Raw genomic sequence first — 55,158 nt, 5'->3', positions numbered from 1 at the left:
TCCGCTTGACCGCCAGTTCCTTGAACTCGGCCGTGTATGCCTGCTTCGGTATCTTCATTTCTTGCCTTCCAAAAGTGACGTCGATTTTATGTCACCCTTGGCAGACGAAATTTCGGGGGAAGCTCACTACCAGTCTGGTAGGGTAGCCAGTCGTCAGCACACATACCCTAAGATCGCTCTTAGTCTGCCCCCTCGTTCGGAGGTTCAATGCATCCTGACCATTCCAGATACGCAAACTTTACGTCTCGAGCACGTCTTGAGAAGTCTGTTAACTCACTCCTCGGGTTGGTCGAAGGCATCACCATTGACTGTGCTATCAACCAATCAGAGATTGCGTTTTTGAATCTCTGGCTATCGGAACATGCGGATGTAAGCGATAGGCATCCCTACAACGAACTGGTCCCCGTAGTTCAGGCCGCGGTAGCTGACGGCGTACTCACGCGAGAAGAGCATGACGACATAGTCTGGTTATGCGAACGCCTTCGCTCAACTGAATATTTCGACGAAACAACGGCCGACCTCCAACGGCTACACGCCATACTCGGCGGGATCGTCTCAGATGGCCAAATTACCGAGGCAGAGTTAGAAGGCCTTTCGGGTTGGCTAACGGATCACGAGCATCTGAGAACTTGTTGGCCGTATGACGAAATCGACAGCTTGATCGTCGGCGTCATGAATGACAGAAAGATCGACGACCATGAACATGCGTTGCTCAAGAGCTTCTTCTCCGAGTTCGTTGCAATCATGGACGACAGAACCATAAATAGGCCCATCGTCTCTGACGGCACGAACATCATCGGCCTTTGTGCTGTGTGCCCGGAGATCGAGTTCACATCCTCGACGTTCTGCTTTACCGGAGCCTCCTCAAGGTACACGCGGAGCGAATTAGCAGCCACTGTTGAGCGCCTTGGCGGCACATTTGCACCCAACGTAACCAAGGGCATTAAGTATCTAGTCATCGGCGCTGATGGCAACCCTTGCTGGGCTTACGCATGCTATGGCCGCAAGGTTGAGAAGGCGGTCCAGCTCAGAAAATCTGGAGTTCGCGTACTAATCATTCACGAGAACGACTTTCATGACGCGGTGGCCGATGCCGGCCAACGACTTGCGTAAGGCTTGACTCGAACAACAGCATCAACGAAACGTGTCCGGTGTTGCCTGAGCGGGCGACGGCGAAGCCGAGCCCGCGCGCCCTTTCCCCTTCTGTACCGCCGAACGGAGCCCGTGACCGGCGGGAATTGTCGTGTCGCTGTTTGAGCCCGCAGGGCGAGTTTGCGACACGACCCGCCGGGCGCGGGCGGAGAGAGGGGACCGGCGCAGCCGGCGGTACAGTGGGGCGCGTTTTCTTGCTTACTTCTTTGTCGCGTGACAAAGAAGTAAGTCGCCCGCCGGGGCGAGACCCGGCCAACGACAGGTCACCGAAGGCAACAAACCCGAAACTCCACGCGGCGCGCCGAGAAGTTTCGTAGGGCGGGTTTCAACCCGCCATTGGCGTTGGAGGCACCGATGGCCGGTTGAAACCGGCCCTACGATTCGGCCGCCGCCGGCCCGGCCGCCCCGGCCGCCGTCCGAATCCGCGGCGCGATCAGCGTATACACGACCGGCACCACGAACAGCGTCAGCAGCGTGCCGAACGCGAGCCCCCCGACAATCACCCACCCAATCTGCTGCCGACTCTCGGCCCCCGCGCCGGTCGCCAGCGCCAGCGGAATGGCGCCCAGAATCGTTGCGCCGGTGGTCATGAGGATCGGCCGCAGGCGCAGGACGGTGGCGTCGGTGATGGCGGCGATCAGCGATTCGCCGCGTTCGCGTAGCTGGTTGGCGAATTCGACGATGAGGATGCCGTGGCGGGTGATGAGGCCGATCAGCGTGACCAGGCCGATCTGGCTGTAGACGTTGAGCGTGCCGCCGGTCATCCACAGCGCGGCGAGCGCGCCGGTCATGGACAGCGGGACGGTGAGCATGATGGTGAAGGGGTCGCGGAAGCTTTCGAACTGCGCGGCGAGCACCAGGTAGATGAACACCACGGCGAGGATGAAGGTGAGCAGCAGGCCGCCGGAGCTGATCTTGAATTCGCGGCTCTGGCCGTTGTAGTCGATGGCGTAGTCGGCCGGCAGTACGCGGCCGGCGATGGCTTCGAGCTCGGTGAGCGCTTCGCCGAGGGCGAAGTCGTCGGCAAGGTTGGCGGTGATGGTGACGGCGCGGCGCTGGGCGAAGTGGTTGAGTTCGCGCGGGGCGACCGATTCGTCGATGCTGACCAGGCTGGCCAGCGGGATCATCTCGCCGGAGGTGCTGCGCACATAGAGGTCGCGGATGTCGTTGGGGATGCTGCGCTCGGCCGCGGCGAGCTGGACGATCACGTCGTATTGCTCGGCGTCGCGCTTGAAGCGGGTGATCTGGCGGCCGCCGAGCAGCGTCTCGAGGGTGCGGCCGATCTGCTCGACCGATACGCCCAGGTCGGCCGCCTTGTCACGGTCGACCTTGACCGCCACCTCGGGCTTGGTGAGTTTGAGGTCGATGTCGGCGGCGATGAAGCGTGGGTCCTTGGCCATTTCCTGCAGCATCTGGTCGGCGACATCGGCCAGCTCGGTGTAGCTGGCGGAGGTGACGATGACCAGGTTGACCGGCTGCGAGCGGGCGCTCTGGCCGAGCGAGGGCGGTGTGACGGGGAAGGCGCGGATGCCGGGCACGGCCTGGAAGCCGGGCAGCAGGTTGCGGGCGATCTGCGGCGAGCGGGTGTCGCGTTCGTCCCAGTCTTTCAGCCCTCCGAAGGAGATGCCTTGCGAGACGGTGGGGCTGCCGGAGACGACGAAGTAGCGCGAGATGTCGGGCGTGTCGGCGTACAGGGCTTCGAGCTGGCGGGTGTAGCGGTCCATGTAGTCGATGGTGGCGCCTTCGGGGCCGCTGAACACGCCGATGACGAAGCCGCGGTCTTCGACCGGAGACAGTTCGGACTTGAGGGTGTCGAGCAGCCAGGCCGAGGCGCCGACCACCAGCGCGAAGACGAGCAGCACCAGCCAGCGCGCCTTGAGGGCGAGCCCGAGCACCCGTCGGTAGCCGTCGGTCACGCCTTGCAGCATGGCTTCGATGGCGTTGTAGACGCGGCCATGGCGGGTTTCGTGCTTGAGCAGCTTGGAGCACATCATCGGCGACAGGGTCAGCGCGACGAAGCCGGAGACGATCACCGCACCGGCCAGGGTCAGGGCGAACTCGATGAACAGCTTGCCGGTGCGCCCGGTCATGAAGGCCACGGGGGCGTACACGGCGGCCAGGGTGAGCGTCATGGCGACGATGGCGAAGCCGATCTCCTTGGCGCCGTCGAGCGCGGCCTGGAAGCGGCTCTTGCCCATTTCGAGGTGGCGGTGGATGTTCTCCAGCACCACGATGGCGTCGTCCACCACCAGGCCGACGGCCAGCACCAGGGCCAGCAGGGTGAGCGTGTTGATCGAGAAATCGAAGGCCAGCATCAGCGAGAACGCGCCGACCAGCGAGACAGGGATCGTCACCAGCGGCACCAGGGTGGCGCGCCAGTTACGCAGGAAGAAGAAGATGATGGCCACCACCAGCAGCACCGCTTCGCCGATGGTCTTGAACACGGCCTTGATGGAGCGGTCGATGAACACCGTGTAGTCGTTGGCGATGGTCACCGTCATGCCATCGGGCAGGCCTTCGGAGATGCGCGGCAGCTCGTCGTGCAGCGCCTTGGACAGATCGAGCGGGTTGGCGGTGGCCTGTTTGACGAGGCCCAGCGCCACCGCCGGCTTGCCGTTGAAGCGCGCCGAGGTGCGCTCGGAGGCGGCCGCCACCTCGACACGGCCCACGTCGCGCAGGCGCACCGGGTAGCCGTCGGCACCGATCGGCGCGCGCACCACCACCTGTTCGAACTGGCTCACGTTGCTCAGGTCGGTGCGTGCCACCACCGCGAACTCGCGCGACTGGCTTTCGATGAGGCCAGCCGGCACCTCGACGTTCTGCGCCCGCAGGGCGGATTCGACATCCTGCACGGTCAGCCCGTAGGCGGCCAAGCGGTCGCGGTCGAGCCAGATGCGCATGGCGTACTCGCGGTCGCCAAAGATGCGCACGTCGGCCGCGCCGGGCAGCGTCTGCAGGCGCGGCTTGACGATGCGGGCGGCCACGTCGGTCACATCCAGCGCCGAGTGGCGGTCGGATGAAAAGGCCAGGTAGATGATCGGGCTGGCATCGGCCTCGACCTTGGAGATGACTGGGTCGTCCACATCGTCCGGCAGGCGCCGGCGCACTCGCGAGACGCGGTCGCGCACGTCGGCGGCGGCGCTGTCGGGATCGCGCTCGAGGCGGAAGCGCACCGAGATCTGGCTCGACTCCTGGCGGCTGATCGAGGTCAGCACGTCGACGCCTTCGATGCCGGCCAGCGAATCTTCCAGCGGCTTGGTGACCTGGGATTCCATGATCGCCGGGCTGGCGCCGGTGTAACGGGTGCTGACCGTCACCACCGGCTCGTCGATCTTCGGGTACTCACGCACCGTCAGGCGGGTGAAGGACACCACGCCGACCAGGATCAGCACCAGCGACAACACGCTGGCAAACACCGGCCGGCGTACGCAGATGTCGGAGAGGATCATCGGGCGCCCGCCTCAGCGCGCGGCGGCGGGCGCGACCGGCGCCACCACCTTGACCGGCGCCCCATCGCGCAGCTTGATCTGGCCGGCGGTGACCACTTCGGCGCCTTCGCTCAGCCCCTCGGTGATCTCCACCGAGGTGCCCTGCCGCTGCCCCACCTTGACCGGCGTCTGCACCGCCTTGCCCTCGACCACGCGGTACACGAACTGCCCGGCCGCGGTCGGCACCAGCGCCTGCTCGGGCACCACCAGCGCCTCGCGCACCTCGCCCAGGCTCAGCCGCACGCGGGCGAACATGCCCGGCCGCAGCCGGCCGGCGCGGTTGTCGAGCGTGGCGCGCAGGCGCACCGCCCGCCCTTCGGCATCGACCAGCGGGTCGATCGCCGCCACGGTGGCGGTGAATTGCGCATCGGCCAGCGCATCGGCCCACAGCGTCACCTTCTGACCAACGCGCAGACTGGCGATGAGGCGCTCGGGCAGGCGGAAATCCACCTTGAGCGTATCGATGGCCTCGATGTTGACCAGGTCGGCGCCTTCCTTGACATAGTCGCCGATGCTCACCTGGCGGATGCCGACGATGCCGTCGAAAGGCGCACGCACCGTCATGCGCGCCAGGCGCGCGGCGGCCACCTGGTCGGCAGCTTCGGCCACGCGCAGCCCGGCACGGGCTTCATCCAGGGCGCGCTGGCTGACGAAGCGTTTGTTGAAGAGATCTTCGGTGCGCTGGAAGTTGGCCCGGGCCAGCGCCAGCGAGGCGCGTGCCTGTTGCTGCTCGGCCGACTGCACCGCGGCATCCAGGCTGATCAGCGCCTCGCCACGCTTGACCGGCCGGCCTTCGACGAACCCGATCTTGGCGATGCGCCCGGGTGTTTCCGGACGCAGGATCACCGACTCGGCCGAACGCAGGGTACCCACCGCGCTGACCTCGTCGCCCAGGCTCAGGCGGGTCACGGTATGGGCCTCGACCGCCGTCGGCTGTGCGCCGCCGTTTTGCGCCACCAACGGTCCGGCAGCACACACGGCCAGCAGGCCGACCAGCATCACTTTGTTCATCCAGCGCATGTTTCGCTCACCGATTCCGTCTCCAGCCGCCGAGGACAACCCTCCCCTCCGACCACGGCACCCGCCCCAAGTTGCCGGCCGCGCCGAAGGACATCTGCGTGCAAAGAAAACCCCGGGCCAGCCGGGGTTTCTCGACAAACGGAGAGGGCGATCAACACACCACCGTCGGCGCTTCGTCCGCCGCGCTGGCGCGGATGCGGCCGAGCTCGAACACCGTTTCGCCCGCGGCGCGCAGCTGCTCGGCCGCGGTGGCGGCATGCTCGCGCGCGACGATCACCACCATGCCGATGCCGCAGTTGAAGGTGCGGTACATTTCGTTGGCCTCGATGTTGCCCGCGCCCTGCAGCCACTGGAACAGCGGCGGCAGCTGCCAGGCATCGGCGCGCAGCTCGGCGGTGAGCCCTTCGGGCAGCACGCGCGGCACGTTCTCGAGCAGACCGCCACCGGTGATGTGGGCCATGCCCTTGACCATGCCGGGGTTGGCCTGCATCAGCGCCAACAGGGGTTTGACATAGATGCGGGTCGGCTCCATCACCACCTCGCGCAGCGCCCGGCCGTGGAAGTCGGCGTCCATGTTCGGTTTGGTCAGTTCGATGATCTTGCGGATCAGCGAGTAGCCGTTGGAGTGCGCGCCGCTGGAGGCCAGACCCAGCACCGTGTCGCCATCGACGATGCGCTCGCCGGTGATGATCTCGGCCTTCTCGACCGCGCCGACAGCGAAGCCGGCCAGATCGTATTCGCCGGCCGGGTACATGCCCGGCATCTCGGCGGTCTCGCCGCCGATCAGGGCGCAGCCGGCCAGCTCGCAGCCGTGGGCGATGCCCTTGACCACGTCGGCGGCGGTGTCGACATCGAGCTTGCCGCAGGCGAAGTAGTCGAGGAAGAACAGCGGCTCGGCGCCCTGCACCAGGATGTCGTTCACGCTCATGGCGACCAGATCCTGGCCGACGGTGTCGTGCTTGTTCAGCTCGAAGGCCAGCTTGAGCTTGGTGCCCACGCCGTCGGTGCCGGAGACCAGCACCGGCTGCTTGTACTTGCCGGAGAGCTCGAACAAGGCGCCGAAGCCGCCGATGCTGCCCAGCACCTCGGGGCGCATGGTGCGCTTGGCCATGGGTTTGATGCGGTCGACCAGCGCATCGCCGGCCACGATATCGACGCCAGCGTCGCGGTAAGTCAGGGCAGTCAAGGTCTTTCCTCTCCAGAATCGATGGCGCTGGCATGGTGGCCCGCTTGAGCCCGCCCACGCTTGCGACTACAGTACGGGGCAATTCGCCGGCCGGCCTGGCCGGCTCCCGCACCAAACCTCGCATTTTACAACGAATGACATCGCTTCGCGCCCGCCAAATGCAAACCGCCGCCTGGGTCGGCGTCGGCCTGGCCCTGCTCGTGCTGCTGTGGCTGCTGTCGCCGATCCTGGCGCCGTTCGCCATCGCCGCGGTGCTGGCCTATATCAGCGATCCGGCGGTCAACTGGCTGGTGGCACGCCGCCTGCCACGCGCCGCCGCGGTGTTGCTGGTGATCCTGCTGCAAGGCCTGCTGCTGTCGCTGCTGGTGCTGATCCTGGTGCCGATGGTGTATCGCGAGGCGGTGTCGCTGGTCACCCATCTGCCCGATCTGGTCGACATGCTCAACCAGCGCGTGCTGCCGCTCCTCAAAGAGCAGTTCGACATCACGCTGCAACTGGACGCCGCCTCGGTGCGCCAGTGGGTCGCCGAGAACTGGAGTTCGGCGCAGGATCTGCTGCCCGGCCTGCTGAAAAGGGCCACCACCGGCGGCATGGCGGTCATCGGCTTCTTCGCCACGGTGCTGCTGATCCCGATGGTGATGTTCTACCTGCTGCAGGAGTGGCCGCACATCATCAGCGGCATCCGCGCCATCATCCCGCGCCCGATGCTCGCGCGCAGCATGCGCATCCTCGGCGACATCGACGAGGTGATGTCCGAGTTCCTGCGCGGCCAGCTGTCGGTGATGCTGCTGCTGGCGGTGTTCTACAGTATCGGCCTGTGGCTGGCGGGGCTGCGCTTCGCGCTGCCGGTCGGCGTGATCACCGGACTGCTGGTGTTCGTACCCTTCGTCGGTTTCACCAGCGGGCTGATCCTGGCCCTGCTCTCGGCCCTGCTGCAAAACGCCGGCTGGCCGCCGATCATCGGCGTGGCCATCGTGTATGCCATCGGCCAGCTGGTCGAGAGCTTCATCCTCACCCCCTATCTCGTGGGCGAGCGCATCGGCCTGCATCCGCTGGCGGTGATCTTCGCCCTGATGGCCTTCGGCGAGCTGTTCGGTTTCGTCGGTGTGCTGGTGGCGCTGCCGGCCAGCGCCGCCTTGCTGGTCGGCCTGCGCGAGTTGCGCAGCGCCTACTTCGCCAGCCATGTGTATCTGGGCGACACCCCGCCGGAGGATCGCTCGGCATGAAGCAGCTGGCCCTCGACATCCGGCTCGACGCTCCGCCCACGCTCGACAACTACTTCGCCGGCGACAACGCCGCGCTGATCGCCGCCCTGCGCGCCACCGCCGAGGGCCGCGGCATGGGTCACCTGTATTTGTGGGGCGCCCCCGCCGCCGGGCGCAGCCATCTGCTGCGCGCCACCTGTGCGCAGGCCGCCGACGCCCGCTACCTGAGCGCGGCCGAGGTGGCCGAGCCGCTGCCCGACACGCCGGCGCTGCTGGCGGTGGACGATGTGCACCGGCTCGACGACACGGCCGCCGTCGCCCTGTTCAATGCCTTCAACCGCGCCCGCACCAACGGCCAGACCCTGCTGCTGGCCGGCGACGCCCCGCCGATGGGCCTCACGCTGCGCGAAGACCTGCGCACCCGCATCGGCCAGTGCCTGGGCTTCGAGATCCAGCCGCTCACCGACACCGCGCGCTCGGCCATCCTCAGCACCCTGGCCATCCAACGCGGCCTGCGTCTCGACGGCGAGGTGGTCAGCTACCTGATGCGCCACGGCCGACGCGACATGCCCAGCCTGCTGGCCACCCTCGAGGCGCTCGACCGCGCCTCCTTCGAGCGCAAGCGCGCCATCACCCTGCCCCTGCTGCGTGAAATGATGCTGGCCGGGCTGGTCATTTGATTCGACTCACGGAACCCACCATGGATCTCGTCCTGTTCGACCTCGACAACACCTTGCTGGCCGGCGATTCCGACTTCGCCTGGGCCGAATTCCTGATCGGCAAGGGCGTGCTCGACCGCGAAGTGTACGAAGCGAAAAACGTGCGCTTCTACGAGCAATACAAGGCCGGCACCCTCGATATCTTCGAGTTCCTCGATTTCCAGCTGGCCCCGCTGGCCCGCCATGACCGCGCCCAGCTCGACGCCTGGCACACCGAGTTCATGGATGTGGCGATCCGCCCGATGATCACCGCCAAGGCCCGTGCGCTGGTCGACCAGCACCGCGCCGAGGGTGCGCTGATGGCCGTGGTCACCGCCACCAACAGTTTCGTCACCGGGCCGATCGCCCACGCCTTCGACATTCCGCATCTGGTCGCCACCATCCCGGCGCAGGAGCACGGCGCCTTCACCGGCAAGCCGCGCGGCATGCCGGCCTTCAAGGGCGGCAAGATCGAGCGGGTCGAGGCCTGGCTCGAATCGCTCGGCCTGTACCTGGGCAGCTTCGACAAAACCTGGTTCTACAGCGATTCGCACAACGACCTGCCGCTGCTGGCCCGGGTGAGCGCGCCGGTGGCGGTCGATCCGGACGACACCCTGCGCGAGCATGCCCGGCTCCATGGCTGGCCGGTGATCAGCCTGCGCTGAGGGTGCGGGGCACATGCCGGCATAGGCCCGCGCTGCGCGCTGCGGTATGATCGCCGGCTCAATACAAAAACACACTGAATCCAAGATGATCCGTAAATTGCTGCGCAAGGTCTTCCGCCGCGCTGCACCGGGCCCTACCGGCGGCCCGGCCCTGATTCCCGCCACCATCCACGGCATTCCTCCCGAGCGGGTCTCGCCCGCCGCCCGCAAGGTGTGCACCGTCTTGCAAGAGGCCGGTTTCAAGGCCTTCATCGTCGGCGGTGCGGTTCGCGATCTGCTCGCCGACCTGACGCCCAAAGACTTCGACATCGCCACCAGCGCGACGCCCGAGGAGGTGCGCCGCCTGTTCCGGCGCTCGCGCATCATCGGCCGGCGTTTCAAGATCGTGCATGTGATGATCGGCGCCGAGATGATGGAAGTGTCCACCTTCCGCGCCGCGCAGGACGCTGCCAACACCTCGACCGACGAGCATGGCCGCATCCTGCACGACAACGTCTTCGGCTCGCAGGAAGAAGACGCCCTGCGCCGCGACTTCACGGTCAACGCGCTCTACTACGATCCGACCAACGAACAGATCCTCGACTACCACCACGGCGTAGCCGACCTGCAGCAGAAGACGCTGCGCATGATCGGCGACCCGAAGGTGCGCTACCGCGAAGACCCGGTGCGCATGCTGCGTGCCGTGCGCCTCGGCGCCAAGCTGGGCCTGACCATCGACCCGGCGGCCAGCCGGCCGATCCGCGAGATGGCGTCCCTGATGGACCACGTGCCGGCCGCCCGCCTGTTCGACGAGATGCTCAAGCTGCTGCTCTCGGGCCATGCCGTCAAATGCCTCAAGCAACTGCGCGAAGAAGGCCTGCACCACGGCCTGCTGCCCCTGCTCGACGTGATCCTCGAGCAGCCGATGGGCGAGCGTTTCGTCTGGGCCTCGCTGGAGAACACCGACGAACGGGTGCGCGAAGGCAAGCCGGTGTCGCCCGGCTTCCTGTTCGCCACGCTGCTGTGGCACGAAGTGCTGGCCAACTGGGAAGCGCGCAAGGCCCGCGGCGAGCACACCCACCCCGCGCTGTTCGAGGCCATGGACGAAGTGCTCAGCGTGCAGGGCGAAAAGCTCGCCATCACCCGGCGCATCGCCGGCGACATCAAGGACATCTGGGCACTGCAACCGCGCTTCGAGAAACGCGCCGGCAAGGCGCCCTTCCGCCTACTCGAGCAACCGCGCTACCGCGCCGGTTGGGACTTCCTGCGCCTGCGTGCAATCTCGGGCGAGATCGACATGGAACAGGTCGATTGGTGGCACAACTTTGCCCATGCCGGCGGCAGCGACCGCGAAAACATGCTGACCGAACCGGAACCTGGCACCACCCGGCGCCGGCGTCGGCGGCGGCGCAAGCCGGCCTCCGGCGGCGGCCAGTCGTGAGGTCGAGCGTTTTGCCGCAGATCACCGCCTTCATCGGCCTCGGCGCCAACCTGGGCGACCCGGTCAGCGCCATCGCCCACGGCTGCGAGGCGCTCGGCGCCCTGCCCGAAACCACGCTCGTCGCCCGCTCGGGCAACTACCGCAGCGCGCCGGTGGGCGTCAGCAACCAGCCCGATTACATCAACGCCGTGGCCCGCATCGAGACGCGCCTGTCGCCGATGGCGCTGCTGGTCGCCCTGCTGGACATCGAGGCCCGCCACGGCCGCACGCGCGAATTCGCCATGGCGCCGCGCACCCTCGACCTGGACCTGCTGCTCTACGGCGACCGGCAGATCGTCCTGCCCGGCCTGCAGGTGCCGCATCCGCGCATGCACCAGCGCGCCTTCGTCCTCGCGCCGCTGGCCGAACTCGATCCGGCCCGCGAGATCCCCGGCATCGGCCGGGTCGACAGCCTGCTGCCCGCGGTCGCCGATCAGGCGATTGCACCGCTGGAGCAGGCGACCTAAGATGGTCGCGCGGATGGCCCCGGCCATCCTTCCGAATTTCCCGCAGGCGCCCACAAGCATGCTCGACAAAGCCAAATTCATCGTGGTCGAAGGCCCCATCGGCGCGGGGAAGACCTCCCTCGCCCGCCGCCTCGCCCATCGTCTCGAGGCCGATCTGGTGCTGGAGCACCCCGAGCTCAACAGCTTTCTGCCGCGCTTTTACCAGGACATGACCCGTTGGGCGTTGCCCACGCAGCTGTCCTTTCTGTACCAGCGGGTCGACCAGCTCAAGCGGCTGGTGGCCGACGATGTGGCCGGCCGCCGGGTGGTCTCCGACTTCATTCTCGACAAGGACCCGCTCTTTGCCGAGCTGAACCTCGAACCCGAAGAATTCGCGCTCTACCGGCGCACCTACGACCTGGTGGTGCCGGCGCCCACGCCCAAGCCGGATCTGGTCGTCTATCTGCAAGCCAAGCCGGACACGCTGATCGAGCGCATCGGGCGCCGTGGCGTCGAGGCCGAACGGCCGATCACCTCGCACTACCTGGAACGCGTGGCCGAACGCTACGCCAAATTCTTCTACCAGTACGACGCCTCGCCGCTGTTCATCGTCGATGCCGAAGTGCTCAATCCGGTCGACCATGCCGACGATTTCGAACTGCTGATCGAGCGCCTGCGCGCCATGCGCAGCTACCGGGAGTTCTTCGGCTACGCCGCCTGACCCCTGCCCTGAACCGGTTACATTTGTGCAATACCGCTTGTGCAATGCAGCAGCTTGCGGTTTACTGCGCGCCGAGACAGAGAGAAGCGCCATGAGCTATCTACAGGACCAGAAACCCGTCACGCTGACCACCCTCGGCAAGATGCGCGCCGACGGCGAGAAGATCGTGATGCTAACCGGCTACGACGCGAGCTTTGCCGCGCTGCTGGAGCGTTGCGGCGTTGACGTCATCCTTGTCGGCGATTCGCTCGGCAATGTGTTGCAGGGCCAGAAAACCACCCTGCCGGTGACCATGGAGCACATGGTCTATCACACCGAATGCGTCGCACGCGGCTGTCACCGCCCCTTCATCGTCGCCGACATGCCCTTCGGCAGCTATCACGAAACGCCTGAACAGGCGATGCACAACGCGGCACGGCTGATGGCTGCCGGCGCGCAGATGGTCAAGCTCGAAGGCGGCGCCTTCATGGCCGACACCATCCGCTTCCTGGTCGAGCGCGGCGTGCCCGTCTGTGCGCACATCGGGCTGACCCCGCAGTCGGTCAACCAGCTCGGCGGCTATCGCGTCCAGGGCCGTACCGACGCCGGCGCGGCCCGCCTCAAGGCCGACGCCATCGCGCTCGAACAGGCCGGCGCGGCCCTGATGGTGATGGAGATGGTGCCCGCCGCCGTCGCCGGCGAGGTGACCCGCAGCCTGCAGTCGATGGCCACCATCGGCATCGGCGCCGGGGCCGATTGCGATGGCCAGGTGCTGGTGCTGCACGATCTGATCGGCGTCTTCCCCGGCCGCAAGGCACGCTTCGCCAAGAATTTCATGGAAGGTGCGCACAGCATCGACGAGGCGGTCACCCGCTATGTCGAGGATGTGCGCGCCGGCGTCTTCCCGGCGCCCGAACACTGCTACTGACCGGCTCTCAGGACTTCGCATGCAGATTCACACCACCATCGACAGCCTGCGCGCGGCCCGCCGTGCCGCCGGCCGGGTTGCCCTCGTGCCGACCATGGGCAATCTTCATGAAGGCCACATCACCCTCATGCGCCAGGCCGGCGAACGCGCCGACGCGGTGATCGCCAGCATTTTCGTCAACCGCCTGCAGTTCGGCCCGAACGAAGACTTCGAGAAGTATCCGCGCACCCTCGAGGCCGATTGCGAAAAGCTCGAGGCGGCCGGCGTGGCCCACCTGTTCACGCCCACCGAAAGCGCCATGTATCCGGTGCGCCAGACCTACCATGTGGACCCCGACCCGATCCAGGTCGCCACGCTCGAAGGCGCCTTCCGCCCCGGCCACTTCCGCGGTGTCGCCACCGTGGTGCTCAAGCTGCTCAACATCGTCCAGCCCGATGTGGCCCTCTTCGGCAAGAAGGACTACCAGCAATTGATGGTGCTGCGGAACATGGTCGCCCAACTGGCGATTCCGGTCGAGGTGCTGCCCGGCGAGACCGTGCGCGCCGACGATGGCTTGGCACTGTCCTCCCGCAACCGCTATCTGTCGACCAGCGAGCGCGAAGAGGCCGCCCGCCTGTACCGCTGCCTGTGCCGTATCCGCGATGCGATCCGCGCCGGCGAACGCAACTTCGATGCGCTCGAACGGGCGGCGATGGGCGAGCTGGCCACGCATCGCTGGCAGCCGGACTATGTCGCCGTGCGTCGCCAGAGCGATCTGCAGTCGCCGCAAACGCCGTCCGATGCCCTGGTGGTGCTGGCCGCCGCGCGCCTCGGCAGCACGCGCCTGATCGACAACCTGGAAATCTGATCGCCCACGGTTGACCTGAGTCAGCGATCCCGAGCACGGATTCGGGCACCATCCGGGGTGTCGGCTCATCGAGCTGCCTGATCCGGAATTCATGCCATGCTCCGCGTCTGCCATCCTGATCGACCGCTGGTCTACGCCTGCTCGGGCTGCACCACCGCCGCGCAGATGACCAACTACCTGGCGCTCAAGCTCGACCGCCTCGGCTTGGCCGAGATGTCCTGCGTGGTAGGGGTCGGCGCAGGCATCTCCCACCTGCTGCAGCTCGCCCGCTCGGGGCGTCCGATCCTGGTGCTGGACGGCTGCCATTTGGCCTGCGCCCGGCAATGCCTGACGAACCAGGGCATCGCACCCGATCGCCATCTGGTCATGACCCGCCTCGGCGTCGGCGCGCAGCGCTACCGCGATCTCGACCCCACCGAAGCCGAAGCGGTCGCCGCCCAGGTGGTCGAAGCGGCGAGCGAACTGGTGTCGAAGACCGCCTCCCTCTCCGCCTGAACCCACCTCGGCACTTGCGTGTTTGCCGGCTTCGTAACAAGCTAGCGGCTGTGGACGGCCGGCGGCCGGACGAGCTGCCACGCCATACCGTCAGCATCACGCCAATTCAGGAGGGAGAACAGACGATGACCACCACCGTGCAACAGGTGCTTGAACAAAAAGGCGCCGTCACCCATGCCGTCACGCCGGACGCCACCGTCATCGAAGCGCTGGCCCTGATGGCCGAGCGCGACATCGGTGCCGTGCTGGTGCTCCAGGGCGAACAGATGGTGGGGATCTTTACCGAGCGGGACTACGCCCGCAAGGTTGCCCTCAAGGGCTTGTCGTCCAAGGACAGCCGCATCAAGGATCTGATGACGCCGAACGTGTGCACCATCACCCCGTCCCACACCATCGACGAGGTGATGTCGATCATGACTCAGAACCGCTTCCGCCATCTGCCGGTGGTCGATCACGGCAGGATCTGCGGCATCGTCACCATCGGTGACGTGGTCAAATCGGTCATCGCCGAGCACGAGGCCACCATCCAGCAATTGTCTAGCTATATCGCCGGCGACATCAGCACCTGAACCGGCACGCCGTATCACGCCAGCGGCCCGCCTTTGCGGGCCGTTTGTTTTTCGGTTCGACCTTCGCCCCACCACGACACACGCATCGCCCGATGCGCTGCCCGAAGCGCCAGGATTCTCCAAAACCCAATAACCACAAGGGTTTCAGGGGAATTTCATGGAGCGCTTATCCCTCGCCGAGTTGACTCGCATCAATGCCGTCGCGCGGACGGACGCGCACCATGCGCCCCAAGCTGTGCTGTACAGCGATATCCAATGGGGAGGCTCCATGAGCGGTACATTTACCAAATCCATGGCGCGAAACATCTTTTACGGGGGTACGGTGTTCTTCGCCCTCCTGTTTCTCGCGCTGACCTTCGACACCATGAAGGAGGTTCCAAAGCGGGATAACCGCGCCAACCTGACCGAAGCAGTGATCAATGGCAAGAAGCTGTGGGAAGTCAATAACTGCATCGGCTGTCATACGCTGCTGGGCGAAGGCGCCTACTTTGCACCGGAGCTGGGCAACGTGTATCCCCGCCGCGGCCCGGAGTTCATCAAGGCCTGGATCCAGTCGCAGCCGACTGGCGCTCCCGGACGTCGCCAGATGCCGAACTTCGGCTTCACCGACAAGGAGTTGGACGATCTCGTGGAATTCCTGAAGTACAGCTCCGAGATCAACACCGCCAACTGGCCGCCCAACATCGAAGGCTGATCACGGCTATCTGACGAAATCTGAGGAGATTTAACATGCAATACAAATCCCAGGCCGTCGCGAAGCCGTATTTCATTGCGGCCATCGCGCTCTTTACCGGACAGATCCTGTTCGGCCTGATCATGGGCCTGCAGTATGTGGTCGGTGATTTCCTGTTCCCCTACATTCCGTTCAACATTGCACGGATGGTGCACACCAACCTGCTGATCGTGTGGCTGCTGTTCGGCTTCATGGGCGCTGCCTATTACATGATCCCGGAAGAAACCGAGACCGAGCTGTTCTCGCCAAAACTGGCCATTGCCATGTTCTGGATCTTCCTGGTCGCCGGGGCGCTGACCATCGTCGGCTATCTGGCACTGCCCTACGCCAAGCTGGCCGAGCTGACCGGCAACGACCTGCTGGCCACCATGGGACGCGAGTTCCTGGAGCAACCACTGATCACCAAGGTCGGTATCGTCATCGTTGCACTCGCCTTCCTCTTCAACCTCACCATGACCATGCTGAAGGGTCGCAAGACCGCCATCAGCCTGGTGCTCATGCTGGGTTTGTGGGGTCTGGCGATCTTCTTCCTGTTCTCCTTCTACAACCCGCACAACCTGGTGCTGGACAAGTTCTACTGGTGGTGGGTGGTTCACCTCTGGGTGGAAGGCGTGTGGGAACTGATCCTCGGCGCGCTGCTGGCGTTCGTGCTGATCAAGGTGACGGGTGTCGACCGCGAAGTGATCGAGAAGTGGCTGTACGTCATCATCACGCTGACGCTGATCACCGGCATCATCGGGACGGGTCACCACTACTTCTGGATCGGTACGCCGGAGTACTGGCAGTGGTGGGGTTCGATCTTCTCCGCCCTGGAGCCGATCCCCTTCTTCGCCATGACCGTCTTCGCCTTCAACATGGTCAACCGTCGTCGCCGCGACCATCCGAACAAGGCCGCCACCCTGTGGGCCCTCGGTACCGGTGTGATGTCCTTCCTCGGCGCCGGCGTGTGGGGCTTCCTGCACACCCTGGCTCCGGTGAACTACTTCACCCACGGCACGCAGATCACCGCGGCTCACGGTCACATGGCCTTCTACGGTGCCTACGCCATGGTCGTGCTGTGCATCATCAGCTACGCCATGCCGATCCTGCGCGGTCGTGCGGCCAACAGCAACAAGGCCCAGGTGCTGGAAATGTGGAGCTTCTGGCTGATGACGGTGTCGATGGTCTTCATCACGCTGTTCCTCACCGCCGCCGGCATCCTGCAAGTGTGGCTGCAGCGCTTCAGCGACACGCCGATCTCGTTCATGGCCGCCCAGGACCAGATCAGCCTGTTCTACTGGATGCGTGAATGGGCCGGGGTGGTGTTCCTGATCGGTCTCGTGATCTACATCACCAGCTTCTTCATCAAGGGTGAAACCAAGGCCGCCGCGTAAACACGCGCCGACCCGTTGCATCCGAGGGCGACCCGTCACTGGGTCGCCCTTCTTCTTTCCTGGCCCGAACACGGGCCGACGAACCTCAAGTTTCCGCGCCCCCCGCCGCTATGTGGACAGCGCAATTCGGAACCTGAACGCGACGTCCCGACGCCCCCGTCCACGGATGGGCCGATCGAGACAACGCCCCCACTCGACCAAGCCCCTGCCCCATGCCTCGATCCCGCCATACTCCGATCCAGGGCGCAGTGCGCCTGTGCTGCCAAACCATCGGGGTGATCTGGCTGAGTCTTGCCGCCCCGTCGGCATCGGCGGCCGCGCTCTCGCCGGAGCAATTGCTCGACGCCGACATCGACACGCTGATCCAGATCGAGACCGCTGTCGATGCCGGCCGCTTTCCGCAGAAACGGATTCACGCCCCCACACGGGTCACCATCGTCACCGCCGAAGACATCGAAGCCTACGGCTATCGCACCCTGGCCGATGTGCTGCGCAGCATGCGCGGCCTGTTCACCACCTACGATCGCAACTACCACTACCTGGGCACCCGCGGCTTTGCACGACCGGGCGACTACAACACCCGGGTGATGATCCTGATCGATGGCATGCGCCTGGCCGACCCGGTTTATAACCAGGGGTCGATCGGCAGCGACTTTCCGGTGGACATCTCGCTGATCAAGCGGGTCGAATTCCTGCCCGGGCCCGGCTCCTCCGCCTATGGCAACAATGCCCTGCTCGGCCTGATCAACATCGTCACCCGCGATCCGGTCCCGACCGACAGCCAGCAGATCCGCGTCGAGGCCGGCAACAACGGGCGGGCCGGCCTGCAGGTCACGCTCGACCGGCTGCTCGCCCCATCCGCCCGCCTGATGCTGTCGGCCAGCCGCGTGCGCAGCAGCGGCGCCAACCACTACTACCCCGAATTCGACGCCCCATCGACCAATCACGGGCGCGCCGAAGGCCTGGACAGCGAGGCACGCAACAGGCTGTTCGCCAAGTTGCTGCTCGACCAGTGGCACCTGCAGCTGATCGCCAGCCAGCGCGACAAGGGCGTGCCGACCGGCTCGTTCCAGCAGCAGTTCAACGACCGGCGCAGCCGCACCGAAGACGACTACCTGATGGTCTCGGCGGCGCGCACCCTCCGCCTGTCCGACGACTCCTCGGCCAACATCCGGGCCAGCTACAGCCGCTACGACTACACCGGCCACTATCCCTACGACTACCCGCCGGTCACGCTCACCGAAGACCGCGGTCTGGGCGAGCAGATCGGCCTCGAAGCGAGCTGGATCAGCCAGGCCATCGACCGGCACACCCTGCGTGTCTGGGGTGAAGTCTTCTACGACCGGCGTATCGAGCAGAGCAACGTCGACCTCGATCCCTACCAGAGCTACCTGCAAGATCGGCGCCAAGGCCGCCACTGGGGCTTCTTCGCCGAAGACGAATTCCGCTTCGCTCCGCGCTGGCAACTCAATCTCGGCATGCGCTGGGACCGCCAATGGACCGGCAACATCACCGCCCACCCCCGCCTGGGCTTGATCCATCTGCTCAGCGACAGCACCACGCTCAAACTGCTGTATGGCAGTGCCAGCCGCGCGCCGACGGCCTACGAGCGCTACTACGCGATCGACGGCTTCAATGTCGCCAACCCCGACCTCTCGGCTGAAACCATCCGCACGCTCGAAGCCGTGTACGAATACCAGACCGACGGGCTGCGCCTGTCCGGCTCGGCTTTCCGCTACCGCATCAGCGACCTGATCGACAGCGTGACCGACCCGAACGACGACACCGTCAGCTTCCGCAACGTCGCGCAGGCCACGGCACACGGCATCGAGCTCGAAGCCGAGCTGGCCCGCGCCAACGGCGACCGCCTCGGCCTGAGCTACACCTGGCAGCGCAGCGTCGACGACGGCACCGGCAAGGCGCTCACCAACGTGCCGCGCCACATGCTCAAGGCCAACTGGCTGGCCTACTGGACGCCGCGCCTGCAGTCCGGCCTCGAGGTGCAATACGAAAGCCGGCGCGACACCCTCGAAGGCGGCCATACCGGCGGGCGCACCCTGGTCAACCTGAGCCTGCTCAGTCGCCACCTGCCGGGCGGCGCCACCCTGCGCGCCAGCCTGTTCAACCTGCTCGACCGCCGCTATTCCGAACCCGCATCGCTCGACCATGTCCAGCACCGGCTGGCGCAGGATGGCCGCAGTCTCGGCGTGGTACTGACGTGGCCGCTGTGAGATGCATGGCGAGTGGCCGCCCCTCGCCAGGCCCGCGCTCGCCATGGCCCGACGCTTGAACCTCCGCCGCATGCCGCTGAGCATGCGAGTCGCCGTCGGCGCCGTCACGCTGATCTTGTTGGTATCGCTCGGCCTGGTCCAGCATATGGCCGCCGACCAGCGCACCCAACTCGTCGGCGGTCATCATGCTGCGCTGGGCAAGGTCATCGAGTACAACGGCGGCACCTTGCGCAGCAGAATCGACGACGCCCGCCGCTCGACCGCCTTCCTGGCCGATGTGCCGGCGATATCGGGCCTGGCTCGCGCCCTGAAGAACGACGCCAGCGACCCGCTTGGCGACAGCGCCCTCACCCACTGGCACCAGCGCCTGGAACAGATCTTCTCGCGCTACGCGGCCAGCAATCCCAACTATCTCCGGATCCGCCTGGTCAGCGCCGACACGCCATACCGTGAGTTGATCCGCGTCGAACGGCGGGGGGCCGCCGTCATCATCATCCCCAGCAACGCCCTGATGACCGATCGCGACGCCGGCTTCATCCACCAAACCACTGCGGCCGGCGTCGGCGAAGTCTCGGTGTCGCCGCTCACGCACGCGGCCATCGCCGGCGGGACGCCCGCCGAGGCGACGTTCCGGACCGCCACGCCGGTCATCACGCCAGCGGGCGACACCTTCGGCATCGTCGTCGTCGATGTCGCCTTCGAACCGCTGACGAGCGCCATCCTCGACAACCTGCCCGACCAGGTCAGCGCCTATCTGGCCGACGAAGCCGGCCACTACCTGCATGCCCCGGGCCTGCCCCGCACGCCGGCCGAAGCCGACCCCGGGGCCACCTGGTTTGCGCAATTCCCGCAACTGGCGCAGGCTACCGACAAGGCCGCGCAGCGGCCGACGGTGGTCGCCTTCGACGGCCGCGACGGGCCGGCCTGGGGCATCGCCCGCCGCATCCACTACGATCCGCTGCACCCGGAACGCTACCTGACCCTGTTCTACACCCTGCCCGAGCGTGTCGTCACCGAGGGCGCGGCGCACTCCGAAGCCACCCTGGCGGCCGGCGTGGTGTTCGGCGCCCTCCTCATCGCCGCCTTGCTGGTGTGGACGATCCGGCGCGCCTTCAGCCCGCTGGAGCAACTGGCCCGCGCCGGCGAGGCCATGGCACGCGGTCGCTACGACACGCCCCTGCCCGATCTGGCCGACAGCGAGCTGAGCGGGCTGGGCCGGGCCTTCACCGCCATGCAGGTCAACATCGCCCAGCGCGAAGCGGAATTCCGCGCCGTCACCGCCACCTCGCCGGACGCCTTCTGGGCCCTCGACATGAGCGGCCGCATCGTCGATGCCAACCGCGCCTGCGAACGCCTGCTGGGCTATTCACGTGCCGAGCTGCTCGCGCTGCGCATGGCCGATCTGGAGGCCGACAAATCGCCCGAAGAGGCGCTGCTCCAGATCCACGACATCGTCACCGGCGGGGGCGGCGGCCTGATCGCGACCGAGTACCGGCGCAAGGACGGCACCCGCGTGCCGGTCGAAATCACCGTCAGCCACTGGCCGATCGCCGGTGGCCGGCTGTTCGGCTTCGTGCGCGACATTACCGAACGGCACCGGGTCGAGGCGGCGGTGCGCCACAGCGAAGCGCGCTACCGCCTGCTGTTCGCCAACAGCCCGCAACCGATGTGGCTGTTCGACGAGAACTCGCTGCGCTTCATCGACGTCAACGACGCCGCCATCGCCCACTACGGGTTCAGCCGCGAGCAGTTCCAGCAGATGCGGCTGATCGACCTGCATCCGGTGCGCGACGTCCCGCGCCTGATCGCCGCCTTGAGCAACACCCCGACCGGCCGCATGTCCGGCGAGTATCAGCATCGCACCAGCGACGGCCGCATCATCGATGCGGTGATGTGGACCGAGCGGATCCAGACCCAGGAGCAGCCCGAACGCATCGCCCTGATCCAGGACGTGACCGAGCGCAAACGCACCGAACAAAGCCTGCGCCTGCATGCCAACATCTTCGAGCGCGCCGGCGAGGCGATCGTCATCACCGACACCCACAACCGCATCGTCAGCGTCAACCCGGCCTTCACCGCGCTGACCGGCTACCAGCTCGACGAGGTCATCGACCGCGACCCGAAGATCCTCGCCTCCGGCGCCACGCCGGCCGAGGTGTATCGCGGCATGTGGGCCGCGCTGCAGGACACCGGCTTCTGGCAAGGCGAACTGATCGATCGGCGCAAGGACGGCAGCACCTACCCCAAATGGGCGGCGATCTCGGTGATCCGAAACGACGGCGGCGAGCTGACGCACTACATGGCCAGCTTCACCGACATCAGCGATCGCAAAGCCGCCGAAGAGCGCATCCAGTACCTCGCCCACCATGACGACCTCACCGGCCTGATCAACCGCTACAGCCTGGAGAGCCGCCTCAAGCAAGCCATCCACATGTCGCGGCGCGAAAAGCACCACCTTGCCGTCATGTTCATCGACATGGATCGCTTCAAGCTGATCAACGACACGCTCGGCCACCATGTGGGCGACCGCCTGCTGCAGCAGGTCGCCCAGCGGCTGCGCCAGTGTGTGCGCGAGAGCGACATCGTGGCGCGGCTGGGCGGCGACGAATTCGTCGTCGTCACCACCGCCATGAGCGCCGCGGCCGACGCGCTGACGGTCGCGCGCGACATCCGCGAATCGCTCGCCCGCCCCTACCCGCTCGACGGCACGCCGATGCATTCGAGCCCGAGCATCGGCGTCGCCGTGTTCCCCGACGACGGCTCCGACACCGACACCCTGATGAAGAACGCCGACACGGCGATGTACCACGCCAAGGAACAAGGCCGGAACAACGTGCAGTTCTTCACCCCGGCCATGAACACCGCCGCGGCCGAGCGCATGGCGCTCGAGACCGAACTGCGCGCCGCACTCGAGGCGCAGCAATTCGTGCTGCACTACCAACCGCAGGTCGACACCCACAGCGGCCAGCTGACCGCCGTCGAAGCGCTGATCCGCTGGCAGCATCCGGCACGCGGGCTGGTCCCGCCGATGGCCTTCATCCCGGTCGCCGAAGAAACCGGCATGATCGAAGCCATCGGCGCCTGGGTGCTCGACGAAGCCTGCGGCCAGCTGGCGCAGTGGCGCGCCGAGGGCATCCGGATCGCCCGCATGGCCGTTAACCTGTCGGCCTGCCAACTGCGCGCCGCCGCCTTGCACGACCAGGTGAGCACGGCGCTGACACGCCACGGGCTCGGCCCCGGCGATCTGGAACTGGAGATCACCGAGAGCACCGCCATGGCCAACCCCGAACACGCCATCGCGCAACTGCATGCCCTGCGCAGCATCGGCGTCCGGCTGGCGATCGACGATTTCGGCACCGGCTACTCCTCGCTGGCCTATCTCAAGCGCCTGCCGATCCAGACGCTCAAGCTCGACCGCAGTTTCGTGCGCGACATCGAAACCGATCCCAACGACGCCGCCATCAGCGCCGCCACCCTGGCGCTGGCGCACAGCCTGGGCCTGAAGGTGGTGGCCGAAGGCGTCGAAACGGAAGGCCAGCGCCACTTCCTGGCCACCCACCGCTGCGATCAGCTGCAAGGCTACATGTTCGGCAAACCCGAACCGGCCGATGTCTGGCGCCAGCGCTGGCGCGCCACTGCCGCACCGCACCGCCCGGAAGCCCAGACGCCATGATCCGCGCGTGTCGTTGCGGCGGCACCAAGACGTAGAGCGCCCGCCTCGCGGCGCGCGATATCCCCGACAGGCGTCATGGCGGGAACTTCCGGCACGCGGATCCGATCCCTCTTTGAAAAGGCCCCGAGCGGCAGGGAGATCCCCCCGCAGGGCCCCGCCAGTTCGACGCTGCGCCCCGCAGAAGCGACCGTCCGCAGCAAGTGCGAAGCACATGCCGGGCAAGGGCCATCGGCCCGGCACACATCCTGGACCATGACCGGCGCCCGAGCGCCGAGGAGACAGGCCATGCCCTATTCATCGATCAGCGACCTGCCCGACGAGCAGGTCCAAAAATATACGCAGCACCAGAAGAAAGCCTTCCTCAAAGCATTCAACAACGCCTGTGAGCAATACGGTGGCGACGAAAGCAAAGCTTTTGCCGTGGCGCATCATGCCGCCCAACAGGCGGGCGAGAACGCCAAGGATGCTTGAGCCGGCCATGACCGCCGTGGCCACCATTCACCTCGTAGGGAGAATGCTCATGATCGAACGAATACCAGACCTTCCCGACAATGTCGTCGGCGTTTCCGCATCCGGCCAAGTGGATGCCGCCGACTATGAAACCGTTCTCATCCCGGCGATCGATGCCGCGCACGAGAAGCACGACCAGATTCGACTCCTGTATGAAGTGGGCCCGCAATTCACCGGCTTCACGGCCGCTGCGATGTGGGACGACATAAAGGTCGGCATCGCCCACTTTCGCGCCTGGGAGAAAATCGCCGTCGTCACCGATCACACCTGGATCGCCAACATGACGCGCATGTTCGGGTTTGCGATTCCCTGCCCCGTCAAGATCTTCCTCGGCGAGGCGCTGGCCGAAGCCAAAACCTGGATCGCTGCCTGACACGCGGTCCGGCGGCACAGGGCGTCGCCCGCGGTTCGACATCACTCTGCCCTGGCATGCACCGCTGCGTGCACGGCCATCGCGCCCCCCCTGGCAGGCTGAAGCCCCCCACCGCCCGACTCCCTGCGCATCGGCCGCCGGCGTCGAGGCCTGCTTGTCTCTCGCACCTCGATTTGGTAGCTTTACCAAATTCATACCGGATGCCCCTCATGAGTCCCCGAGCCCGCATCCTCGACGCTGGCGTCGATCTGCTGCAGACACAAGGCATCGCCGCCTTGACCCAGCCGCGCGTGGCGAAAGCCGCCGGGCTCACGCAAAGCCACCTGACCTACTATTTCCCGACCCGCAACGCCCTGCTGCTGGCGGTGGCCGAGGCAGCCGTCGAGCATGTGCTGGCCGAGCTGGGCCGTGCCGGCAGCGCGCCGCCGGCGGCGCTGGGCGACCAGCTCGGCCAGCTGATTCCGCAACAGGCGCCGGTGCGCGTCATGCTCGGGCTGATCGTCGCGGCCGACAGCGAACCGGCGCTGCATGCCTCGCTCGAAGCGATGATCCTGCGCATCCGCCAGGGCATCGCCGCCCTGCTTGAGCGCCGCGGCCTGGACGCCACGCCGCCCCAGGTGCTGCTCGTCCATGCCGCCGTGGTCGGCCTGTCGGTGATGCATCACGCCCGCCAGAGCGAGGTCTCGGCCGCCGACATCGCCACCGGCACCCACGAACTGATGCGCCTGCTCACCGCTAATGGCGCGCAAAGGCCTGCCTCATGACACTGCGCACGCTCTCCACCCTGCTGCTTGGCGCCCTGCTCGCCGGCGCCTGTTCCGCGCCACCGGAGACGCTCTGGCACGGCTATGTCGAAGGCGAATTCCTCTACCTCGCCGCGCCGCAGGCCGGCTACCTGGCGCGCCTCGACCAGCCGCGCGGCAGCCGGGTGGCGGCCGGCGCACCGGTGTTCGACATCGCCGCCGACCCCGACAGCCAATCGCTGGCCGCCGCCCGGGCCCGGGTCGAGGCCGCCCGCGCCCGCAGCACCAATCTGCAGACCCCGCGCCGGCAAACCGAAATCGCCGCGCTCGAAGCGCAGGTGCGCGCCGCGGCCAGTGCGCTGGCGCTGTCGCAAAGCCGTCTGGCGCAGCAGCAGGCGCTGGCCGGGCGCGGTTTCGTGGCCCAGGCGGCGCTGGACGAGGCGATCGCCGCCCGCCGCCGCGATGCGGCCGCGCTCGATGCCGCCCGCCAGCAGCTGGCCAACTATCGCGACAGCCTCGGCCGCGACGCCGAGATCGCCGGCGCCGAAGCGGAGCAGCAGGCCGCCGCCGCCGAGGCGGCGCGTCAGGCCTGGCTGGTCGCGCACAAGCAGGTTGACGCACCGACCGCCGGCGAGGTGGCCGACACCTATTTCCAGCCCGGCGAATGGGTCGGCGCCGGCCAGCCGGTGGCCAGCCTGCTGCCCGACGACAAGCGCCGCGTGCGCTTCTTCGTGCCGCAGGCGGCGCTGCCCGGGCTGCAGCCCGGCGACAGCGTCGAGGTGCGCTGCGACGGCTGCGGCGAGGCCTTCCGTGCCCGCATCGACTTCATCGCCCGCGAGGCCGAATACACCCCGCCAGTGATCTACAGCGAGAAGATGCGCGCCCAACTGGTGTTCCGTGTCGAGGCCGTGCCGGCACCCGAAGTGGCCCCCCGCCTGCGCCCCGGCCAGCCGGTGGACGTGGTGGCCGGGAGCGTGCGCCGTGGCTGAGCTGGCCATCGATGTGCGCGGCCTCAACAAGCATTTCGGCACCCACCATGTGGTGCGCGACCTGGCCCTGCAGGTGCGCCCGGGCGAGATCTTCGGCTTTCTCGGCCCCAACGGCAGCGGCAAGACCACCTCGATCCGCATGATCTGCGGCCTGCTCACCCCCGACAGCGGCGAAGGCACCTGCCTGGGGCTGGACGTGATGCGCCAATCGCGCGAGATCAAGCGCCAGGTGGGCTACATGACGCAGCGCTTTTCGCTGTGGGAAGACCTCACCATCGCCGAAAACCTCGACTTCGTGGCGCGCATGTTCGGCATGCGCGGGCGGCGCGAAGCAGTCACCCGCGCCTTGGCCGACCTCGGTCTGGAAGGTCGGCGCGACCAGCTCGCCGGCACGCTTTCGGGCGGTTGGAAACAGCGCCTGGCGCTGGCCGCCTGCCTACTGCATGAGCCACGCCTGCTGCTGCTCGACGAACCCACGGCCGGCGTAGACCCCAAGGCGCGGCGCGACTTCTGGGAAGAGATCCACCGCCTGTCGGCCGACGGCATCACGGTGCTGGTCTCCACCCACTACATGGACGAGGCCGAGCGCTGCCACCGCCTGGCCTACCTGGCCTACGGGCAGATGCTGGCCTCGGGCACCGGCGACGAGATCATCGCCGGCCAGCACCTGCACACCTGGGCCATCGACGGCGGCGACGCGCCCGGCCTGGCCGACGCGCTGCGCGCCCTCGACGGTGTCGATCAGGTGGCCAGCTTCGGCGCCCGCCTGCATGTCAGCGGGCAGGACGCCGACGGCCTGGCCGCCGGTCTGAAAGACTTCTGCGCCAAGCGCGAACTGGACGCCGAGCCGGTCGAGCCCTCGCTCGAAGACGCCTTCATCCACCTCATGCGCGACGCGCCGGACCCCGACGCATGAACGGATTCTCCCTCTCCCGCTGGCTGGGCATCATCGTCAAGGAGTTCATCCAGCTGCGCCGCGACCGGCTCACCTTCGGCATGATCATCGGCATCCCGCTGCTGCAGCTGATGCTGTTCGGCTTCGCCATCAACACCGATCCCAAGCACCTGCCGACCGCGGTGGTGATGCATGACACCGGCCCCTTCTCGCGCGCCTGGGTGGCGGCCATGGAAAACAGCGACTACTTTCGCATCGTCGGCAGCGTGCGCGCCGACGCTGAGGCCACCGAACTGCTGGCGCGCGGCGCGGTTCAGTTCGTCGTCACCTTCCCGCGCGACTTCAACCGCGACCTGGTGCGCGGCCTCAAGCCGCAGCTGCTGGTCGAGGCCGACGCCACCGATCCGGTCGCCGCCGGCGGGGCGATCTCGGTGCTCAACAAGCTCGGCCGCTCGGTGTTCGCCCCCGACCTGCCCGGCGCGATGCGCACCCCCGGCGCCGATCCGCAGCTGATCGATCTGCGCGTCCACCGCCGCTACAACCCCGAAAACCGCACCGCCTACAACATCGTGCCCGGCCTGCTCGGCGTGATCCTGACCATGACCATGGTGCTGATGACCGGCCTGGCGATGACCCGCGAGCGCGAGCGCGGCACCTTCGAAAATCTGCTGTCCACCCCGGCCACCGCCTTCGAGGTGATGACCGGCAAGATCGTGCCCTACATCCTCATCGGCCTGATCCAGGTCACGCTGGTGCTGCTCGCCGCGCGCTGGATCTTTGAGGTGCCGATGCTCGGCAGCCTGTGGTTGCTCTACGCGCTGGTGCTGCTGTTCATCTGCGCCAATCTCACGCTCGGCATCACCTTCAGCTCGATCGCGCGCAACCAGCTGCAGGCCATGCAGCTGACCTTTTTCTTCTTCCTGCCCTCGATCCTGCTGTCGGGCTTCATGTTCCCCTTCCGCGGCATGCCTGAGTGGGCGCAGGCGATCGGCAACCTGCTGCCGCTGACCCACTTCCTGATCATGGTGCGCGGCGTCATGCTCAAGGGGGTCGGGCTGGACATGCTGTGGGGGCAGATCTGGCCAATCGGCGCCTTCATCCTGGCGGTGCTGGCGGTCGGCATCAAGACCTTCCGCCGCACCATGGACTGAGTCCCCGGCGCGAGAACCGGTGACGGGCGCTCGCGTCCGTCCACGCGCCGCCCTCGATACCTGCGCCCGATGGCGGCGGCCCGCCGTCCGCCGTCCGCCGTCCGCCGTCCGCCGATAATGCTTGACCATCGCGAATGCGAACCACTATCATTCGCAACCGCAAATTTAATCATCCAGTCAGCCACCCAGCCATCGAGATCCGGCGCGGGAAGCCAGCCAACCCCTTCCCAATCCCCGGAGAGAACCCGATGGCCCACATCGAGAGCCACAAGCACGCGCCTGCCCAGCAGCCGCGCCTCATTCCCAGCGCCGCCCTCACCCTGTTGAGCCTGTCCGTGCCCGGCCTGGCGCTGGCCGACGCCACGCTGCCGACAGTCAAGGTCACCGGTCAGACCGAAGCGACCTACAAGGCCGAGACCGTCTCGTCGCCCAAGTTCACGCAACCGCTGGTCGATACCCCGCAGACCGTCACCGTCATCAAGAAAGAGATTCTGCAGGAACAAGGCGTCGCCTCGCTGTCCGAAGCGCTGCGCAACACGCCGGGGGTGACGCTGCAACTCGGCGAGGGCGGGCGCACCAGCCTGGGCGACTCGATCTTCATGCGCGGCTCCGATACCCAGGGGGCGATCCTCGTCGACGGCGTGCGCGATCTGGGCGCGGTGACGCGCGACACCTTCAACACCGAACAGGTCGAAGTGATCAAGGGCCCCGCGGGCGCCGACATCGGCCGCGGCGCGGGCGCCGGCTATGTGAACATGGCCACCAAGCTGCCGCTGGCCGACAATTTCACCGGCGGCGCGCTGAGCCTCGCCAGTGGCGACAAGAAACGCCTCACCGTGGACATCAACCGCCAGCTCGACCTCGGCATCGCCGGCACCGCGCTGCGCCTGAACCTGATGAAGGAAGACGGCGGCGTCCCCGGCCGCGACAAGGTGAGCAACGAGAGCTTCGGCTTCGCACCGTCGATCGCCTTCGGTCTCGGCACGCCGACGCGCACCTACTTCTACTACCAGCACATCGAGCAGCACAACCGCCCCGACGGCGGCGTGCCGACCATCGGGCTGGATGGCTTCTATGACGCCGAGTTCGACGTCGGCGGCGCGCAGGCAGGCGTCTCGCCCGCAGAGGTCGATTCGGACAACTTCTACGGCGACAAGGACGACTACCAGCATGTCTATGCCGACATGCTCACCGCGCGCATCGAACACGACCTGGGCGAGCGCACCACGATCAGCAACCTGACGCGCTGGGGCCGGCTCAAGAGCTCCTCGGCGCTCAACGCGCCCAACACGCTGGACGTGACCGCTGCCGACCCGGCCAACTGGACCGTGCAACTGCGCCGCCAGGACGACTTCGACGAAAACACCATCCTCACCAACCAGACCAATCTGCGCAGCAGCTTCGTCACCGGCAGCGTCAGCCACGACCTGACCGCCGGCATCGAGCTGATCCGCGAAAAGATCAACACCCGCGACTTCACCGCCGACACCGTCGACGGCAATCTGTACAACCCCGACCCCAACGCCGCCTTCCCCGCGCTCGAATTCGCCGGCCGCGCCAAGGGCCAGATCGACACCGTGGCCGCCTACGCCTTCGACACCATCGGCCTGACCGAGCGCTGGGACCTGACCGCCGGCTTGCGCCTCGAGCGCTACGACGCCGAGTACAGCTTCGATCCGGCCGACCCGACCGACCCGACCGACGCCTTCGACAAGTCCGGCACGCTGACCAGCTGGAAGCTCGGCCTGCTCTACAAGCCGGCCGCCAACGGCAGCATCTACGTGGCCTACGCCAACGCCGAGAAGCCGCCCGGCAGCGACGACTTCCAGCTGCGCGCCAACACCGCCAACTCGAGCGGCAACGTGAACATCAACAGCGCCGAGCTCGACCCGCAAGAGGCGACCAACATCGAGCTGGGGACCAAGTGGGAACTGATGGACCGCCGTCTGGCCTTGACCGCGGCGCTGTACCGCAGCGACACCAAGAACCTGCTCGCACGCACCGATCCGCTCGACCCCACCAGTGTGGTGCAAGTGGGCAAGCAGCGCGTGCAGGGCGTCGAGCTGGGGGTGGTCGGCCAGCTCACCCGCCGCTGGCAGATCAGCGCCGGGCTGACCACCATGGACGCCAAGCTGCTCGAGGGCAACGGCACTTCCGAGAGCCGCGACGACGGCGCCGGCGTGCGCTGGACCCCCAAGGTGGCCGCCACGCTATGGACCACTTACCAGCTGCCGCACAACATCACCATCGGCGGTGGCGGGCGCTATGTCGGCACGCAGCGGCGCGACGTCTCCCCCAATAGCAACGCCGACACCACCAACATGCCGGAGATCCCCGACTATTGGGTGTTCGACGCCATGGCCAGCTACCGCGTGAACAAGAATCTCAACCTGCAGCTGAACGTGTACAACCTGTTCGACAAGGAATACATCGCCACGCTCAACAACAACGGTCGGCGCTACACGCCGGGCACGCCGCTCTCGGCGCAGCTGACCGCGAGCCTCATGTTCTGACCCGCCGCCGTCCGCCGGGCAGGCTTCACCCCGCCCGGCGAACGGCGCTCCACCCACCGAAAGAGTCCCGCCCCATGATGCTCCACGTCCCCGAAGTGCTCACCCGCGACGAACTGGCCGAGTGCCGCGCCCTGCTCGCCGACGCCCCCTGGATGGACGGCGCCGCCACCGCCGGCGGCCAGGCAGTGCGCATCAAGCGCAACGCACATCTGCCCGAGGACGCACCCGCCATGGGCCGGCTGCGCAGCCTCGTGCGCGGCGCGCTGGCGCGCAGCCCGCTCTTCCTCTGCGCCGCGCTGCCGCTCAAGAGCTACCCGCCGCTGTTCAACCGCTATGCCGACGGCGGCACCTACGGCAACCATGTGGACAACGCGCTGATGGGCATGGAGGGCGGCCAGCACCCGGTGCGCAGCGATGTCTCCTGCACCCTGTTTCTCACCGAGCCGGACGACTACGGCGGCGGCGAGCTGGTGGTCGAAGACACCTACGGCACCCACCGCGCCAAGCTGCCGGCCGGCGACATGATCCTCTACCCCTCGACCAGCCTGCACCGTGTCGAGCCAGTCACCCGCGGAGCCCGCGTGAGCTGTTTCTTCTGGAGCCAGAGCATGGTGCGCGACGACTGGAAGCGCAGCATGCTGTTCGACCTCGACCGCAACATCCAGGCGCTGCGCGCCTCGATCGGCGACCAAGCGCCGGTGGTCGCACTCACCAGCCACTACCACAACCTCATCCGCCTATGGGCGGAGGTCTGACGGACTGCCCCCCATGCTGCGCATCGTCTGGTTCCAGCTCCACTGGCTGCTCGGCATCAGCGCCGGGGTGGTGCTCGCCGTGGTCGGCGCGAGCGGCGCGTTGATCTCTTTCGAGGACGAGATCCTGCGCCTGATCAACCCCGGCGTGCTGCGCATCGAGGCTGCCGGCCGCGCGCCGCTATCACTCGAGGCGCTGGGCGCGGCGGCCGAAGCCCGCATGCCGGGCCGGCGCATCACCGCCCTCACCCGCGCCGCCGACCCGAGCGCGCCGGCGCGCGTCACCTACACCGCAACCGACGAAGACGCCCCCGGCCGCGGTGGCCGGCGGCGCGGCCCGACACGCTACCTCGACCCCTACAGCGGCGAGCTGCTCGCCGAGCCGGCCGGGCGCGAATTCTTCCGCACCGTCGTCGACCTGCACCGCCGCCTGCTCGCCGACGACGCCGGCAAACAGGTGGTGGGCGCCTCCACGCTGGCGCTGCTGGTGCTCACCCTCTCCGGCCTCTACCTGCGCTGGCCGCGCCGGGTCGGCGACTGGCGCGCCTGGCTCACTTTCAACCCACGCCTGCGCGGGCGCAGTCTGCTCTGGGATCTGCACGCGGCGGCCGGCACCTGGGCGCTGTTGTTCTACCTGCTCACCGCGCTCACCGGCTTGTACTGGTCCTACGGTTGGTACCGCGACCTGCTGTTCGCGGCCGCCGGCGTCGAGCCGCCGCGCCGCGACCGCCCGGCCGCCGAAGCCCCCGCCGACATCGATCTGGCCGCCACCTGGCAGCGTGCCGAGGCCGCCGCCGGCCCCTGGCGCGAGGCCACCTTGCGCCTGACGGGCGATCGGGCAGAGTTCGTCTGGCTGCGCCCGGACGCCCCCCATGACCGCGCCCGCAACACCCTGCGCCTGCGCTCCGACGGCCGCATCGACGGTACCGAACACTACGCCGACAAGCCGCTGGCCGAGCGCATGCTGGGCAGCATGCTGCCGCTGCACACCGGCGCCTGGTTCGGCCTGCCCGGCCGCCTCCTGGTGATGCTGGCCAGCCTGGCGATGCCGCTGTTCGCCGTCACCGGCTGGCTGCTCTACCTCGACCGGCGGCGCAAGCAGCGCGCGCGCCGCGCCGCGCAGCGCGACGCGGGCGCCCTACCGGCGGGCACGACGACCGCACCGGTGCTGGTCGCCTACGCCTCGCAAAGCGGCACCGCCGAGCGCCTGGCCTGGCACAGCGCGGCGCAACTGCGCGCGGCCGGCATCTCGGTCACGGTGAGCACGCTGGCCGCGCTCGACGGGGCCAAGCTGGCGGGCTACGGACGCGCCCTGTTCGCGGTGGCCACCTTCGGCGACGGCGAGCCGCCCGACAGCGCACGCGGCTTCGCCCGCCGTGTGCTCGGCGGCGACACGCAAGCGGACCTCTCCGGCCTGCGCTACGGCCTGCTCGCCCTGGGCGACCGACAATTCGCCCGCTTTTGCGGCTTTGCCCACGAGCTGGTCGGCTGGCTGCAAGGGCGCGGCGCACATGCCCTGTTCGCCCCGGTGGAAGTCGACGGCGAGGATGCCGCCGCACTCGACGCCTGGCAGCACCGGCTGGCCGCGCTCACTGGCGGCCCGGTGCAGGCCCTGCCGGACGATGTGCCCTTCGCCCCCTGGCGCCTCGCGGCGCGGCACGAACTCAACCCGGGCAGCCTCGGCCTGCCGGTGTTTCATCTCGAACTGAGGCCTGCCGACGGCGCGCTGCCCGACTGGCAGGCCGGCGACATCGCCGAGCTGCGTGTCGCCGGGGAGACGCCGCGCAGCTACACCATCGCCTCGATCCGCGAGGACGGCAGCCTGCAGCTGGTGGTGCGCCAGGTGCGCCACCCCGACGGTCGACTGGGCGCCGGCTCCGGCCGGCTCACCGCGCAGGCAGCGCTCGGCGAGACGGTCGAGCTGCGCATCCGCCGCAACCCGGCCTTCCATGCGCCGGCCACCGACACGCCGCTGATCCTGATTGGCAACGGCACCGGCATCGCCGGCCTGCGCGCCCATCTGCACCAGCGCGCCCGCCATGGCGGCGCCGGGGCATGGCTGATCTTCGGCGAACGCAGCGCGGCCCACGATTTCCACTTCGCGGCGCAGATCCGCGCCTGGCGGGAAACCGGCGTGCTCGAGCGTGTCGATACGGTGTTTTCGCGCGACGGTGGCCAGACGCGCTACGTGCAGCACCGCCTGGCCGAATCCGGCGAGGCGCTGCAGGCCTGGCTCGCGCGCGGCGCCACGATCATGGTGTGCGGCAGCGCCGAGGGCATGGCGCCGGGCGTCGACGCCGCGCTCGAAGCGCTCATCGGCCGCGCGGCACTCGACACGCTGGCCGACCAGGGCCGTTACCGGCGCGACGTGTATTGAGCCTCACGGCGCGGCCGGCTCAGGCCGTGTCGTCGGCGCCGATCAGCAGCCGCGTCTCGCTCAGGTAGCGATGCGGCGGCACTTCGAGGTTGTCCGGCGCGGGCTTGTTGCGATACACCCGGCCGGCCAGATCGAAGGTCGAGCCATGGCAGGGGCACAGAAAGCCGCCCGGCCAGTCGGCGCCCAGACCGCTGGCCGCGCCGCTGCCGAACTTCTCGCTCGGCGAGCAGCCCAGATGCGTGCAGATGCCCACCGCCACTAGTACGCCGCCCCATAAGTTTGCGTACATGCAGAGACGCGCATCCGCGCGCCGAGTGCGCGAAGCGAACCGCAGCCATAGCCGTAGCTATGGCGAGGATGAGCGACAAAGCAATCGGCGATGCGGGGCGCGTCGAACATAGCGAAACTTATGGGGCGGCGTACTCGATAGCGCGGATCGATCGAACGGTGGCGGTTCTGCGCATAGGCCGGCTGCATCGGGTGGCGGGACTCGGGGTCGACCAGGTCGGCCTCGTTCGTCGTCAGGCTGGCGAGCATGGCCTCGGTGTGGTGCAGGATCCACACCGGTTTGCCGCGCCATTCGACCACCATCATCTCGCCCGGCGGCAGCTTGCCGATGTCGACCTCGACCGGCGCGCCGGCCGCGCGGGCACGTTCCGACGGGGTCAGGCTGGCCACCAGCGGCACCGCCACGCCTGCCGTGGCGGCAGCGCCGGCGGCGGTGGTGGCGATCAGCAGTCGACGACGATCGGCGAGGGTATCGGTCATGGGCGTGGGCATCCGTCGGTGAAAGTGGCGCACCCCGGCACCGGAATCCGCACCCCGGGGTCAGGGGAGATCCATATTGGCGACTCGTGTAGAGCCAATTCGGCACGGTTGAGTGCCGGGGCTTGCCTGAGCATCCCTATTCAAGTCCCGTGCCAGTTCGCCAACAGCGCGACAAGCGCTTGATTCGACGCCGTTTATTGGACTAGGCACGACAGACGCCCGCCCCGGGGAACCGCCATTGGCGGCAGACGATGGCAGCCATCGGGCTGCCACCCTGCCACTTCCGGCAGTCAATCCGCCCCGTCGGCCGTCACCCTGCCCGCCAACCCGTGGGCTTTCAGCTTGCGGTACAAGGTGCGCTCGGATACGCCCAACCGTGCCGCCAATTGCCGCCGGTTGCCGCGGTGTTCGGCCAGCGCCGCCTGCAGGGCGCGCCGCTCCATGCCGGCCAGATCGTCGTCGCGCTCGGCCTCGGCCGCCGCGGCGCGACCGGCGCGGCGCGGCCCACTGTCATGGAGCTCGGGCGGCAGGTGTTCGACATCGATCTCTTCGCCATCGCACATCAGGCTGGCGCGCTCGAGGATGTTGCGCAGCTCGCGCACATTGCCGGGGAAGTCGTAGGCGCCCAGGCAGCGCAGGGCGGCGGGGGTCAGGCGCAGCGTGCGCGCCGGTGCCACCCGCGCCAGCATGGAGGTGGCCAGCAGCGGGATGTCTTCGGCGCGCTCGCGCAGCGCCGGCACTTCGATCGGGAAGGTGTTGAGCCGGTAGTACAGATCCTGCCGGAAGCGGCCCTCGTCGACCATCTCGCGCAGCGGCCGGTGCGTGGCCGACACCACGCGGATGTCGGCACTGCGCAGCTCCGTGGCGCCCACGCGGCGGTAGGTGCCGGTCTCGAGCAGGCGCAGCAGCTTGACCTGCATGCCGAGCGGGATGTCGCCGACCTCGTCGAGAAACAGCGTCCCGCCACTGGCCACTTCGACCAGCCCCGGCTTGCGTGCGGTGGCACCGGTGAAGGCGCCGCGCTCGTGGCCGAACAGCTCGCTCTCGAACAGGGTTTCGGGCAGGCCGGAGCAATCGACGGCGATGAAGGGGCGCTCGGCGCGGCGGCTGGCTTCATGCAGCGCATTGGCCACCAGCTCCTTGCCGGTGCCCGATTCGCCCTGCAGCAGCACCGTGGCGTCCGAGGGCGCCACCCGCGCCAGCAGCCCCAGCATGGCCTGGAAGCGCGGCGCCCGGCCGACCAGGCCGGCCCTATCCGAGAGGCCGCGCGCTACCTTGAGCGGCTCCATCTTCTCGACGAAGAAGGCCACCTCGCCGCCCGCCTCGCGCACCGGCGACAGCTCGATGTTCACATAGGCCTCGCCCTTGGGCGTGTGATGCAGGTGCAGCACCCGCTCGCGCTGGCCGGATTCGAGGCTGCGCGCCAGCGGGCAGCTCTCCCCGGCCTGATCGCAGGGGACCGTGTAGTGATGCGAGACCTCGTAGCAGGTGCGGCCGATGACGCTGTGGGTCGCGTCGTTGACGCGCCGGTAGGCCGCGTTGGCGGCGAGGATGCGGTAGTCGCGGTCGAACAGGATGTGCGGCTCGGGCAGCGTCTCGAGGTAGGACTTGAGCTCGGTGAGCGGGCGGGGGTCATGGGCCATGTCGGGCTGCCAGTTTTGTCAGTCGTGCTGCCAATTCTCAACCCCGACCGTGGACGCGTCAAACGCCAGTTTCATCCGATAACATCACGTCTTTTTCCTTAAACCGGACAGTCCATCAGCCCACCGCTTGGATATGACACGAATTCAGCACCGCCACTACAGATCAGCAAAGCGAGGTAGCAAATCCTGATCGACCAGCCGGATTTCGATGGCGTTGGCGATCTTGACGTGCTCGGGGTTTTGGTCAGAGAACGGTTCGTCGGTGACGCTGACGATGATGGTGCCGGTCTGCCGCTCTTTACCGCTCTCGTCCTGGCTCAGCACGGGCACGAGGGCGCGGGCCTCCGGCACTTGTTGAACCGTCAGAACGCGAGGGAGGTAGAGCATCCAGCCGACGCCGGGGCGGTCCTTGAAGACCGGATCGTAAAAAACAGGCTCGACCGAAACAAAGAGCGGCTGCCAGATCTCCGTCATCTTCCGTGTCGTGCTCAAAACGTTGGGGTAGGTGAGGAAGTCTCGCAAGCGTGTTCCGAAGTCAACTTGGCTGGGTTCTTTTGTCTGCCGAAAAAACAAACCCATCGAGGCGCCCTCAACCTGTTCCTCGCCGTTCCAAAGTCCGACGCTGCGCATGGGGGGGAGCATATCTTTCTCCTGCCGAATCTTCTCCTTGAGCACGGCCATCAGTGCTGTCGTGGGCCCATTCTCATCGAACGCTGAATAGAGAAAAGCCTCCTCTTTGGTGTTCCCACCGAGAAACCACTCTGACAACTTCGGTGAGAACTGACTCAGATGCTGCCGCAGTCGAAACAGGGCCGCCAGATCATCTTCGAGGGTCGGAGGGTGTTCCAGATCGATCTTGAACTGCGCTCGAAACCGGATGCTGAGAGGACGTATCTTTTTCATGGGAAGTAGTGATGCGGCACGTCGGGCGCGATCGGCCCGAGGATTTTTGAAAAATAGCGGTAGCTGACTGGCTCTTGCCAGAGCCATTCCAATTGAACAGGTGGCCTTGGGGTAGCCGCGAGGCTCTGTCGCCCCATCTCCCTCATCATTTCATTGATGTTGTGCCGCCACCAATCGAACACTTCGCCCCACTCATCGAAGAACCTGTCATATCCTCCCTTGGCCTCCTTGAGCATGCATTCGGCGGACACGAAGCCGTCGAACTTTACTCCATTGAACTCCCACTCCATGATGAAGTTCGGCCCGTTTGGCATGCCGCCGATACGCGCCTGGTAGTCCACCCAATCTTTCCGTACCGGGAATGTACGCTCGAACTCCGTCCCGCAATCCGGTGGGCACATCGCACACTTCTTGCGCTCGCCGGTCGGGGCCTCGGTGCGGGAGATGGGGGCGGACTTGGCTTTTTCTGCCGCCTCCTGCCGTTTGCGCGCTTGTTCCCTGGCGGCCTGGTCGGCCGCGCCGGTGGCGACCCCGACGCCCAGGGCCGCCAGCACGCGCAGGGCAACGGCTTCGATGGTAGGAATGGCGAGGGATGCCATCAGGTCGCTCCTTTGAGTTTGTGGTTGATGATGGCGTCGAGATCGTCGAGCCGTTGTTCCGGTGTCGCGCCGGGCTTGCGCAGGTAGGCATCTACAAATGGGGTGTCATGGATCTGCGGCGCGTCCGCCGACAGGACCATCAGCCGCACGATGTGTGAGGTGCTGGTGAGACCTGTGCGGGTGGCGTAGTCGTAGGCGTCCTGCATCCGCGTCAGCATCGCCTCACGGCCGGGCTGCTCGCGCATCTCGGATCGGTCGGCCAGGAACTCGTCGCAGACGGCGGCCACGAACTGGCGTGCCTCTGCCTGTTGCAACGCCTGCCATTGCGCGTTACTGAGCGTCAGCATGATGCCTCCCGATCCAGACGCGCTGCCCCTCGTGCAGCAGATGCCATTCGTGGATATGGCCGAAGAAGGTTTCGCGCTGTGCGGGATCGAGCGTTTGGGCCAGCGTGACCAGCACGCGCGGGTCCCAGAAGCGCAGCAGAGCGCTGCGACCGTCCGGCAGCTGCATGTCGAGGTGCAGTTGCAGCAGTTGCCCGAGCCCATCGAGGTCTTGCGGGGCGATGAGCCAGGACACCGCGGGCGCCTCGCGTTCGAGCGTGGCCAGTTCGGCAATGAATGCTTCATCGACGCTCGCCACATCGATCAGCCAGGGGCCGGCGTGCGCGAGTGTCGCGTCAGCCGTGTCGGCGAACAGGGAAAACAAACCGCTGTCGGTCTGGAGCCGCTTGCACTGGTGGCTTTGATACTGAACGCCATCGACCAGCGCATACAGGCGCAGCGCGGGCAGAGTTTCTTGCAGTTGCCTCAGCCGGGATTGGATGTCGTGCATCGTCAGTCCCGGATCACCATGGGGCTGCCGAAGTGCGCTGCCTTGCGCAGGCAGTCAAGGCAGATGCCGGAGGACGCGGGGGCCGCAACTCGGGACGCAGCGCTCAATGCATCGGCTTTGACCGCCGCAACCAGATCGCCCATCGAGGATTCGCTCGACCAGGTGGTCAGGCTCTGGCTGGCAATGAGGCGGGCGCCGCATGCCGTGCCATCCATGTGGCGGGCATAGCCGCCACCGTCACCCACGACGTCTTCGGTGCCCGAGGTGATGGGAAACACGCCCTTGCACTTGGGGCAAACCACGCTGTCGCCCACACGGGCGACAGCCTTGCCGTTGATGTCGAAGGTGAAGTCGGCGCTGATGACCGTGCCGCCGTGAGTGGTTTTGTCGCCGAGGACGATGAAGGGGCGGCTCATGGCAGCGCCCTTATGAGCTGCGATGCGGCGAAATCGGCTTCGAGCAATCCGGGGATCGGCGGGTCGTCGGCGTACCGTATGACCGCCAGTCCGTGATGGGCCGGGCCGGTGATGATGTCGCGGCGTGGAACGATCGAGCTTTCGGCACCAATCGGGCAGAGTCCATCGACTTTATTGTGGCTCATCGGCATTTCGTCCTCAGGTTCCGGCGTTGTCATGGGCGGAACGGCAGCATCAAAAAATGACTTTGGCGTATGTTGTAGGCCTCCAAAAAGGAAGTAAATAAGGCAAACGTCGTAGCGAAGAACATCCAGCGCGTGCGACACCTTCCCGCCCGCAACCCCACGCTGACAAACCCCGACATCAAGACCTACACCGGGGCAACACACATAGATGCTGTCACAGGTGGCAGCCTGCGCTGCCACCTATGCCGACTGCCACTGCCACACGGACGAAAAGTTCCCGTTAGAACGTCTCAACCAATTGTTTCTTTGAGGTTTTTCCAATACATCCAATTGGCACGATCCTTGATAAGTGAACGCCGCAACACTGTCTTCGTGTGAGATCGCTCGGGAACTGCGGCATGTATTTTCGCCAGATTTTCCATTCGCCCAGCCACTCGATCGGCTACCTGCTGGCCGACATGAGCGCCTGCGACGCGGTGCTGATCGACCCGCTGCCCGAACAGTCCGAGTTGCTGCTCGCGCTGCTGCAGGAACGCGACCTGCGCCTGCTCTACGTCCTGCGCACCCACATGCATTCGTCCGAACAGGGCCACTGCGGCGAGCTGTGCCGCTTCACCGGCGCCGAACTGGTGGTGGGGACCGACTCGCCCTACGACGGCCCGGCGCAGCGCAAGGGGCATGGCGAGACGGTGGTCTTCGGCAACGAGGTGCTGCGGGTGCTGACCACGCCGGGGCACACCCCCGATTCGGTGTGCTTCCTGTGGCGCGACCGCCTGTTCTGCGGCGACACGCTGGAGATCGGCGGCTGCCGCCTGGACGCCACGCAGAGCGACCCCGGGCAGTTGTACGACAGCGTCACCCAGCGGCTCTTCCTGCTGCCGGGCGAAACGCTGATGTTCCCCGGTCATGACTTCAACGGCCGCACCGTGAGCACCATCGCCGAGGAGCGCCACCGCAATGCCGCCTTCTCGGCCGGCAGCCGCGAGCGCTTCCTGACCGCCAATGCCCCACGGCCCGGACATGCCGTTCTGCCCGGCCTGAGCCCCCCACCCCCTCACAGCCCCTAGGGCACCACGCATCATCCACACCACTGCAGAGCGCCCGGCCAGAGGCGTCTTACGAGGAGACAAAAACATCATGCGACACCGAGCGATACACGCCCTCTTCGCGCTCGCCGTGCTGATGGCCGGCACGGCCGGCGCGGTCGGCGCCAGCGGCAAGGCATCGACCGCCGACCACAGCAAGTTCGAGGAACTGGCCGGCCCCTTCGACAGCGGCCCGGCGGTCACCCGCGCTTGCCTCAAATGCCACACCGAGGCCAGCCACCAGATCATGCAGACCCGCCACTGGACCTGGGACTACGCCAACCCGGCCACCGGCCAGCGTCTGGGCAAGAAGACCATGGTCAACGCCTTCTGCATCGGCGACCAGTCCAACGAACCCTTCTGCCAGTCCTGCCACATCGGCTATGGCTGGAAGGACAAGCACTTCGACTTCAGCGACGCCAGCCGGGTCGATTGCCTGGCCTGTCACAACACTGGCGAGTACACCAAGCCCTTCGGCTTTGCCGGCAATCCGGTCACGGTGCGCAGCGAGTATCCGCCGGGCTCGGGCAAGTTCGTCGAACCGATCGACCTGGCCAAGATCGCCCAGGCCGTCGGCCCCACCCGCCGCGACAACTGCGGCGCCTGCCACTACTACGGCGGTGGCGGCGACGGCGTCAAGCACGGCGATCTGGACTCCTCGCTCAACACCGCGACGCACGCGCTCGATGTGCACATGGACAAGGACGGGCTGAACTTCAGATGCAGTACCTGTCATGTGAGCGATCAGCACGCCGTGGCCGGCAGCCGCATCGCGATGACCGCCGCCGACCCGCATCCGGCCCTGCTGCGCGGCGAAAAGTCCGAGCGCAACCCGGCCGCCTGCCAGGCCTGCCATGGCGACAAGCCGCACAAGGAGGGCCTGCTCGCCGCCGAGCGCCTCAACGCGCACACCGACACCCTCGCCTGCCAGACCTGCCACATCCCGGCCTTCGCCCGCGGCGGCGTGTCCACCAAGATGGCCTGGGATTGGTCGCAAGCCGGCCAGCTCAGCGCCGAGGGCAAGCCCTTCCAGAAAAAGGACGACCACGGCCACGTGATCTACGACAGCAAGAAGGGCGCCTTCGTCCATGGCCAGAACGTGACGCCGGCCTACCAGTGGTTCGACGGCCGGGTCACCTACACCTTGCTGAACGACACCATCGACCCCACGACCCGGGTGCCGATCAACGTCTTCCATGGCGAGCCCGGCGCGCCGAACGCCCGCATCTGGCCGGTCAAGGTCTTCCACGGCCGCCAGCCCTACGACACCGAGCGCAAGACGCTGCTGGTGCCCAATGTGGCGGTGCCGGGCGATACGTCGTTCTGGTACAACTTCGACTGGTCCCGGGCCCTGGCTGCCGGCGCCGAGGCCACCGGCGCCCCCTTCAGCGGCAAGTACGACTTCGTCGACACCCAGATGCTGTGGCCGATCACCCACATGGTCGCGCCCAAGGAAAAGGCCGTCGCGTGCCACGAATGCCATGCCGACGGCGGCCGCCTGGCCGGCATCGAGGGTGTTTACCTCCCCGGCCGCGACCGCAGCCCCTGGCTCGACCGCCTCGGCTGGCTCGCCGCGCTGGCCGCCCTGCTCGGCGTCAGCCTGCACGCCATCGCCCGCATCCTGACCCATCTGCGCAAGGAGGACTGAGCCATGTCGCACACCACCCCGATGACGCGCATCTACGTCTTCAAGCGCTACGAGCGCTTCTGGCACTGGTCCCAGGCCGTGCTGGTGATCCTCATGCTGGTCACCGGCTTCGAGATCCACGGCAGCTACCACAGCCTCGGCTTCGAGCGCGCCGTGCGCCTGCACACGCTGTCGGCCTGGACGCTGCTGGCGCTGTGGGCCTTCACCATCTTCTGGCAATTCACCACCGGCGAATGGCGCCAGTACATCCCCACCGCCAGCAAACTGGTGGCCATGGCGCGCTACTACATGTTCGGCATCTTCACCGGCGCGCCGCACCCCTATCACAAGACCGTGCAGAAAAAGCACAACCCGCTCCAGCGCCTCGCCTACCTGGTGTTGCTGGCGCTGGTCTCGCCGGTGATCTGGGGGTCCGGCCTGCTCTACCTGTTCTATGCCTACTGGGGCCGCCTGGGCCTCGACGGCTGGCTGAGCCTGGAACAGGTGGCCACGGTGCACACCGCCGGCGCCTTCATGATGCTGGTGTTCGTCATCGCCCATGTCTATCTCACCACCACCGGCCACACGGTGTTCGCCCACATCAAGGCGATGATCACCGGCTGGGATGAGGTGGAGGACGAGATCGACCACACCGGCACAGCCCCCGCCAAACCTCGCTGACCCATCGTCCACACCCCGGAGCCCCCATGACGACACCGGAAATCTGCATCCTCGGCGCCGGCTTTGCCGCGTTGACCGCCGTACGCGAATTACGCGAGCACGCGCCCGATGCGCGCATCACGCTGATCGCGCCGCACGCCGAGTTCATCTACCTGCCCAGCCTGATCTGGATCCCCACCGGGCTGCGCCGGGGCGAGCAGTTGCGCGTGCCGCTCGGCCCCTTCTTCGCTCGGCACGAGGTCAGGCATGTGCCGGCCAGCGTCACCGCCGTGCTCGACGGCGGTCGCAGGGTCGTCACCGACGCTGGCGAATACCGCAACGACGCGCTGCTCATCGCCACCGGCGGGCGCTTCATCAAGAAGCTGCCCGGCATCGAGCATGCCCTCACGCTGTGCGAGGGCATCGCGGCGGCCGAGCGCATCCGCGAGCGGGTGCTGGCCATGCCGCGCGGGCGCATCGCGGTCGGCTTCGGCGCCAACCCGGCCGAGCCGTCGGCGGTGCGCGGCGGGCCGATGTTCGAGCTGCTGTTCGGGCTGGAGCGCTGGCTGCGACGCCAGAAGCGCCGCGAGGCGATCGACCTCGCCTTCTTCAACGCCGCCACCGAGCCGGGAAAGCGCCTGGGGGAGAAGGCGGTCAAGGCGCTGGTCGCCCAGATGCACCGGCGCGGCATCGACACGCATCTGGGCCACAAACCGCTCAGCTTTTCCGAGCACGGCGTGCGCACCGAGGGCGGCGATATCGATGCCGAGCTGATCCTCTTCATGCCCGGCCTCACCGGCCCCGCCTGGCTGGCCGACAGCGACCTGCCCGCCTCGCCCGGCGGCTTCATCCAGGCCGACAGCCACTGCGCGGTCGAGGGGCGCGACGCCGTGTTCGTGGCCGGTGACGCCGGCAGCTACCCCGGCCCCGACTGGCTGCCCAAGCAGGCGCACATGGCCGACCTGCAGGCACGGGCGGCCGTGCACAACCTGCTCGCCACCCTCGACGGCCGGCCGGCCACGGCCACGCCGAAGGCCGAGCTCATCTGCATCGTCGACAGCTACGACAGCGGCATGCTGGTCTATCGCAGCCCGCGCCGCAGCCTGATGCTGCCGCCCGCCCGGCCGCTGCACTGGGCCAAGCGGTATTTCGAGTCGCACTACCTCAGGGCGATCCGCTGAGGGCAGAACGCCCGCAGCCGCCTACAGCGCGCGACCGTCGTAGCGATGCACCGTCAGGCTGTCGACGTCCAGGCCCTCGACACAGCGCAGGTTGATCGCCGCCATGCGCTTGCCCTGGGGATCGACCCCCTCGCCATACGGATGGATGCCGCAGACCGGGCAGAAGCGGTGCTGGATGACATGCTTGTTGAAGGTGTAGCTGCTGGCGTCGTTCTCCGGCGTCAGCAGTTGCAACCGGTCGCGCGGCACGAAATGCAGCAGCGACCCCTTGCGCGAACAGATCGAGCAATTGCAGGCGACCGCCTGCGTGATGTCGCCATCGAACTCGAACGCGATCCGGCCGCAATGGCAGCTTCCCTTGTAGTGCATGGGAGTCTCCTCTCCGGTGGGGCGGGTACATGTCGCACCTGCCCGCGTCATGATCTGGCATGGCCATGATGCACCGGGCCGGGATCGTTTGGGTATCCTCCACGGCACCTGCCGCGAGGCCGAAGCCCTCGTGAGTCGGCGCGATGACGTCCCTGCAGGCATCGAGTAGGGGACGGGGTTACCCCCGTCGCCCTCTCACACCACCGTACGTGCGGTTCCGCATACGGCGGTTCATGAAAGACACTGGAGTCGTCGCCTCGTATCGAGCAGCGACACCAGACCCAGACGATCAAAGAAGGACTTCGGGAAGGCTGCGTTCATGTGGCTGGCGCCACTGTTCCACCACGGCCCACGTTGATTGAACGCCGAGCGGAACGCCCGCTCCTCCTTCAGCCCCGCCTTCATCAGGTTCTTGGCACGAGTATACGGGCGCTTCCACTGTCGCCACAGGATGCAACGCAGCTTGCGCCTGAGCCAACCGTCGATCTCTTCCAGTGCCCGCTTGGTCTCGGTCAGCTTGAAGTACGCTGCCCAGCCCCGTAGCACCGGGTTCAGTTCGGCGATTGCGCCGCTCAGGCTACGCCCTCTCGCACCTTTGAGCACTTCGCGAATCTTGTCCGTCAGCCGCTTCAGACTGGCCGGCGCGATCCGCAGCTTCGGGCTCTTGTGCCATGTCAGGCTGTAGCCCAGAAACTTCCGCTCCCACGGCCGCGCGACCGCGCTCTTGGCTTCATTGACCGTGAGCTTGAGCCGCTCGGACAGAAACCGGCTGATACTCGCCAGTATCCGCTCGCCTGCCGCGTGGCTTCTGACGTAGATGTTGCAGTCGTCCGCGTAGCGGCAGAACGCATGGCCTCGGCGTTCCAGTTCCAGGTCCAATTCCGTCAGCAGGATGTTCGACAACAGCGGACTCAGGGGACCGCCTTGTGGCGTACCCTGCGTCCTCGGGCTGAGCACGCCCTCGGCCATCATTCCCGCTTCCAGATACCGTCGGATCAGTTTCAGTACCCGCCCGTCGCCAATCTTCTGTGCGAGTTTCGCCATCAGGATGTCGTGATTGACCCGATCGAAGAACTTCTCCAGATCCATATCCACCACGACACGCCGGCCTTCGGCGACATACTGCCGCGCCGCCTTGACCGCCTGATGGGCGGACCTCCCCGGCCGAAAGCCGTAGCTCGACTCGGAGAAAGCCGCCTCAAAGATCGGTGAGAGCACCTGATGCAACGCTTGCTGGATCAATCGATCCGTCAGCGTCGGTATGCCCAGCGTCCTCACCCCGCCTTGCGGCTTCGGAATGTCCGCCCGGCGCACTGCCTGCGGGATGTACGTCCCCGCCAGCAGCCTGGCCCTGATCGTCGGCCAGTGTTGCTGTAGATGAGCCTTGAACTCGCTCACGCCGATGCCGTCGACACCGGCCGCACCTTTGTTACGGATCACCCGCTCGTAAGCAAGCCATAGGTTGCCGCGCTCACACACGACCTCCATCAGCTCACTCATCCGCTCCAACTCCGCTTTCGTCCGCGCCCCGGCCGCCGATTCCGTCTCGACACGCAACACGACACCCTCCGGATTCTGTCCAGATTCCTGCGCGCGCGCCCCGCTTGTTTCGCGGACTTCTGTCTTCGACGACTTCATCGAGAACCGTTCGCCTAATCGCGTTCTTCCATGTTCGGCCCTTCAGCCCGTACTGGCACCTACTATGGCCTCGGCTGACTTCCTCACGCGCATCCCGACGCCTCACGACGTCAGTAGCACCATGGCACCCGTGAGGATCTCCCCGGGTATGACGCACCCACCTTCACGCTTATACCTGTCGGATATACGGCACGGCGCTCCGTGCAAGTTTCGGGCTTCGACGATAATGGCCGCCTTACCCCGCTGTGCCGCCTCCTATCCGCTTCCTGTTCGTCAGGCCAGCGCTTTGCCTTCGGCTTCCTCCAGATTCGCAGTTACCCGCGACACCCTTGCCGTTCGGCTAACCCTTCCCCTTGCCGGGCGAGTAGAGGACTTCCACCTCCAAGTGGGTGCGCCCTGCCGGGCGCACCATGAAAAACGCCGCATTGCGCGGCGTCATCCGGGGGTCGAAGCGGCCAGCGGCTACTTGCGCCGCAAGAAGAACTCGAACTGGTTCTCGCCCACCGTCTCGCTCTGCAGCAGCTCGTTGCCGGTCTGGCGGGCGAAGGCTTCGAAGTCCTTGACCGAGCCCGGGTCGGTGGCCAGCACCCGCAGCACCTCGCCGGCGGCCATTTCCGCCAGCGCCTTCTTGGCACGCAGGATGGGCAGCGGGCAGCTCAGTCCGCTGGCATCCACTTGTTTGTCGAATTTCATGTCGGCGCGTTCCTGTTGGTCTCAGCGCCGCATTCTAGTGCGATGCGGCGCGTCCGTCACCGGGCGTTGCGGTCGCGCCAGGCGCGCTCGTCGTCGAAGCGCGCGCGAAATTCACGCAGCCGGGCATCCATCACCGACTGGGTGTAGAAGTCGGTCTTGCCCTCGCGCTGGGCGATTTCGAGCTGGCCGATGGCCGACGACCAGGCGCCCTGCAGGGCATACACCTCGGCCTGCGCGCGGTGCGACTGGCTCACGTTGCCCACCGCCTGATAGGCCTTGGCCAAGCGCGTCCAGCTACGAAAGTCGTCCGGATAGGTCGTGGTCAGCTCGCGCAGCTCGGCGATGGCCGCTTCGTGCTTGCCTGCCGCCATGCGCGCATCGGCGCGCAGGTAGTCGAGGTAACGTGCCTGCGGGAATCGCACAATCGCCGGGTCGAGCCGGGCGATGGCGCCGGCGTAGTCGCGCCGCGCCATGGCCAGCTCGGCGCCCAGGGCGACCACCATGGCATTGCGCTCGTCCGCGGCAAAGCCCTGCCAGGCCGCTTCGGCACGTTCCAGCTCGCGGGCCCGCAAGGCGGCATGCACATAGGCGTAGCGCTGCCCCGCGGTGGGCTGGCGGGTGTTTTCCCAAGCGTGGCGTTCGCGCCGGAAGACATCGGGCGCCGCCCCCTCAAGGGTGTCCAGCCGCGCCTGCACGAGGGTGAATTCGTCCGAACTGGCCACCTGCCGGTAGCGCGCGCCTTCGACCCGGTTGGACATGTCGGCGATGCGCTCGGTGGTCAGCGGGTGGGTACGCAGGTAGGCCGGCGCGTTGTTCTCGTAGAGCCGGGTTTCGCGCTGCAGACGCTCGAAGAAGTTGGCCATGTCGCGGGTATCGAAACCGGCGGCGTCGAGAGTCTGCAGGCCGATGCGGTCGGCCTCACGCTCGAACTCGCGGGTGTAGCCGAGCTGGTTCTGGATGCCGGCCGCCGTACCGCCTGCCACCGCGGCCTGTGCCACCTGGTCGCTGCTGCGCGCGGCCAGCACCGCCACCAGCAGCGAGGCCAGCATGATCAGGCTCGACTGGCTCTGCTTGCCGACCAGCCGGGCAATGTGACGCTGCTCGACGTGGGCAATTTCATGCGCCAGCACCGAGGCCAGTTCGGACTCGCTGCGCGCCGACAGGATCAGCCCGGTGTGCACGCCGATGTAGCCACCGGGCATGGCAAAGGCGTTGAGCGTCGGGTCGCGCAGGGCAAAGAACTGGAAACTGCCGCCGCTCTTGCTGGCCGTCACCAGGCGGTTGCCCAGCCCGGAGAGGTAGGACTCGATTTGCGGATCGTCGAGATACGAGGGCTCGCGCCAGCGAATTTCGCGGATCACCTGCTCGCCGATGCGCCGCTCGAGCGCCGGCGACAGATCCGCCGCCGACGACTCGCCGAGATCCGGCAAACCGGCCGCCACGCTCTGCACCGAGAGCACCGCACTGAGCCCGAAGGCTAGGATTCGTTTCATCATGGTGGTGCTATGATACCCGCGCCTTTCAACAGTTCCGCAGCAGCGGCGAACGCCCCATGACGCAAGGCTTTACCCATTTCGACGCCGACGGCCAGGCCCATATGGTCGACGTCGGCGCCAAGGCGGAAACCCGCCGCATCGGTGTGGCCGAAGGCCGCATTTCGATGGCCCCCGACACCTTCGCCATGATCGCCGCCGGCACCGCCAAGAAGGGCGACGTGATCGGCATCGCCCGCATCGCCGCCATCCAGGGCGCCAAGCGCACCGCCGAGCTGATCCCGCTGTGCCACCCGATCCCGCTTACGCGCGTCACCGTCGACTTCGCGCTCGACGCCGCGGCCCACCGGATCACCTGCACCGCCACCGCCGAAACCGTCGGCCGCACCGGGGTGGAGATGGAAGCGCTCACCGCCGTGCAGGTCGGCCTGCTCACCATCTACGACATGTGCAAGGCCGTCGATCGCGGCATGGTCATGGACGGCATCCGCCTGCTGGAAAAACAGGGCGGCAAGTCGGGGCACTGGCGCGCCGACGCGGACTGAGCACCACCGAACGAAGCCCCCCGGCCCGGGCCGCCGGCCCGCGTACAACCCCACCGCGCCGCGCCGGCCGACAATCCGCCGGCCCCTCCCGTCACGCCCGGCCGACGCATCCGCCGCGCGCAGGACGGGCGTATTCTCTCGAATGGCGCCCGACGCCCACCCGGACACGCTCATCAAACTGTCACGAAACGGAAAGGATAATGTGGCCCTCATGAGTACCGAAACCGAACTCAAACTGGCCCTCGCCCCCGACGCGATCCGCGCACTGCGCCGGCATCCCCAGGTGATGGCCGCCGAAAAGCTCGGCAACGCGCAGACCCTGGTCAACACCTACTACGACACCCCCGAACTGGCCCTGCACAAGGCGCGCATCGCGGTGCGCACGCGCAAGCAGGGCAAGGCCTGGCTGCAAACCATCAAATGCGCCGCCAGTTCGGTCGGCGGCCTGTCGTCACGGCCGGAGTGGGAGCACCCTTTCCTGGGCGAGTTCGATTTCAGCCCGATCGACGTGCCGGCCCTGCGCCAACGGCTCGAGGCGATGGCCGACCAGATCCAGCCGGTGTTCACCACCACCTTCAAGCGCGAAACCCGCCGCCTCACCCCCGCGCCCGAGGTCGAGATCCTGATGATGATCGACCAGGGCCGGATCGAGGCCGGCGCCGCCAGCGAAGCCATCTGCGAGGTCGAGCTCGAACTGGTGCGCGGCACGGCGCAGGACCTGTTCGCGCTGGCCGGCACGCTGGCCGAGCGCGCGCCGCTGATCCCCAGCGACCGCAGCAAGGCCGAGCGCGGCTACCGGCTGTTCCTCGGTCAACCGGACACCCCGCGCCCGGCCGGAAAATCCGTCATCGACGCCGGCCAGTCGCCTCTCGACGCCTTTCGCGCCCTGGCCTTCGATGCCTTGCAGCAATGGCAGCACAACACCCTCGGTGCGCTGGCACATGACGAGCCGGAATACGTCCATCAGATGCGCATCGCCCTGCGCCGCCTGCGCTGCATGCTGCGCCTGTTCCGCCCGGCCCTGCCCGAGGCCTTCGTCGACCGCTGGTCCGAGGTGCTGCGCGACACCGCGGCCGACCTGGGCAACACCCGCGACATCGACGTGATGCTGGCCGATATCCTCGCGCCGGCCGAGCCCGAGCCGCTGATGGCCGCCGGCTTGCTCGACGCGCTGCGCGAGCATGCGAGCGGCGTGCGCGATGCGGCGCGCGCCAGCGCCCGCGAACGTCTGACCCATGCCGATCATGGCCAGCGCCTGCTCGCCTTCACCGCCGAGCTCCATTGCCTCGACGGCAACGCGCTCAATGCCGCCGCCGACCTGACCGCCTTCGCCCGTCTGCAACTGAGCGCCTTGCGCAAGCGAGCCCGCAAGCGCTTTGCCAATGCCGACATCCTGGACCCGGAGCACCTGCACCAGCTGCGGGTGAGCCTGAAGCAACTGCGCTACGGCCTTGAATTCTTCCGCCCGCTGTTCGACGGCAAACCCATCAAGCACTACCTGTCCGCACTGCGCCAGGCGCAGACCGATCTGGGCTACCTGAACGACGCAGCCATCGCCCGGACCCGGATGCTCGACTGGGCCGACGTCCAGCCCGACCTGGGCGGCCCGGCCCATTTCGTCATCGGCTGGCATGCCCGCCAATATGCCCGCACGCGACGCCGTGCGCTGCTCGAAATCGACACCCTGCTCAGCGGCAAGACCCCGTGGCGCGCGAGCCGCTGACGCCCATCCTGACGAGGACACCATGGATTTGTTGTTGTGGCGCCATGCCGAAGCCGTAGACGGCACTCCCGACCTGACCCGAGCGCTCACCGAGCGCGGCCAGAAGCAGGCGCGCAAGGTCGCCCAGTGGCTCACCGACAACCGCCCCAAGCACCTGCGCGTGCTGGTCAGCCCGGCGCTGCGCACCCGCCAGACGGCCAGCGCCTTCGCCGACGACTTCGAGATCGTGCCGGCGCTGGCACCGGACAAGGGCGTGGCCGACATCCTCGCTGCCACCGGTTGGCCCGAGGGGCGCGGCGCGGCCCTGCTGGTCGGCCACCAGCCGGCGCTCGGTCAGCTGGCCGCCTTGCTGCTGTCCGGCCATGAGGCCGACTGGACCATCAAGAAAGGGTCGCTGTGGTGGTTCACCAACCGCGTGCGCGACGGCGAAACCCAGACCGTACTGCGCACCGTGGTGCCGCCCGATCTGTTGTAGGGTCCCCGGCCTCTCACCGCACCCGGCACCGAGGGGGCGTTGCCCCACCGCCGGCGCCCCTGCGTTCTCGGCTATCATCCAGCGCGCAGCGCGGCGGCATGGCCACGGGTCGGCGCCCTCTGCTAGGGAGGCTGTCGGCCCCTTGATTTCGCCGCCTCGCCACCACATAGTCGCCACCGTACGTTCAACCGGACCTGCCGATGATCCACCGCTTCCTGCCCTCCCACGAAAGCATCAAGGGCCACCGCCTGCTGCGCTGGCTGGGCCCGCGGCTGCATGATCCGTCGCTGTGGCGGATCAACCGCCGCACGGTGGCCCGGGCGGTGGCGATCGGCGCTTTCTTCGGGCTGATGATTCCGGTGGCGCAGATCCCGGCAGCGGTGATCGTCTCGCTGTCGCTGCGCGCCAACCTGTGGATCGCCGCGGTCAGCACGCTGATCAGCAACCCCTTCACCTACGCGCCGCTGTACTACTTTGCCTACCAACTGGGCGCCCGGCTGCTGGGCATCGCCCCGCATCCGGAGGCGGCCACGCCCCCCGTCCACGAAAGCCTCGGCGCCTGGTTCGCCAACGCGTGGACCTGGCTGTCCGGCATCGGACAACCGCTGCTGCTGGGCATGCTACTGATGGCTATAGTCGGCGCTGTGGTGGGCTATGCGGCCACGCACACCCTATGGCGATGGCATATTCTCCGGAAACGGCACCAGCGCTTGCAGGCACGACGCGGGACCTAAACGACCGTTTATCCTTTTTGCGCTGCACAAGCTACGACCTTTGTACTAGACTGCACTGCTCGATAGTATTAGGGCGGTCTACGGCCGTTGCGCGATGCCACAGATGGACGAGAACCTCGCCGAGGGGACCCGGCGAGTCATCAACAATCGATTGCGGGTGTACTACGGAGGCTACTGGATCAAGGTCTACGATCCGCCGGAGGACACGCTCGCCGCCAAGAAGAAGCTGATCGGGGCACTGACCCGCCGGCTGTTCAATCACGTCGAACACGGTATCAACATCCCCGGCTTCCGCCTGGAAGCCGCGCGCGAGTCCTTCGAGGCCGAAACCGACGAAGCCATGCGCCGGGTCAAGGGCGGCATGCTGGCCGGCGCCCTGTTCAATCGCGCCGCCGACATCTTCACCAAGCTGGTCGAACTGCAGGCGCTGGGCGTCGACATCGGCCAGGAAAACCCGCTCATGCGCCAGTGCGGCTCCTGTTTGCAGAAGGCGCTCGAACTGGGTCGCCTGGTCAATCACATCAGCGGCGAGGAAGGCATCGACGAGTTGTGGGGCGAGCCTTTCCGCGCCTTCTCGATCCCCATCGAAGATTTCTACGAGAGCCGCTACATCAAGATTGCCCAGTCGATGCGCGACATCGACAAGATCGCCGCAGCGATGATCCGCGCCTTCACCAGCAACGGCATCTTCGCCGGCATCGAGCCGCTGATCCACGAGTACGCCGAGGCCGCACGCGAGAAGTGCGAGACGCTGCGCACCGATCCGGCCATTTTCGACATCTGGCCGGCCTTCGTGGTGGCTGGCGAGAAGATGAACCGCTTCACGCCCCAGCTGCCGGCCCGCCCGGTCCGCAGCCAGATCCGCAATGCCGACACCGGTCTGGAGCTGCTGCGCGCCGGCACCTCCCTGCTGATCTACATCACCCGCGCCCGGGTGCCGATGCCCAAGAGCACGCGCGAATTCATCGAGAAGTGCGACGCCTTCGCCGCACGCTGGGCCGAACCTGCCTGTCCGCCGGCGCGGGTGGCCTAAGCCTCGGGCCGGTCGAGCGCACTGCGGCGCTGCGCGATCACGAACACGTGGTTGGCGGGGTGCTGGTCGTATTCCAGATGCCGGCAGGCACAACCGGCTGCGTCCAGCGTGCGCAATAGGGCAGGAATGCCCGGCGCCGCGTGGTAGAGCGGCTCACCGAAACACGGATTGGTCACTTCATCCGCCTGCTCGACGCCCCCCGTGGTGAAAATCAGCACGCCCCCAGGCACCAGCCCATCGCAGATTTTGTGCAGCACCTGAAGCTGCTGGTGCAAAGGTACATGCCAAAGGCTGTCCCACGCGGAAATGAAATCGTAGCGCGTCGGAAACGTCCATTCGCACACATCAGCGTGGTAGAAGCGTTGCGCCGGATGATGTTTGCGAGCACGCCGCAGCATCTCCTGCGACAGATCCAGCCCCTCGGCCACAAACCCCCGGCTCAGCAGCAGCCCCATGATGCGGCCACTGCTGCCACAGCCGATATCCAGCGCAGTGCCGGGCCTGGCGAGGAAGCGCAAGGCCCGTTCATGTTGCGCAATGCCATCGCTGCCATCGAAGGCCGGGCAATCCCAGTGCCCGGCAATGCGATCGTAAGCGACCGCAGTCTGTGCCGGCCTCATCGCGCCCTCCCGCAACACCATCGCCGCGGCGCCATCGTCGCGGCGCTCAGACAATCACACCGCCACCCAGGCACACCTTGGATTCATACACCACCACGCTCTGCCCCGGCGTGAGCGCCCACTGCGCCTCGGCGAAGGCGATTTCCGCCTCGCCGTTGCCGATGCGGTCGATCTCGCAGGGCTGATCGGGCGTGCGATAGCGCGGCTTGGCGGTATACACCCAGTGGGTGTGCGGGTCGCGTCCGGCGATCCAGTTCAGCTCGGTGGCCACCAGCCGGTCGCGCAGCAGGGCCGGATGGTCGTGGCCCTGGACCACGTAGAGCACATTGGCGGCCATGTCCTTTTTGGCCGCATACCAGGCGTCATGCTCGCCGCCGGCGTCTTCCATGCCCTTGATGCCGCCGATCATCAGCCCCTTGCGCTGGCCGATGGTGTGGTACATCAGGCCCTGGTGCTGGCCGAGCACGCGGTCGTCGTCGAGCGAGCGGATCTCGCCCGGCTGGGTCGGCAGGTAACGGCTGAGGAACTCGCGGAACGGGCGCTCGCCGATGAAGCAGATGCCGGTCGAGTCCTTCTTGTCGTGCACATGCAGCCCGGCCGCCTCGGCCATGCGCCGCACGTCGCGCTTGTACAGGTCGCCGAGCGGGAACAAGGTCTTGGCCAGCTGCGCCTGCTGCAGGCGGTAGAGGAAGTAGCTCTGATCCTTGGTGCCGTCCTCGGCCTTGAGCAGCTGGAACTCGCGGCGCCCGTCGCTCTGCCATTCGCGCACCCGGGCGTAGTGGCCGGTGGCGATCTTGTCGGCGCCCAGCTGCATGGCGTGGTCGAGAAAGCAGCGGAACTTGATCTCGGAGTTGCACAGGATGTCGGGGTTGGGCGTGCGCCCGGCCTGGTATTCCTTGAGGAAGTCGGCGAACACGCGGTCCTTGTACTCGGCCGAGAAGTTCACCACTTCGAGATCGATGCCGATGACGTCGCACACCGAGGCGACGTCGACCAAGTCCTGCCGAGTCGAACAGTACTCGTCGTCGTCATCGTCCTCCCAGTTCTTCATGAACAGGCCGAGCACCTCATAGCCCTGTTCCTTGAGGCGCAGCGCCGCCACCGACGAATCCACGCCGCCGGACATGCCGACCACCACTTTCATCCCGTTCGGGTCTTGCTTACTGGACATTCGGTCCTTCTCCATCTAGCCACGCGGCCAACGGCAAAACCACCGCCGGCGTGCCATGGTCGTAAAACCAGGTGTCGATCACGTATCGCGCACCGGGTGTGCCGGCTGCCTCGGGCGCCGGTTTGGGCAGATCGTCGCTGACATCGCAGTCGCACAGGGCGAGCAGCACCGGCACATGGTCGGGCACGGCCTCGACCGCAGCCTGCGGCGCCGGCACGATCTCCTCGACCACCGCCGAAAAATGCTGAAACAGCACGAAGCGGGTGCGCCGCGCCTGCGGCAACAGCCTGTGGAAGCGCAAGGCACCGCGCGCCTCGAGCACGGCGAGCAGGCGCGTGGTAGTGGTGGCATGGTCGATGCAATCCATGCGGCCGTACACCCCGTCGTCGAGGAAGTCGCCGGCGCGATCGGCATGGATCGGCGACTGCTTGCCGGCCTCGCGGTACATCCAGCCGATCACCTCGGCCAGGATCTGCCGCTCCTCCTCGGCAGTGCGTGCCGTCGCCAGGCGGCGCTGCTGCGCCCCGAGCGCCGCGTCATCGAAACGCACCGGCGCCTCGGTCACGCAGCCGTAGTTGTAGCAGATCGACACCTCCGCCGCGGCCAGCGCTGTCAGGGGTGCGCTCAGCATCAGGGCGATCAGGCCGGCACGACGCAGTGCGCTCATGATTCGGCATAGTGCCGCAGCAGATCGAGCGGCGCGCGCTGGCCGGCCAGGTAGTCGTCCACGCAGCGCAGGATCAGCGGGCTGCGATGCCGCTCGGCACAGGCGGCGATCTCCTCGCGGGTCAGCCACACCGCGCGCACGATGCCCGCGTCCAGCCGCTGCCCGGCGATCGCCTCGCCCACCGATCCGCCGAAGGCGAAGCGCAGGTAGGTGACCTCGCCGTCCGGCCGCGGCCACTGGTAGATGCCCACCAGGAACTCGGGCACGAAGGGGTGTGCCGTCTCTTCGAACGCCTCGCGCGCGGCCGCCTCGACCAGCGATTCGCCCGCCTCCAGGTGGCCGGCCGGCTGATTGAAGCGCAAACCGTCGCTCGTTTCCTCTTCCACCAGCAGGAAGCGTCCGCCGCGCTCGACCACCGCAGCCACCGTCACATTCGGTTTCCAGACCCGGTCCATGACCTGTTCCGTCGTCAAAGAGCCGCATTTTAGCGCGGCCACAGCCAGCCACAAGTTGCGATAGAATTGCGCGATTCACGCACCGCATCCGCAGGTGCCGCTTACAACACAACATTCGCTGGAGACTTGACCATGTCCATGGCCGATCGCGACGGTTTTATCTGGTATGACGGCAAGATGGTGCCGTGGCGCGACGCCACCACCCACGTGCTGTCCCACTCGCTGCATTACGGCCTCGCGGTCTTCGAAGGGGTGCGTGCCTACAAGACCGACCGCGGCGCGGCCATCTTCCGCCTGCGCGAGCACACCCAGCGCCTGATGAACTCCGGCAAGATCTACCACATGAACCTGCCCTACTCGCTCGAAGAGCTGATGCAGGCGCAGGCGGACGTGGTCAAGGCCAACGGCCTGGAATCCTGCTACATGCGCCCGATCGCTTTCTACGGCTCGGAGAAGATGGGCATCTCGAC

The 55,158-nt window shown here is 67.0% G+C and carries 53 protein-coding genes and 1 pseudogene (1 of these 54 cut by a window edge); 34 read left to right on the top strand and 20 right to left on the bottom strand.

Going from position 1 to position 55,158, the window contains the following annotated elements; translation table 11 throughout:
- Window positions 1–207: 207 nt before the first annotated feature.
- Window positions 208–1,113 (top strand): BRCT domain-containing protein, encoded by a 906-nt coding sequence (locus I8J34_RS15770; RefSeq protein WP_214362582.1) that lies wholly within the window; start codon window positions 208–210, stop codon window positions 1,111–1,113.
- A gap of 413 nt (window positions 1,114–1,526) precedes the next feature.
- Here I8J34_RS15770 and I8J34_RS15765 read toward each other — a convergent pair whose 3' ends face one another.
- From I8J34_RS15765 to purM, 3 genes are all read right to left on the bottom strand, one after another.
- Window positions 1,527–4,601 (bottom strand): efflux RND transporter permease subunit, encoded by a 3,075-nt coding sequence (locus I8J34_RS15765; RefSeq protein ID WP_214362581.1) that lies wholly within the window; start codon window positions 4,599–4,601, stop codon window positions 1,527–1,529.
- A 12-nt stretch (window positions 4,602–4,613) separates the two neighbouring features.
- Window positions 4,614–5,660: an efflux RND transporter periplasmic adaptor subunit gene (locus I8J34_RS15760; protein WP_230411866.1), complete on the bottom strand. Its 1,047-nt coding sequence runs from the start codon at window positions 5,658–5,660 to the stop codon at window positions 4,614–4,616.
- A 151-nt stretch (window positions 5,661–5,811) separates the two neighbouring features.
- On the bottom strand, window positions 5,812–6,846 hold the full coding sequence (gene purM / locus I8J34_RS15755) for a phosphoribosylformylglycinamidine cyclo-ligase (RefSeq protein WP_214362580.1): 1,035 nt from the start codon (window positions 6,844–6,846) through the stop codon (window positions 5,812–5,814).
- A 134-nt stretch (window positions 6,847–6,980) separates the two neighbouring features.
- Between purM and I8J34_RS15750 the strand changes: the two genes are divergently transcribed.
- From I8J34_RS15750 to I8J34_RS15640, 23 genes are all read left to right on the top strand, one after another.
- Complete coding sequence (locus I8J34_RS15750) at window positions 6,981–8,072, top strand: AI-2E family transporter (RefSeq protein ID WP_214362579.1); 1,092 nt, start codon at window positions 6,981–6,983, stop codon at window positions 8,070–8,072.
- Entirely contained in the window at window positions 8,069–8,731 is a 663-nt protein-coding gene (gene hda, locus I8J34_RS15745) for a DnaA regulatory inactivator Hda (RefSeq protein WP_214362578.1), read from the top strand. Before I8J34_RS15750 ends, hda begins: the two co-directional genes overlap by 4 nt.
- A 20-nt stretch (window positions 8,732–8,751) precedes the next feature.
- Window positions 8,752–9,414, top strand: a complete 663-nt coding sequence (locus I8J34_RS15740) for a histidinol-phosphatase (protein ID WP_214362577.1) — start codon at window positions 8,752–8,754, stop codon at window positions 9,412–9,414.
- A gap of 85 nt (window positions 9,415–9,499) precedes the next feature.
- Window positions 9,500–10,834, top strand: a complete 1,335-nt coding sequence (gene pcnB, locus I8J34_RS15735; RefSeq protein ID WP_214362576.1) for a polynucleotide adenylyltransferase PcnB — start codon at window positions 9,500–9,502, stop codon at window positions 10,832–10,834.
- Window positions 10,831–11,340: a 2-amino-4-hydroxy-6-hydroxymethyldihydropteridine diphosphokinase gene (folK, locus tag I8J34_RS15730; RefSeq protein ID WP_230411865.1), complete on the top strand. Its 510-nt coding sequence runs from the start codon at window positions 10,831–10,833 to the stop codon at window positions 11,338–11,340. Before pcnB ends, folK begins: the two co-directional genes overlap by 4 nt.
- A gap of 58 nt (window positions 11,341–11,398) precedes the next feature.
- Window positions 11,399–12,040, top strand: a complete 642-nt coding sequence (locus I8J34_RS15725) for a deoxynucleoside kinase (protein ID WP_214362575.1) — start codon at window positions 11,399–11,401, stop codon at window positions 12,038–12,040.
- A gap of 91 nt (window positions 12,041–12,131) precedes the next feature.
- Window positions 12,132–12,947 carry a 3-methyl-2-oxobutanoate hydroxymethyltransferase gene (gene panB, locus I8J34_RS15720; protein WP_214362574.1) on the top strand — a complete coding sequence of 272 codons (816 nt, stop codon included), beginning with the start codon at window positions 12,132–12,134 and terminating at the stop codon, window positions 12,945–12,947.
- Between the two features lie 19 nt (window positions 12,948–12,966).
- Window positions 12,967–13,794 carry a pantoate--beta-alanine ligase gene (panC, locus tag I8J34_RS15715; RefSeq protein WP_214362573.1) on the top strand — a complete coding sequence of 276 codons (828 nt, stop codon included), beginning with the start codon at window positions 12,967–12,969 and terminating at the stop codon, window positions 13,792–13,794.
- A 96-nt stretch (window positions 13,795–13,890) separates the two neighbouring features.
- Window positions 13,891–14,289, top strand: a complete 399-nt coding sequence (locus I8J34_RS15710) for a putative zinc-binding protein (protein WP_214362572.1) — start codon at window positions 13,891–13,893, stop codon at window positions 14,287–14,289.
- A gap of 125 nt (window positions 14,290–14,414) precedes the next feature.
- Window positions 14,415–14,858, top strand: coding sequence for a CBS domain-containing protein (locus tag I8J34_RS15705; RefSeq protein WP_214362571.1), 444 nt, complete (start codon window positions 14,415–14,417; stop codon window positions 14,856–14,858).
- A 268-nt stretch (window positions 14,859–15,126) separates the two neighbouring features.
- Window positions 15,127–15,552: a c-type cytochrome gene (locus tag I8J34_RS15700; protein ID WP_214362587.1), complete on the top strand. Its 426-nt coding sequence runs from the start codon at window positions 15,127–15,129 to the stop codon at window positions 15,550–15,552.
- A gap of 35 nt (window positions 15,553–15,587) precedes the next feature.
- Complete coding sequence (locus tag I8J34_RS15695) at window positions 15,588–16,964, top strand: cbb3-type cytochrome c oxidase subunit I (protein ID WP_214362570.1); 1,377 nt, start codon at window positions 15,588–15,590, stop codon at window positions 16,962–16,964.
- Window positions 16,965–17,176: 212 nt separating this feature from the next.
- On the top strand, window positions 17,177–19,195 hold the full coding sequence (locus I8J34_RS15690) for a TonB-dependent receptor plug domain-containing protein (RefSeq protein ID WP_214362569.1): 2,019 nt from the start codon (window positions 17,177–17,179) through the stop codon (window positions 19,193–19,195).
- A 43-nt stretch (window positions 19,196–19,238) separates the two neighbouring features.
- Window positions 19,239–22,868, top strand: coding sequence for a bifunctional diguanylate cyclase/phosphodiesterase (locus I8J34_RS15685; protein ID WP_214362568.1), 3,630 nt, complete (start codon window positions 19,239–19,241; stop codon window positions 22,866–22,868).
- 285 nt (window positions 22,869–23,153) lie between these two features.
- Entirely contained in the window at window positions 23,154–23,339 is a 186-nt protein-coding gene (locus tag I8J34_RS15680; protein ID WP_214362567.1) for a ChaB family protein, read from the top strand.
- A 7-nt stretch (window positions 23,340–23,346) separates the two neighbouring features.
- Window positions 23,347–23,751, top strand: coding sequence for a SpoIIAA family protein (locus I8J34_RS15675; protein WP_214362566.1), 405 nt, complete (start codon window positions 23,347–23,349; stop codon window positions 23,749–23,751).
- 209 nt (window positions 23,752–23,960) lie between these two features.
- Window positions 23,961–24,515 (top strand): TetR/AcrR family transcriptional regulator, encoded by a 555-nt coding sequence (locus I8J34_RS15670; protein ID WP_214362565.1) that lies wholly within the window; start codon window positions 23,961–23,963, stop codon window positions 24,513–24,515.
- Window positions 24,512–25,483, top strand: coding sequence for an HlyD family secretion protein (locus tag I8J34_RS15665; protein WP_214362564.1), 972 nt, complete (start codon window positions 24,512–24,514; stop codon window positions 25,481–25,483). Before I8J34_RS15670 ends, I8J34_RS15665 begins: the two co-directional genes overlap by 4 nt.
- Window positions 25,476–26,399: an ABC transporter ATP-binding protein gene (locus I8J34_RS15660; protein WP_214362563.1), complete on the top strand. Its 924-nt coding sequence runs from the start codon at window positions 25,476–25,478 to the stop codon at window positions 26,397–26,399. The genes I8J34_RS15665 and I8J34_RS15660 overlap by 8 nt, the downstream gene beginning before the upstream one ends.
- Window positions 26,396–27,529, top strand: coding sequence for an ABC transporter permease (locus tag I8J34_RS15655; protein WP_214362562.1), 1,134 nt, complete (start codon window positions 26,396–26,398; stop codon window positions 27,527–27,529). Before I8J34_RS15660 ends, I8J34_RS15655 begins: the two co-directional genes overlap by 4 nt.
- Before the next feature lie 248 nt (window positions 27,530–27,777).
- Complete coding sequence (locus tag I8J34_RS15650; protein ID WP_214362561.1) at window positions 27,778–30,042, top strand: catecholate siderophore receptor Fiu; 2,265 nt, start codon at window positions 27,778–27,780, stop codon at window positions 30,040–30,042.
- 74 nt (window positions 30,043–30,116) lie between these two features.
- A complete protein-coding gene (locus I8J34_RS15645) occupies window positions 30,117–30,797 on the top strand; it encodes a Fe2+-dependent dioxygenase (protein ID WP_214362560.1) in 681 nt (226 codons plus the stop codon).
- Window positions 30,798–30,810: 13 nt separating this feature from the next.
- Window positions 30,811–33,171 carry a PepSY domain-containing protein gene (locus tag I8J34_RS15640; RefSeq protein WP_214362559.1) on the top strand — a complete coding sequence of 787 codons (2,361 nt, stop codon included), beginning with the start codon at window positions 30,811–30,813 and terminating at the stop codon, window positions 33,169–33,171.
- A 19-nt stretch (window positions 33,172–33,190) separates the two neighbouring features.
- Here I8J34_RS15640 and I8J34_RS15635 read toward each other — a convergent pair.
- The 9 genes and pseudogenes from I8J34_RS15635 to I8J34_RS15595 form a co-directional block, all read right to left on the bottom strand.
- A pseudogene (locus I8J34_RS15635) lies at window positions 33,191–33,433 on the bottom strand (Rieske 2Fe-2S domain-containing protein); the annotation flags it as partial.
- A complete protein-coding gene (petA, locus tag I8J34_RS15630) occupies window positions 33,430–33,939 on the bottom strand; it encodes a ubiquinol-cytochrome c reductase iron-sulfur subunit (RefSeq protein WP_214362557.1) in 510 nt (169 codons plus the stop codon). The gene petA and the pseudogene I8J34_RS15635, both read right to left, overlap by 4 nt.
- 290 nt (window positions 33,940–34,229) lie before the next feature.
- Window positions 34,230–35,582 (bottom strand): sigma-54 interaction domain-containing protein, encoded by a 1,353-nt coding sequence (locus I8J34_RS15625; RefSeq protein WP_214362556.1) that lies wholly within the window; start codon window positions 35,580–35,582, stop codon window positions 34,230–34,232.
- 156 nt (window positions 35,583–35,738) lie between these two features.
- Window positions 35,739–36,485: an immunity 52 family protein gene (locus tag I8J34_RS15620; protein WP_214362555.1), complete on the bottom strand. Its 747-nt coding sequence runs from the start codon at window positions 36,483–36,485 to the stop codon at window positions 35,739–35,741.
- Complete coding sequence (locus tag I8J34_RS15615; protein WP_214362554.1) at window positions 36,482–37,084, bottom strand: restriction endonuclease fold toxin 5 domain-containing protein; 603 nt, start codon at window positions 37,082–37,084, stop codon at window positions 36,482–36,484. The genes I8J34_RS15620 and I8J34_RS15615 overlap by 4 nt, the downstream gene beginning before the upstream one ends.
- Entirely contained in the window at window positions 37,084–37,431 is a 348-nt protein-coding gene (locus tag I8J34_RS15610; protein ID WP_214362553.1) for a hypothetical protein, read from the bottom strand. Before I8J34_RS15610 ends, I8J34_RS15615 begins: the two co-directional genes overlap by 1 nt.
- Complete coding sequence (locus I8J34_RS15605; protein ID WP_214362552.1) at window positions 37,415–37,918, bottom strand: DUF4123 domain-containing protein; 504 nt, start codon at window positions 37,916–37,918, stop codon at window positions 37,415–37,417. Before I8J34_RS15605 ends, I8J34_RS15610 begins: the two co-directional genes overlap by 17 nt.
- A gap of 2 nt (window positions 37,919–37,920) precedes the next feature.
- A complete protein-coding gene (locus I8J34_RS15600) occupies window positions 37,921–38,334 on the bottom strand; it encodes a PAAR domain-containing protein (RefSeq protein WP_214362551.1) in 414 nt (137 codons plus the stop codon).
- The gene (locus I8J34_RS15595; RefSeq protein WP_214362550.1) at window positions 38,331–38,519 is read right to left on the bottom strand and encodes a hypothetical protein; all 189 of its coding nucleotides are present in this window, start codon (window positions 38,517–38,519) and stop codon (window positions 38,331–38,333) included. Before I8J34_RS15595 ends, I8J34_RS15600 begins: the two co-directional genes overlap by 4 nt.
- 398 nt (window positions 38,520–38,917) lie before the next feature.
- On the opposite strand from I8J34_RS15595, the gene I8J34_RS15590 reads away from it, so the two are divergent.
- From I8J34_RS15590 to I8J34_RS15575, 4 genes are all read left to right on the top strand, one after another.
- On the top strand, window positions 38,918–39,586 hold the full coding sequence (locus I8J34_RS15590; RefSeq protein ID WP_214362549.1) for an MBL fold metallo-hydrolase: 669 nt from the start codon (window positions 38,918–38,920) through the stop codon (window positions 39,584–39,586).
- 70 nt (window positions 39,587–39,656) lie between these two features.
- Entirely contained in the window at window positions 39,657–41,252 is a 1,596-nt protein-coding gene (locus tag I8J34_RS15585; protein WP_214362548.1) for a tetrathionate reductase family octaheme c-type cytochrome, read from the top strand.
- A gap of 3 nt (window positions 41,253–41,255) precedes the next feature.
- Complete coding sequence (locus I8J34_RS15580; protein ID WP_230411864.1) at window positions 41,256–41,912, top strand: cytochrome b/b6 domain-containing protein; 657 nt, start codon at window positions 41,256–41,258, stop codon at window positions 41,910–41,912.
- Window positions 41,913–41,938: 26 nt separating this feature from the next.
- Window positions 41,939–43,072, top strand: a complete 1,134-nt coding sequence (locus I8J34_RS15575; RefSeq protein ID WP_214362547.1) for an NAD(P)/FAD-dependent oxidoreductase — start codon at window positions 41,939–41,941, stop codon at window positions 43,070–43,072.
- A gap of 21 nt (window positions 43,073–43,093) precedes the next feature.
- Here the strand turns inward: I8J34_RS15575 and I8J34_RS15570 are convergent, their stop codons facing one another.
- The 4 genes from I8J34_RS15570 to I8J34_RS15555 form a co-directional block, all read right to left on the bottom strand.
- The gene (locus tag I8J34_RS15570) at window positions 43,094–43,441 is read right to left on the bottom strand and encodes a GFA family protein (protein WP_214362546.1); all 348 of its coding nucleotides are present in this window, start codon (window positions 43,439–43,441) and stop codon (window positions 43,094–43,096) included.
- Window positions 43,442–43,672: 231 nt separating this feature from the next.
- On the bottom strand, window positions 43,673–45,079 hold the full coding sequence (gene ltrA, locus I8J34_RS15565) for a group II intron reverse transcriptase/maturase (RefSeq protein WP_230411863.1): 1,407 nt from the start codon (window positions 45,077–45,079) through the stop codon (window positions 43,673–43,675).
- A 462-nt stretch (window positions 45,080–45,541) separates the two neighbouring features.
- A complete protein-coding gene (locus I8J34_RS15560; protein WP_214362545.1) occupies window positions 45,542–45,772 on the bottom strand; it encodes a sulfurtransferase TusA family protein in 231 nt (76 codons plus the stop codon).
- Between the two features lie 56 nt (window positions 45,773–45,828).
- The gene (locus tag I8J34_RS15555) at window positions 45,829–47,265 is read right to left on the bottom strand and encodes a beta-barrel assembly-enhancing protease (protein ID WP_313799673.1); all 1,437 of its coding nucleotides are present in this window, start codon (window positions 47,263–47,265) and stop codon (window positions 45,829–45,831) included.
- 59 nt (window positions 47,266–47,324) lie between these two features.
- Here I8J34_RS15555 and moaC point away from each other — a divergent pair, with 59 nt between their 5' ends.
- The 5 genes from moaC to I8J34_RS15530 all read left to right on the top strand — a co-directional run bounded on the left by moaC (window position 47,325) and on the right by I8J34_RS15530 (window position 51,775).
- Window positions 47,325–47,810 (top strand): cyclic pyranopterin monophosphate synthase MoaC, encoded by a 486-nt coding sequence (gene moaC, locus I8J34_RS15550; protein ID WP_214362543.1) that lies wholly within the window; start codon window positions 47,325–47,327, stop codon window positions 47,808–47,810.
- 211 nt (window positions 47,811–48,021) lie between these two features.
- Complete coding sequence (locus tag I8J34_RS15545; RefSeq protein WP_214362542.1) at window positions 48,022–49,533, top strand: CYTH and CHAD domain-containing protein; 1,512 nt, start codon at window positions 48,022–48,024, stop codon at window positions 49,531–49,533.
- 22 nt (window positions 49,534–49,555) lie between these two features.
- A complete protein-coding gene (locus tag I8J34_RS15540; protein WP_214362541.1) occupies window positions 49,556–50,008 on the top strand; it encodes a SixA phosphatase family protein in 453 nt (150 codons plus the stop codon).
- Window positions 50,009–50,208: 200 nt separating this feature from the next.
- On the top strand, window positions 50,209–50,742 hold the full coding sequence (locus I8J34_RS15535; protein WP_214362540.1) for a DUF2062 domain-containing protein: 534 nt from the start codon (window positions 50,209–50,211) through the stop codon (window positions 50,740–50,742).
- A gap of 103 nt (window positions 50,743–50,845) precedes the next feature.
- The gene (locus I8J34_RS15530; RefSeq protein WP_214362539.1) at window positions 50,846–51,775 is read left to right on the top strand and encodes a hypothetical protein; all 930 of its coding nucleotides are present in this window, start codon (window positions 50,846–50,848) and stop codon (window positions 51,773–51,775) included.
- Here I8J34_RS15530 and I8J34_RS15525 read toward each other — a convergent pair.
- The 4 genes from I8J34_RS15525 to I8J34_RS15510 are packed head-to-tail and all read right to left on the bottom strand — an operon-like array spanning window position 51,772 to window position 54,688.
- Window positions 51,772–52,449: a class I SAM-dependent methyltransferase gene (locus I8J34_RS15525; RefSeq protein ID WP_214362538.1), complete on the bottom strand. Its 678-nt coding sequence runs from the start codon at window positions 52,447–52,449 to the stop codon at window positions 51,772–51,774. The genes I8J34_RS15530 and I8J34_RS15525 overlap by 4 nt on opposite strands.
- On the bottom strand, window positions 52,442–53,539 hold the full coding sequence (mnmA, locus tag I8J34_RS15520; RefSeq protein ID WP_214362583.1) for a tRNA 2-thiouridine(34) synthase MnmA: 1,098 nt from the start codon (window positions 53,537–53,539) through the stop codon (window positions 52,442–52,444). The genes I8J34_RS15525 and mnmA overlap by 8 nt, the downstream gene beginning before the upstream one ends.
- A 16-nt stretch (window positions 53,540–53,555) precedes the next feature.
- On the bottom strand, window positions 53,556–54,233 hold the full coding sequence (locus I8J34_RS15515) for a hypothetical protein (RefSeq protein WP_230411862.1): 678 nt from the start codon (window positions 54,231–54,233) through the stop codon (window positions 53,556–53,558).
- Window positions 54,230–54,688, bottom strand: coding sequence for an NUDIX hydrolase (locus I8J34_RS15510; protein WP_214362537.1), 459 nt, complete (start codon window positions 54,686–54,688; stop codon window positions 54,230–54,232). Before I8J34_RS15510 ends, I8J34_RS15515 begins: the two co-directional genes overlap by 4 nt.
- A 132-nt stretch (window positions 54,689–54,820) precedes the next feature.
- On the opposite strand from I8J34_RS15510, the gene I8J34_RS15505 reads away from it, so the two are divergent.
- Window positions 54,821–55,158 carry the start of a branched-chain amino acid transaminase gene (locus I8J34_RS15505; protein ID WP_214362536.1) on the top strand. Its footprint extends 583 nt past the window's final position, so only the first 338 of its 921 coding nucleotides appear in the window; it begins with the start codon at window positions 54,821–54,823; the stop codon falls past the right edge of the window.

Source organism: Denitromonas iodatirespirans, assembly GCF_018524365.1.
Taxonomy (GTDB): domain Bacteria; phylum Pseudomonadota; class Gammaproteobacteria; order Burkholderiales; family Rhodocyclaceae; genus Nitrogeniibacter; species Nitrogeniibacter iodatirespirans.
The sequence above is the reverse complement of the archived record's forward strand: the minus strand, read 5'-3'. Positions and strand labels throughout refer to the sequence as shown.

Bases quoted from the DNA above. Each gene is read 5' to 3' on its own strand.
- I8J34_RS15640 (WP_214362559.1), top strand. From the start codon at position 30,811: ATGCTGCGCATCGTCTGGTTCCAGCTCCACTGGCTGCTCGGCATCAGC.
- I8J34_RS15680 (WP_214362567.1), top strand. From the start codon at position 23,154: ATGCCCTATTCATCGATCAGCGACCTGCCCGACGAGCAGGTCCAAAAA.
- I8J34_RS15710 (WP_214362572.1), top strand. From the start codon at position 13,891: ATGCTCCGCGTCTGCCATCCTGATCGACCGCTGGTCTACGCCTGCTCG.
- petA (WP_214362557.1), bottom strand. From the start codon at position 33,939: ATGACCGATACCCTCGCCGATCGTCGTCGACTGCTGATCGCCACCACC.
- I8J34_RS15530 (WP_214362539.1), top strand. From the start codon at position 50,846: ATGGACGAGAACCTCGCCGAGGGGACCCGGCGAGTCATCAACAATCGA.
- I8J34_RS15610 (WP_214362553.1), bottom strand. From the start codon at position 37,431: ATGCTGACGCTCAGTAACGCGCAATGGCAGGCGTTGCAACAGGCAGAG.
- I8J34_RS15690 (WP_214362569.1), top strand. From the start codon at position 17,177: ATGCCTCGATCCCGCCATACTCCGATCCAGGGCGCAGTGCGCCTGTGC.
- I8J34_RS15765 (WP_214362581.1), bottom strand. From the start codon at position 4,601: ATGATCCTCTCCGACATCTGCGTACGCCGGCCGGTGTTTGCCAGCGTG.
- I8J34_RS15650 (WP_214362561.1), top strand. From the start codon at position 27,778: ATGGCCCACATCGAGAGCCACAAGCACGCGCCTGCCCAGCAGCCGCGC.
- I8J34_RS15570 (WP_214362546.1), bottom strand. From the start codon at position 43,441: ATGCACTACAAGGGAAGCTGCCATTGCGGCCGGATCGCGTTCGAGTTC.
- I8J34_RS15700 (WP_214362587.1), top strand. From the start codon at position 15,127: ATGAGCGGTACATTTACCAAATCCATGGCGCGAAACATCTTTTACGGG.
- I8J34_RS15675 (WP_214362566.1), top strand. From the start codon at position 23,347: ATGACCGCCGTGGCCACCATTCACCTCGTAGGGAGAATGCTCATGATC.
- I8J34_RS15665 (WP_214362564.1), top strand. From the start codon at position 24,512: ATGACACTGCGCACGCTCTCCACCCTGCTGCTTGGCGCCCTGCTCGCC.
- hda (WP_214362578.1), top strand. From the start codon at position 8,069: ATGAAGCAGCTGGCCCTCGACATCCGGCTCGACGCTCCGCCCACGCTC.
- pcnB (WP_214362576.1), top strand. From the start codon at position 9,500: ATGATCCGTAAATTGCTGCGCAAGGTCTTCCGCCGCGCTGCACCGGGC.
- I8J34_RS15510 (WP_214362537.1), bottom strand. From the start codon at position 54,688: ATGGACCGGGTCTGGAAACCGAATGTGACGGTGGCTGCGGTGGTCGAG.
- I8J34_RS15615 (WP_214362554.1), bottom strand. From the start codon at position 37,084: ATGGCATCCCTCGCCATTCCTACCATCGAAGCCGTTGCCCTGCGCGTG.
- I8J34_RS15535 (WP_214362540.1), top strand. From the start codon at position 50,209: ATGATCCACCGCTTCCTGCCCTCCCACGAAAGCATCAAGGGCCACCGC.
- I8J34_RS15600 (WP_214362551.1), bottom strand. From the start codon at position 38,334: ATGAGCCGCCCCTTCATCGTCCTCGGCGACAAAACCACTCACGGCGGC.
- moaC (WP_214362543.1), top strand. From the start codon at position 47,325: ATGACGCAAGGCTTTACCCATTTCGACGCCGACGGCCAGGCCCATATG.
- I8J34_RS15590 (WP_214362549.1), top strand. From the start codon at position 38,918: ATGTATTTTCGCCAGATTTTCCATTCGCCCAGCCACTCGATCGGCTAC.
- I8J34_RS15770 (WP_214362582.1), top strand. From the start codon at position 208: ATGCATCCTGACCATTCCAGATACGCAAACTTTACGTCTCGAGCACGT.
- I8J34_RS15670 (WP_214362565.1), top strand. From the start codon at position 23,961: ATGAGTCCCCGAGCCCGCATCCTCGACGCTGGCGTCGATCTGCTGCAG.
- I8J34_RS15595 (WP_214362550.1), bottom strand. From the start codon at position 38,519: ATGAGCCACAATAAAGTCGATGGACTCTGCCCGATTGGTGCCGAAAGC.
- mnmA (WP_214362583.1), bottom strand. From the start codon at position 53,539: ATGAAAGTGGTGGTCGGCATGTCCGGCGGCGTGGATTCGTCGGTGGCG.
- I8J34_RS15655 (WP_214362562.1), top strand. From the start codon at position 26,396: ATGAACGGATTCTCCCTCTCCCGCTGGCTGGGCATCATCGTCAAGGAG.
- I8J34_RS15740 (WP_214362577.1), top strand. From the start codon at position 8,752: ATGGATCTCGTCCTGTTCGACCTCGACAACACCTTGCTGGCCGGCGAT.
- I8J34_RS15685 (WP_214362568.1), top strand. From the start codon at position 19,239: ATGGCCCGACGCTTGAACCTCCGCCGCATGCCGCTGAGCATGCGAGTC.
- I8J34_RS15760 (WP_230411866.1), bottom strand. From the start codon at position 5,660: ATGCGCTGGATGAACAAAGTGATGCTGGTCGGCCTGCTGGCCGTGTGT.
- I8J34_RS15585 (WP_214362548.1), top strand. From the start codon at position 39,657: ATGCGACACCGAGCGATACACGCCCTCTTCGCGCTCGCCGTGCTGATG.
- I8J34_RS15725 (WP_214362575.1), top strand. From the start codon at position 11,399: ATGCTCGACAAAGCCAAATTCATCGTGGTCGAAGGCCCCATCGGCGCG.
- panB (WP_214362574.1), top strand. From the start codon at position 12,132: ATGAGCTATCTACAGGACCAGAAACCCGTCACGCTGACCACCCTCGGC.
- I8J34_RS15705 (WP_214362571.1), top strand. From the start codon at position 14,415: ATGACCACCACCGTGCAACAGGTGCTTGAACAAAAAGGCGCCGTCACC.
- ltrA (WP_230411863.1), bottom strand. From the start codon at position 45,079: ATGAAGTCGTCGAAGACAGAAGTCCGCGAAACAAGCGGGGCGCGCGCG.
- I8J34_RS15580 (WP_230411864.1), top strand. From the start codon at position 41,256: ATGTCGCACACCACCCCGATGACGCGCATCTACGTCTTCAAGCGCTAC.
- I8J34_RS15645 (WP_214362560.1), top strand. From the start codon at position 30,117: ATGATGCTCCACGTCCCCGAAGTGCTCACCCGCGACGAACTGGCCGAG.
- I8J34_RS15605 (WP_214362552.1), bottom strand. From the start codon at position 37,918: ATGCACGACATCCAATCCCGGCTGAGGCAACTGCAAGAAACTCTGCCC.
- I8J34_RS15560 (WP_214362545.1), bottom strand. From the start codon at position 45,772: ATGAAATTCGACAAACAAGTGGATGCCAGCGGACTGAGCTGCCCGCTG.
- I8J34_RS15575 (WP_214362547.1), top strand. From the start codon at position 41,939: ATGACGACACCGGAAATCTGCATCCTCGGCGCCGGCTTTGCCGCGTTG.
- panC (WP_214362573.1), top strand. From the start codon at position 12,967: ATGCAGATTCACACCACCATCGACAGCCTGCGCGCGGCCCGCCGTGCC.
- I8J34_RS15555 (WP_313799673.1), bottom strand. From the start codon at position 47,265: ATGAAACGAATCCTAGCCTTCGGGCTCAGTGCGGTGCTCTCGGTGCAG.
- I8J34_RS15750 (WP_214362579.1), top strand. From the start codon at position 6,981: ATGACATCGCTTCGCGCCCGCCAAATGCAAACCGCCGCCTGGGTCGGC.
- I8J34_RS15620 (WP_214362555.1), bottom strand. From the start codon at position 36,485: ATGAAAAAGATACGTCCTCTCAGCATCCGGTTTCGAGCGCAGTTCAAG.
- I8J34_RS15625 (WP_214362556.1), bottom strand. From the start codon at position 35,582: ATGGCCCATGACCCCCGCCCGCTCACCGAGCTCAAGTCCTACCTCGAG.
- I8J34_RS15695 (WP_214362570.1), top strand. From the start codon at position 15,588: ATGCAATACAAATCCCAGGCCGTCGCGAAGCCGTATTTCATTGCGGCC.
- I8J34_RS15515 (WP_230411862.1), bottom strand. From the start codon at position 54,233: ATGAGCGCACTGCGTCGTGCCGGCCTGATCGCCCTGATGCTGAGCGCA.
- I8J34_RS15540 (WP_214362541.1), top strand. From the start codon at position 49,556: ATGGATTTGTTGTTGTGGCGCCATGCCGAAGCCGTAGACGGCACTCCC.
- I8J34_RS15545 (WP_214362542.1), top strand. From the start codon at position 48,022: ATGAGTACCGAAACCGAACTCAAACTGGCCCTCGCCCCCGACGCGATC.